46 protein-coding genes and 1 tRNA gene (1 of these 47 running past the window's edge) are annotated in these 57,671 nt (G+C 40.9%); 31 read left to right on the top strand and 16 right to left on the bottom strand.

Features of this window, described 5'->3' with window-relative positions:
• Nucleotides 1-69: 69 nt before the first annotated feature.
• Nucleotides 70-828: a sulfite exporter TauE/SafE family protein gene (locus tag QL984_RS00870; protein ID WP_290171872.1), complete on the top strand. Its 759-nt coding sequence runs from the start codon at nt 70-72 to the stop codon at nt 826-828.
• Here the strand turns inward: QL984_RS00870 and QL984_RS00875 are convergent.
• Together QL984_RS00875 and mnmC are read right to left on the bottom strand one after the other, a co-directional pair.
• Nucleotides 821-1,456 carry an NAD(P)-binding oxidoreductase gene (locus tag QL984_RS00875; RefSeq protein ID WP_016899261.1) on the bottom strand — a complete coding sequence of 212 codons (636 nt, stop codon included), beginning with the start codon at nt 1,454-1,456 and terminating at the stop codon, nt 821-823. The genes QL984_RS00870 and QL984_RS00875 overlap by 8 nt on opposite strands.
• 291 nt (nt 1,457-1,747) lie before the next feature.
• Nucleotides 1,748-3,757 (bottom strand): bifunctional tRNA (5-methylaminomethyl-2-thiouridine)(34)-methyltransferase MnmD/FAD-dependent 5-carboxymethylaminomethyl-2-thiouridine(34) oxidoreductase MnmC, encoded by a 2,010-nt coding sequence (mnmC, locus tag QL984_RS00880; protein WP_290171873.1) that lies wholly within the window; start codon nt 3,755-3,757, stop codon nt 1,748-1,750.
• A 179-nt stretch (nt 3,758-3,936) separates the two neighbouring features.
• Here mnmC and fabB point away from each other — a divergent pair, with 179 nt between their 5' ends.
• The 10 genes from fabB to purF all read left to right on the top strand — a co-directional run bounded on the left by fabB (nt 3,937) and on the right by purF (nt 18,842).
• Nucleotides 3,937-5,148 carry a beta-ketoacyl-ACP synthase I gene (gene fabB, locus QL984_RS00885; protein WP_290171874.1) on the top strand — a complete coding sequence of 404 codons (1,212 nt, stop codon included), beginning with the start codon at nt 3,937-3,939 and terminating at the stop codon, nt 5,146-5,148.
• 108 nt (nt 5,149-5,256) lie between these two features.
• On the top strand, nt 5,257-6,378 hold the full coding sequence (locus tag QL984_RS00890) for a 4-phosphoerythronate dehydrogenase (RefSeq protein WP_290171875.1): 1,122 nt from the start codon (nt 5,257-5,259) through the stop codon (nt 6,376-6,378).
• A 45-nt stretch (nt 6,379-6,423) separates the two neighbouring features.
• Entirely contained in the window at nt 6,424-7,440 is a 1,017-nt protein-coding gene (locus QL984_RS00895) for an aspartate-semialdehyde dehydrogenase (protein ID WP_290171876.1), read from the top strand.
• A 351-nt stretch (nt 7,441-7,791) separates the two neighbouring features.
• Nucleotides 7,792-12,561: a FimV/HubP family polar landmark protein gene (locus QL984_RS00900; RefSeq protein WP_290171877.1), complete on the top strand. Its 4,770-nt coding sequence runs from the start codon at nt 7,792-7,794 to the stop codon at nt 12,559-12,561.
• Between the two features lie 166 nt (nt 12,562-12,727).
• Entirely contained in the window at nt 12,728-13,522 is a 795-nt protein-coding gene (gene truA / locus QL984_RS00905; protein ID WP_016899264.1) for a tRNA pseudouridine(38-40) synthase TruA, read from the top strand.
• A 176-nt stretch (nt 13,523-13,698) separates the two neighbouring features.
• Nucleotides 13,699-14,574, top strand: coding sequence for an acetyl-CoA carboxylase, carboxyltransferase subunit beta (gene accD, locus QL984_RS00910; protein WP_013465465.1), 876 nt, complete (start codon nt 13,699-13,701; stop codon nt 14,572-14,574).
• Nucleotides 14,575-14,599: 25 nt separating this feature from the next.
• On the top strand, nt 14,600-15,865 hold the full coding sequence (gene folC / locus QL984_RS00915; RefSeq protein ID WP_290171878.1) for a bifunctional tetrahydrofolate synthase/dihydrofolate synthase: 1,266 nt from the start codon (nt 14,600-14,602) through the stop codon (nt 15,863-15,865).
• 11 nt (nt 15,866-15,876) lie between these two features.
• Nucleotides 15,877-16,500, top strand: coding sequence for an SPOR domain-containing protein (locus tag QL984_RS00920; protein ID WP_013465463.1), 624 nt, complete (start codon nt 15,877-15,879; stop codon nt 16,498-16,500).
• A gap of 302 nt (nt 16,501-16,802) precedes the next feature.
• Nucleotides 16,803-17,297 carry a CvpA family protein gene (locus QL984_RS00925; RefSeq protein ID WP_024601787.1) on the top strand — a complete coding sequence of 165 codons (495 nt, stop codon included), beginning with the start codon at nt 16,803-16,805 and terminating at the stop codon, nt 17,295-17,297.
• An 18-nt stretch (nt 17,298-17,315) separates the two neighbouring features.
• Nucleotides 17,316-18,842 (top strand): amidophosphoribosyltransferase, encoded by a 1,527-nt coding sequence (gene purF, locus QL984_RS00930; protein WP_013465461.1) that lies wholly within the window; start codon nt 17,316-17,318, stop codon nt 18,840-18,842.
• 87 nt (nt 18,843-18,929) lie between these two features.
• Here the strand turns inward: purF and QL984_RS00935 are convergent, their stop codons facing one another.
• Nucleotides 18,930-19,529: a Yip1 family protein gene (locus QL984_RS00935; protein WP_008111059.1), complete on the bottom strand. Its 600-nt coding sequence runs from the start codon at nt 19,527-19,529 to the stop codon at nt 18,930-18,932.
• Nucleotides 19,530-19,728: 199 nt separating this feature from the next.
• On the opposite strand from QL984_RS00935, the gene miaE reads away from it, so the two are divergent.
• The 3 genes from miaE to QL984_RS00950 all read left to right on the top strand — a co-directional run bounded on the left by miaE (nt 19,729) and on the right by QL984_RS00950 (nt 24,861).
• Nucleotides 19,729-20,499, top strand: a complete 771-nt coding sequence (miaE, locus tag QL984_RS00940; RefSeq protein WP_290171879.1) for a tRNA isopentenyl-2-thiomethyl-A-37 hydroxylase MiaE — start codon at nt 19,729-19,731, stop codon at nt 20,497-20,499.
• A gap of 203 nt (nt 20,500-20,702) precedes the next feature.
• Nucleotides 20,703-22,931, top strand: coding sequence for an EAL domain-containing protein (locus QL984_RS00945; RefSeq protein WP_290171880.1), 2,229 nt, complete (start codon nt 20,703-20,705; stop codon nt 22,929-22,931).
• Complete coding sequence (locus QL984_RS00950) at nt 22,924-24,861, top strand: HAMP domain-containing sensor histidine kinase (protein WP_013465457.1); 1,938 nt, start codon at nt 22,924-22,926, stop codon at nt 24,859-24,861. The genes QL984_RS00945 and QL984_RS00950 overlap by 8 nt, the downstream gene beginning before the upstream one ends.
• Nucleotides 24,862-24,880: 19 nt before the next feature.
• Here the strand turns inward: QL984_RS00950 and QL984_RS00955 are convergent, their stop codons facing one another.
• Together QL984_RS00955 and QL984_RS00960 are read right to left on the bottom strand one after the other, a co-directional pair.
• Complete coding sequence (locus tag QL984_RS00955; RefSeq protein WP_290171881.1) at nt 24,881-25,615, bottom strand: UDP-2,3-diacylglucosamine diphosphatase; 735 nt, start codon at nt 25,613-25,615, stop codon at nt 24,881-24,883.
• A gap of 67 nt (nt 25,616-25,682) precedes the next feature.
• A complete protein-coding gene (locus tag QL984_RS00960; protein WP_013465455.1) occupies nt 25,683-26,174 on the bottom strand; it encodes a peptidylprolyl isomerase in 492 nt (163 codons plus the stop codon).
• A 144-nt stretch (nt 26,175-26,318) separates the two neighbouring features.
• On the opposite strand from QL984_RS00960, the gene cysS reads away from it, so the two are divergent.
• Both cysS and QL984_RS00970 read left to right on the top strand, forming a co-directional pair.
• On the top strand, nt 26,319-27,698 hold the full coding sequence (gene cysS / locus QL984_RS00965; protein ID WP_013465454.1) for a cysteine--tRNA ligase: 1,380 nt from the start codon (nt 26,319-26,321) through the stop codon (nt 27,696-27,698).
• A gap of 189 nt (nt 27,699-27,887) precedes the next feature.
• Nucleotides 27,888-28,784 (top strand): EamA family transporter, encoded by an 897-nt coding sequence (locus QL984_RS00970; protein ID WP_028834036.1) that lies wholly within the window; start codon nt 27,888-27,890, stop codon nt 28,782-28,784.
• A 31-nt stretch (nt 28,785-28,815) separates the two neighbouring features.
• Here QL984_RS00970 and folD read toward each other — a convergent pair whose 3' ends face one another.
• Nucleotides 28,816-29,670: a bifunctional methylenetetrahydrofolate dehydrogenase/methenyltetrahydrofolate cyclohydrolase FolD gene (folD, locus tag QL984_RS00975; RefSeq protein WP_013465452.1), complete on the bottom strand. Its 855-nt coding sequence runs from the start codon at nt 29,668-29,670 to the stop codon at nt 28,816-28,818.
• Nucleotides 29,671-30,017: 347 nt separating this feature from the next.
• Between folD and QL984_RS00980 the strand changes: the two genes are divergently transcribed.
• The 7 genes from QL984_RS00980 to ppiD all read left to right on the top strand — a co-directional run bounded on the left by QL984_RS00980 (nt 30,018) and on the right by ppiD (nt 39,014).
• A tRNA-Pro gene (locus tag QL984_RS00980) sits at nt 30,018-30,094 on the top strand.
• A 354-nt stretch (nt 30,095-30,448) separates the two neighbouring features.
• Nucleotides 30,449-31,753 (top strand): trigger factor, encoded by a 1,305-nt coding sequence (tig, locus tag QL984_RS00985; RefSeq protein ID WP_024601794.1) that lies wholly within the window; start codon nt 30,449-30,451, stop codon nt 31,751-31,753.
• 159 nt (nt 31,754-31,912) lie between these two features.
• Nucleotides 31,913-32,530 (top strand): ATP-dependent Clp endopeptidase proteolytic subunit ClpP, encoded by a 618-nt coding sequence (gene clpP, locus QL984_RS00990; RefSeq protein WP_013465450.1) that lies wholly within the window; start codon nt 31,913-31,915, stop codon nt 32,528-32,530.
• A 131-nt stretch (nt 32,531-32,661) separates the two neighbouring features.
• On the top strand, nt 32,662-33,945 hold the full coding sequence (gene clpX / locus QL984_RS00995) for an ATP-dependent protease ATP-binding subunit ClpX (RefSeq protein ID WP_016899275.1): 1,284 nt from the start codon (nt 32,662-32,664) through the stop codon (nt 33,943-33,945).
• Between the two features lie 149 nt (nt 33,946-34,094).
• A complete protein-coding gene (gene lon, locus QL984_RS01000; protein WP_290171882.1) occupies nt 34,095-36,455 on the top strand; it encodes an endopeptidase La in 2,361 nt (786 codons plus the stop codon).
• A 126-nt stretch (nt 36,456-36,581) separates the two neighbouring features.
• A complete protein-coding gene (locus QL984_RS01005) occupies nt 36,582-36,938 on the top strand; it encodes an HU family DNA-binding protein (RefSeq protein ID WP_255314649.1) in 357 nt (118 codons plus the stop codon).
• Between the two features lie 174 nt (nt 36,939-37,112).
• Nucleotides 37,113-39,014, top strand: a complete 1,902-nt coding sequence (gene ppiD / locus QL984_RS01010; protein ID WP_016899276.1) for a peptidylprolyl isomerase — start codon at nt 37,113-37,115, stop codon at nt 39,012-39,014.
• 51 nt (nt 39,015-39,065) lie between these two features.
• On the opposite strand, the gene QL984_RS01015 is transcribed toward ppiD, so the two are convergent.
• The 6 genes from QL984_RS01015 to pspF are packed head-to-tail and all read right to left on the bottom strand — an operon-like array spanning nt 39,066 to nt 45,417.
• Nucleotides 39,066-39,827 (bottom strand): ATP-binding cassette domain-containing protein, encoded by a 762-nt coding sequence (locus QL984_RS01015; protein WP_013465446.1) that lies wholly within the window; start codon nt 39,825-39,827, stop codon nt 39,066-39,068.
• On the bottom strand, nt 39,827-40,819 hold the full coding sequence (locus QL984_RS01020; RefSeq protein WP_008111028.1) for an oligopeptide/dipeptide ABC transporter ATP-binding protein: 993 nt from the start codon (nt 40,817-40,819) through the stop codon (nt 39,827-39,829). The genes QL984_RS01015 and QL984_RS01020 overlap by 1 nt, the downstream gene beginning before the upstream one ends.
• The gene (locus QL984_RS01025; RefSeq protein ID WP_013465445.1) at nt 40,820-41,713 is read right to left on the bottom strand and encodes an ABC transporter permease subunit; all 894 of its coding nucleotides are present in this window, start codon (nt 41,711-41,713) and stop codon (nt 40,820-40,822) included.
• Complete coding sequence (locus QL984_RS01030; protein ID WP_008111022.1) at nt 41,700-42,734, bottom strand: ABC transporter permease subunit; 1,035 nt, start codon at nt 42,732-42,734, stop codon at nt 41,700-41,702. Before QL984_RS01030 ends, QL984_RS01025 begins: the two co-directional genes overlap by 14 nt.
• Nucleotides 42,734-44,341: an ABC transporter substrate-binding protein gene (locus QL984_RS01035; protein ID WP_013465443.1), complete on the bottom strand. Its 1,608-nt coding sequence runs from the start codon at nt 44,339-44,341 to the stop codon at nt 42,734-42,736. Before QL984_RS01035 ends, QL984_RS01030 begins: the two co-directional genes overlap by 1 nt.
• A 14-nt stretch (nt 44,342-44,355) precedes the next feature.
• Nucleotides 44,356-45,417 (bottom strand): phage shock protein operon transcriptional activator, encoded by a 1,062-nt coding sequence (gene pspF / locus QL984_RS01040; protein WP_033104002.1) that lies wholly within the window; start codon nt 45,415-45,417, stop codon nt 44,356-44,358.
• Nucleotides 45,418-45,603: 186 nt separating this feature from the next.
• Here pspF and pspA point away from each other — a divergent pair, with 186 nt between their 5' ends.
• The 8 genes from pspA to QL984_RS01080 all read left to right on the top strand — a co-directional run bounded on the left by pspA (nt 45,604) and on the right by QL984_RS01080 (nt 52,201).
• Complete coding sequence (gene pspA / locus QL984_RS01045) at nt 45,604-46,263, top strand: phage shock protein PspA (RefSeq protein ID WP_016899278.1); 660 nt, start codon at nt 45,604-45,606, stop codon at nt 46,261-46,263.
• Nucleotides 46,264-46,329: 66 nt separating this feature from the next.
• Nucleotides 46,330-46,563: an envelope stress response membrane protein PspB gene (pspB, locus tag QL984_RS01050; RefSeq protein ID WP_008111014.1), complete on the top strand. Its 234-nt coding sequence runs from the start codon at nt 46,330-46,332 to the stop codon at nt 46,561-46,563.
• Nucleotides 46,560-46,958 (top strand): envelope stress response membrane protein PspC, encoded by a 399-nt coding sequence (gene pspC, locus QL984_RS01055; protein ID WP_013465440.1) that lies wholly within the window; start codon nt 46,560-46,562, stop codon nt 46,956-46,958. Before pspB ends, pspC begins: the two co-directional genes overlap by 4 nt.
• 63 nt (nt 46,959-47,021) lie before the next feature.
• Complete coding sequence (locus tag QL984_RS01060) at nt 47,022-48,440, top strand: YcjX family protein (RefSeq protein WP_024601800.1); 1,419 nt, start codon at nt 47,022-47,024, stop codon at nt 48,438-48,440.
• On the top strand, nt 48,437-49,465 hold the full coding sequence (locus QL984_RS01065) for a TIGR01620 family protein (protein WP_024601801.1): 1,029 nt from the start codon (nt 48,437-48,439) through the stop codon (nt 49,463-49,465). Before QL984_RS01060 ends, QL984_RS01065 begins: the two co-directional genes overlap by 4 nt.
• A 135-nt stretch (nt 49,466-49,600) precedes the next feature.
• The gene (gene megL / locus QL984_RS01070; RefSeq protein ID WP_024601802.1) at nt 49,601-50,782 is read left to right on the top strand and encodes a methionine gamma-lyase; all 1,182 of its coding nucleotides are present in this window, start codon (nt 49,601-49,603) and stop codon (nt 50,780-50,782) included.
• 238 nt (nt 50,783-51,020) lie between these two features.
• Nucleotides 51,021-51,818, top strand: a complete 798-nt coding sequence (gene phhA / locus QL984_RS01075) for a phenylalanine 4-monooxygenase (protein WP_013465436.1) — start codon at nt 51,021-51,023, stop codon at nt 51,816-51,818.
• A gap of 38 nt (nt 51,819-51,856) precedes the next feature.
• Nucleotides 51,857-52,201 (top strand): 4a-hydroxytetrahydrobiopterin dehydratase, encoded by a 345-nt coding sequence (locus QL984_RS01080; protein WP_013465435.1) that lies wholly within the window; start codon nt 51,857-51,859, stop codon nt 52,199-52,201.
• 82 nt (nt 52,202-52,283) lie between these two features.
• On the opposite strand, the gene QL984_RS01085 is transcribed toward QL984_RS01080, so the two are convergent.
• From QL984_RS01085 to glnD, 4 genes are all read right to left on the bottom strand, one after another.
• Entirely contained in the window at nt 52,284-54,314 is a 2,031-nt protein-coding gene (locus QL984_RS01085) for a BCCT family transporter (protein WP_096038624.1), read from the bottom strand.
• A 230-nt stretch (nt 54,315-54,544) separates the two neighbouring features.
• On the bottom strand, nt 54,545-55,561 hold the full coding sequence (locus QL984_RS01090) for a tetratricopeptide repeat protein (RefSeq protein ID WP_058155040.1): 1,017 nt from the start codon (nt 55,559-55,561) through the stop codon (nt 54,545-54,547).
• Nucleotides 55,562-55,797: 236 nt separating this feature from the next.
• Nucleotides 55,798-56,625: a 2,3,4,5-tetrahydropyridine-2,6-dicarboxylate N-succinyltransferase gene (dapD, locus tag QL984_RS01095; protein ID WP_013465432.1), complete on the bottom strand. Its 828-nt coding sequence runs from the start codon at nt 56,623-56,625 to the stop codon at nt 55,798-55,800.
• 9 nt (nt 56,626-56,634) lie between these two features.
• Nucleotides 56,635-57,671, bottom strand: partial view of a [protein-PII] uridylyltransferase gene (gene glnD / locus QL984_RS01100; protein WP_016899280.1) — the 3' end only. It continues 1,582 nt past the right edge of the window; 1,037 of the gene's 2,619 nt are visible here — the last part of the coding sequence; its start codon lies beyond the right edge, outside the window — the gene reads right to left on this strand; the stop codon is at nt 56,635-56,637.

Below are 57,671 nucleotides of genomic sequence, written 5' to 3' on the forward strand. Positions count from 1 at the left end.
ACTAATAGACTAGTCGCTTACTTACCTATTTTTTGTATTATGAGCCAATGATTAACTGCGAGCTTTGATATGGATATTTTTACAGCTGAACACATTTCGCCTTTGATCTCGCTGTTACTTATTTTACTGGCGGGGTTTACTTCGTTTGTATCGGCAGCCTTTGGTGCGGGTGGTGGATTAATGTTGCTGGTGGTAATGGCGTCGGTTATGCCGATGGCAATGGTTGTGCCTGTTCATGGTTTAGTGCAGTTAGGCTCTAATGCCAATCGATTATTGTTAAGTATTGCTCATCTTGATAAGCCGATGTTGTTGTATTTTACTCTGGGTGGGTTAATTGGCGCGGGGCTATCAAGCCAAGTAGTAAGCGATATTAACCTTGATAGCATGAAGCTGTTTGTGGCTTTATTTGTGATTTATTTACTGTGGGGAACAATCCCTGAATTTAATAAAGACTCACGATTAGGGCGTTTAATAGCGGGTGTAGTTACGGCATTTATTTCTACTTTTGTGGGAGCAAGTGGGCCTCTGGTGGCGAGTTATTTACACATTAATCATTACGATAAGCTTAAATTTACCGCGACTTTTTCAAGTATTATGACCTTGCAGCATAGCTTAAAAGCCGTTGTTTATGCGGGGCTGGGTTTTAGCTTTTGGCAATGGTTGCCGTTAACACTGGCGATGATTTTAAGCGGAGCCATTGGCACCTGGTTAGGGATTCGATTACTTAAGCGGCTCTCGGTGGCGCGTTTTAGGGTTATTTTTAAAGTGATTTTAACTCTGCTTGCCATGCAGCTTGCATGGCAAGGGGTGAGTGTAATGCTTACTTAATAGCGGCTTTTATTGGTTTGTCGCCATCAAATAACTCAAAAATACGATTGCTATTAAATGAGTTTGTAGCAACGTGAAGCAATGCGTTGGCTACATTTTCGCGGCTAATTTTAGCCTTTGACTGATCGCTAGGGCGCTCTGTTGTTACTTCCAAAGAGGCACTTTCGTCAGTTAATGTTCCTGGGCGGACAATTGTGTAATTGAGTCCACTGTGAATTAAATGCTCATCAGCCATATGTTTTGCTACAAGATAAGGCTTTAAGTCACTATCTATCGCATCAGGATCGTCTGCACCAATAGAGCTGACCATAATAAAGTGTTTTACACCGTGCTCTTTAGAATAAGTTGCTGCTTTTGTCGCTGCCCACAAATCAATAAGTACGGTTTTATCTGTGCCTGTACTTCCACCTGAACCTGCTGCAAAGATAACTTGGTCGCAGCCATTAATGGCACTTGAAAAGTCACCTTCTAAATCCTGTTCAACAATACTTAAAAATGGGCTATCTAAATCACGCAGTTTGCTTTTGTCTCTTACAAGTGCAACAACATTTTGCTCATTTTCTAAAAGTAGTTTGGTAGCCATTTTACCAATTTGACCACTTGCGCCAATAATTAAAGTCTTACTCATAATTAATTCCTTCTCAATATAGTGTAAAGATTGTTCGTACAAACAGACCTTGGGGTAGGAAATTATTTTTAAAGAGTAAATGGGATTTAAACGAGCTTATTTAAAAAAAACATATTAGTGAAAAGTTATTACTTAACTGAGTATTAAAATTAGCTATTTTTTAAGGCGTTTTTTAGAACTTTTTACTCGATCATTATACTTACTTCGGTTACAAAGCTACGGTGGTATAAGCCAATACGTACACTGCGTTCTTGGTAATTACAGTAAAGGGCTTTGTAGGTATTATAACCTTTAAATTTTATTGCGAATAAGGTCACGAACAATAAAGCGGCCTGGGTGAATAGCTTGGCTTACGCGCTCGCTTAGTGGGCGAGGTTCATTGTTTAAACTACTAATTAAGTGCTCGGCAGATAGCGGTGCACTGCATAATGCTCGCGCGCCAAAGCCGGTAAACATATGTAGGCCCTGTTGTGGTTTTTTTAATGCTTGGTATTGATAGCGCTTACCCAAACGTAAATTAGCAAATGCATGTGTATAGTCAGTTTGCTCCACCCATTCACCGGCCATAGGTAAGTGATCAATAAAACTACAGCGAACAGCGGCTTTAGCAGAGCTAATATCGCCTAAGCTGGTGGCAAATTCAGTGTTGTTATAAAAGCTAAGCAGTTGCTCGCGGTTGGTTTGATTATCTTGCTCGGTCACTTCACGGCTTTTACTGTTTTTTTCAAAGGTGGCGCCCATACAATGGTGATCTAAATAAGCGGGGGTGAAATACCCCTTGTGACACAACACGGTTTTTAGCTTACGTGATTGCGTGCTTGCTTGAACATGTGACACCTGTCCGCGTACGCCAACAATAGGGAGCGTTTTAGTTTGCGCAAATGCATCGCTGTGTTCACCGGCGCAAATAATCACATCGCTAAAGGGGCCAAATGTTTGTTTTTGCGTGGTTAAGTACCAGCCATCGGGTTGTTTGTTAAGTTGCTCAATGTGGCAATTAAATAGGCTCTCAAACTCATTTAATTGCTGTGCGGCATCTAACATTGCACAAACTAACTGGGGGGGATTAACCCAGCCGCCTTGTTCAAAAAACACCCCTGAGTAACCTGTTTTAACCCCAGCAATAGCATCACCCTCATTAGCAGTCACATTTCGCATAAGCTGCTCTGGCCACAGTTGTTTATCAGCGAGATTTTGATGACGCTCTGCCAATGGTTTTTTTACTGCATGTTGCAGCACACCACACCACTGGTGATCAAACAAAAAGCCATTGTTGAGTAATTGATTGTAAAGCCGCTTTGCGTATAAAAAACTATGGGCAAATAGTTCACTGTGTGGCGAATTTTTTGCTTGTAAATGCGGATATATCGCCCCTTGTACATTGTGAGATGCCCCCATGGCCGGTTGTTTATCTTGGCAAAATAAGTGGCTTGGTATACCGCGTTTCGCGAGGCTATAAAGAATACAACTGCTCGCTATACCACCGCCAATAACAGCCACATTGGTAAGGGGAGAGAAGTGATGCTCAAAATAGGCGGGGGCCGATTGTTTTGAATTAGCCTGAGCGAGTGTGCCAACTAGCATCTCTCGTTTTCGGCCAAAGCCTTTAGCTTTTTGCATGCTAAAGCCCGCTTCAATTAAACCACGGCGAACAAAGCCCGCAGCGGTAAACGTGGCTAATGTCGCGTTGCATCTGGAAATATCAACCATGGCGTTAAATACACTTTGCTGCCACATGTCGGGGTTTTTACTCGGTGCAAAACCATCTAAAAACCATGCGTCAACGAGTCCACTTTGTGGGTAGCTCATGCTATTAATACATTCCAGCACATCACCAAAGTAGAGGTCGAGCACCACAAGGCCATTGGCAAATTCAAGGCGATGACAACCGGTTAAATTAATCGGGTAGTGGGAGACGAGTTGGGCGCTTAAATGACTTAAACTAGGCCAAGCTTGCAAGGCTTGTTTTAAATCATTTACGCTAAGTGGATATTTTTCAAAAGAAATAAAATGCAGTCGTTGCACGTTATTAGACTGTTGACTTTGAACTTGTGGGCATTGCAGGTGGTCATAAAACTGCTGCCATGCATTTAAAAAATTAAGCCCTGTACCAAAACCGGTTTCGGCTATAACAAAGTGCTCACGGTCATGATTTTGTAACCGTGACTCTATATTGTTTTGTTGATAAAACACATAATGCGATTCAGCAAGGCCGTCGTCATTAGAAAAATAAACATCATCAAAGTCATTAGCAACCGGTGTCCCTAAATCATTAAAGTGTATGTGGGCGTTTTTTATCATGACCAATTCAATTTTATAGATAATTTTTTAATTATTTTACGTGTTTTCTTTGAAATAGTCTGGCGTTATTTATAAGCTGTAGGTTCAGAGTACAAGTGTACGCTAGAAAGCTGACCACTTAGGTGATTAAATTCGCGTAAAATAGAACACAATTAAGTATTAAGCTAAGGGAATTACCCATGAGAAGAGCCGTAATAACAGGCATCGGTGTTGTATCAAGCATCGGCAATAATAAAGAAGAAGTATTAGAGTCACTAAGAGCGGGTAAAAGCGGTATTGCTTTTAACCAAGAATTTGCTGATTACAAATTGCGCAGCAATGTATCAGGTAAAATTGATATTGATGTTAAAGAGCATGTTGACCGCAAAGCAATGCGCTTTATGGGTGATGCAGCGGTTTATTCTTATATTTCAATGGCACAAGCGATTGAAGATGCGGGCCTTAGCGACGAACAAGTATCAAACGAGCGTACTGGTTTATTAGTTGGCTCTGGCGGCGGTTCATCAAAATGGCAAGTAGAAGCGGCCGATATCCTTCGCGAAAAAGGCGTTAAGCGCGTTGGCCCTTACATGGTGCCACGTACTATGGCGAGCACCACCTCGGCTTGTTTAGCAACGCCATTTAAAATTAAAGGCGTTAACTATTCAATTAGCTCTGCGTGTGCAACCTCTGCGCATTGTATTGGCCATGCCGTTGAGCAAATTCAACTAGGCAAGCAAGACGTTATTTTTGCAGGTGGTGGTGAAGAACTTCACTGGACGCTAGCGATGGAATTTGACGCTATGGGCGCGCTTTCGACTAAATATAACGACACACCTGAAAAAGCATCACGTACATACGATGCTAACCGTGATGGTTTTGTGATTTCAGCCGGTGGCGGTATTGTGGTTGTTGAAGAGCTAGAACACGCACTTGCACGTGGCGCGCACATTTATGCTGAAATTACCGGTTACGGCGCAACCTCAGATGGTTACGACATGGTTGCACCATCGGGTGAGGGCGCAGTACGTTGTATGCGCCAAGCAATGCAAAACGTTGATAGCATTGATTACTTGAATACTCATGGTACGTCAACACCCGTAGGCGATGTGAAAGAGCTGGGCGCTATTCAAGAAGTATTTGGTGGTAACTCGCCAATGATCAGCGCAACTAAAGCAATGACAGGCCATGCACTGGGTGCGGCAGGTGTACACGAAGCCATCTTTTCATTGCTAATGCTTGAGCATGGTTTTGTTGCGCCATCTATCAATATTGATGAGCTTGATGAGCAAGCAGCGGGCTTGAACATTGTAACTGAAGCCAAAGACGTTGAACTAAATACGGTTATGTCTAACAGTTTTGGTTTTGGCGGCACCAATGCCACATTAGTAATGAGCAAATACAAAGGCTAAGTTAACCTTTAACTATTTTAAAGCCGAGCAAAATGCTCGGCTTTTTCGTTTGTGCTAATAGGGGGTTGTTCGTTACAATAGCGCCTCATTTCGCCAAACGGACTCACAATGAAAATTCTTGCCGATCAAAATATGCCTTTAGTTGAGCAATTCTTTAAAGATATGGGTGAGGTTGAACGATTTGATGGCAGGCAATTAACTCCAGAACAACTCATTGATGTTGATGTATTACTCACTCGTTCAGTCACGCAGGTCAATAGTGAATTATTAGCACAGGCTAATAAGCTAAGCTTTGTAGGTACAGCCACTATTGGTGTGGATCATATTGATACCGATTTGCTCAACGCAAGAAATATTGATTTTACCAGTGCGCCTGGCTGCAATGCGATTGCGGTTGCTGAATATGTGATCAGTAGTTTATTTGCATTAAGTCAAGAAAACGCCAGCCCATTAAGCGGAAAAACAATTGGTATTGTGGGTGTGGGTAATATTGGTAGTTGCCTCGCGCACAAGCTAAAAGCACTGAATGTTAATTTACTATTGTGCGACCCAATAAAGCATGAGCAAGGGCTATTACCCGAGCACGTTGAGCTTGATGAGCTATTAGCGCAGTCAGATATAGTCACGTTTCATGTGCCGTTAGTAAAAACAGGTACGCATAAAACACTGCACATGCTTGATAAAAAGCGCTTAACTACGCTTAAACCTGGACTTACTTTAATTAACGCCAGCCGAGGTGATGTGATTGATAATCAAGCATTACTTGAGGTGATGGAAGCAGGCGCTGAGCTCGATTTAGTGTTGGATGTGTGGGAAAACGAACCTAACATTTTAACCGAGTTACTTGAGCATGTTCGCTATGCCAGTGTGCACATTGCCGGACATACTCTTGAGGGTAAAGCTCGGGGTACACAAATGTTGTATCAAAGCTTGTGTGAGCTAAAAGGGGTTAACGCAATAAAATCACTTGATGATTTTTTACCGCCTCCTGCAATTAAAAAAGTCGCCCTAGGAAGTAGTTTTAGCGAAACAGATATAGCTCGTTTAGTGCATTTAGTTTATGACGTACGCCGTGATGACGGCATTTTACTGCGTCACTTGGCCGATGAAGGCTTTGACAGTTTACGAAAAAATTATCCAACCCGACGTGAATTTAGCACCGTGGTGGTTGAAGGTGATAGCACCGAGCTTGCTGCACTTGCGCAGCTTGGTTTTACTACAGCAAACTAATTTAATTAGCACGGTTGTTTTAATCGTGCTTACAGAGGATGAAATATGTCGCAAAAATATAACGTTGCCGTACTCGGCGCTACAGGCCTTGTAGGTCGTCAAATCATTGAAACTTTGGAAGAACGTAAATTTCCGGTCGATCAGCTGTTTTTATTAGCAAGCAGCCGCAGTGCTGGCGAAGATATAAAGTTTCGTGGTGAGACCATAGAAGTACGTGATGTTGAAGGCTTTGACTTTAGCCAAGCGCATATCGGTTTATTTTCTGCTGGTGGCAGTGTATCGGAAAAATATGCCCCTATTGCCGCAGATGCTGGGTGTATCGTTATTGATAACACATCTCACTTTAGAAATGACTTTGAAGTGCCGCTTATTGTGCCAGAAGTAAATGCATCGAGCTTAGCCGATTTTAGAAATCGTAATATTATCGCCAACCCTAATTGTTCAACCATTCAAATGATGCTTGCGCTTAAGCCTATTTATGATGCATACGGCATTGATCGTATTAACGTTTCAACTTACCAAGCGGTGTCGGGAGCGGGTAAAGAGGCAGTTGATGAACTGGCTAAACAAACTGCAAATTTAATGAATGCACGCCCAATGGAAAACGAAATATTTCCTAAGCAAATTGCGTTTAATGTAATACCGCAAATCGATAGCTTTGAAGATAACGGCTATACGCGCGAAGAAATGAAGATGGTAAACGAAACTCACAAAATTTTAGGCGATACAACCATTGCGGTAAACCCGACTTGTGTTCGCGTCCCTGTATTTTTTGGTCATTCTGAGTCAATTAATATTGAAACGCGTATGCCTTATGATTTTGAGCATGTAAAGCAACTATTGAGTGATGCGCCAGGTGTTGAACTAATTGATGATGCTGGCGACTACCCAACGGCTGTGTCGGATGCCAGTGGTAATGATACTGTTTATATCGGCCGTTTACGTGCTGATATTTCACACCCACATGGATTAAATATGTGGGTAGTAAGTGATAATACCCGTAAAGGGGCTGCAACCAATAGTGTACAAATAGCAGAAGAACTGATTGCTAATTATATGTAATTAGCCTGAAAATAGTGATAATTTCAATAAACGGCAAACCACAGTGGTTTGCCGTTTTTTTATGCTTTAACCGCCATTTTTTTGCCACTTATTAACTGAGAGAGTGTAAACATCTTGATAAACAACATAAAAATATTTTTATCTTGATGTTTAAGGTATTTATTTTCAATGCGTTGCGATGGATATTATGGCTTAACTGGTTTATAGTTTGTAACTGGAATAGAGCTTGCAATAAAAATAGATTGTAATAAAAATGTGCGTTGGCCACGTGGCTAACAACGGCAAGAATAATCAATGTTTAAGCGCCAATTTTAAAGCGCTGCGTTAACATTTAAACATTAAAGGATCAGCATGCGCGGTTTCGTTTCACTTATTATATTAGCGTCTGCACTGATGGTAACGACTGTTTACTCTCAAGACAGTACCCAATTAAGAGGGCCTAAAGGCGCAGATTATGGCGCGCAGGGTCGCTCTATTGGGCCAATAAAACCAACCGATACACTTTGGCGTATTGCCGTTAAAGTTCGCCCAGATAACTCAGTCAGCATTTATCAAGTTATGCAGGCCTTGTATAACAAAAACCCCAACTCATTTTTAGAACAAAACTTAAATCACATGCAAAGTGGTTCGTATTTAAAAATACCTACTTTGGCAGAAATTAGACGAGTAAACCCGCAATTAGCTAAGCAACGTTCTGAGCAAGACGATGAACTGTGGGAAAAAAAGAAAAATGGCACACTCACTCAAGCAGAGATCAATTCAGCACAAACACAAGTAACCCAAGCCCGCAAAGCAGACGTTGATGAAGCCAAAAAAGAATTACAACAAGAATTAAAAGCGATTAAAACAGATCAAGGTAATAAATTAGTTGAGCTTCAGCAGCAGTTTAAAAGTTCGGTTAGTAACGTAGAAGAGATTTTAGTTGAAAACAACAACCTTAAAAAACAGCTTACAGGTATTTCAAACGAGTTAGAAAACGTTCGTTTACAACTAGGCCAAGATAGTGAAATTCAACAACAGTTAAAAGAATTAATCGTTAAGCAAAACGAGATCATTGCACAGCAAAAATTAAAAGATGCAGAGCAAGAGAATGAATTTAGCTTTGCTGCATTACTCTCGAACCCTTTGGTACTCATTTTATTAATGACCATTCCAGCGTTGTTGATTATTTTTGCTGTAGTTATGTGGCTGCGTAAGCGTGGTAATAACCAAGAGCCTGAGAGTAACGATGATGAATTTATACCACAAGCGCCTGCTTATACTGACCCTCTAGATGAAATGCCAGAACCCACGCTTGACGAAGCGCCTGCTCCCGATCCACTTGATGATTTAAGTGTGCAGTTAGATGAGAACATGGATGACGTATTACTTGATGATGATGTGGAGTTTAATGATGAGCTCGATGATGACAGTTTATTAGATCAAGATGAGTTAGAAAGCTTACTTAATGATGATGTTGTTTTTGAAGATGAAAATACTGAGGGCGATGAACTTGATGTTTTCATGCAACAAGATTTTGATAGCCCTGATGAAGATGACACGGGCGATACAATTAATCTTGACGAATCGGATGATATTTTAAGTGCGGATGATTTAGATAGTCTGTTTGATGAAGAAGATGACGATTCATTACCAGATGAACCCCAAGGTGAATCGAATGATGATATGGCTGCACTCAGTGAAGAGCTTGCCGAAGAGGGCGAAGACTTCGACATTGATGATTTACTCGATGAAAATAATGAGCAGGCAACTGACACATCAGCAGACGATGACGAATTTGATATTGACGATTTACTCGATGCAGAGCAACCCGATGCTGCAGAGAGTGAAGAAACCGATATTGACAGCTTAGTTGATGAAGATGACGAATTTGATATTGACGATTTACTCGATGCAGAGCAACCCGATGCTGCACAGAGTGAAGAAGTCGATATTGACAGCTTAGTTGAAGAAGATGACGAGATTGACATTGATGACTTGCTTGATGCAGAGCAACCCGCTGCTGCAGAGAGTGAAGACGCGGATATTGACAGCTTAGTAGATGAAGATGACGAAGTTAATATTGACGATTTACTTGATGCAGAACAATCGGCTACTGAAGCTCAAAGTGAAGAGCCAGACATCGACAGCCTAGTTGATGAAGACGAAGTAGATATTGACGATGTACTGGATGCAGAACAATCGGCTACTGAAGCTCAAAGTGAAGAGCCAGACATCGACAGCCTAGTTGATGAAGACGAAGTAGATATTGACGATGTACTGGATGCGGAGCAACCTGAAAGTGATGTTCATGATTCTGAAATAGATCATGCATTGGCGGACTCAATTGAAGATTTAACTGACGCGCAAGAAGAGTTAAATAGTGAAGATGTAGAATCTATCGCTTCATCTTTTGCTGAGCCAGAAGTAGAGCCAGAGCCAGGCGTTGAAGCTGAGCCGGAGCTTGAAGAAGAACCTGAACTTGAAGTAGAGCCTGAACTTGAAGTAGAACCTGAACTTGAAGTTGAGACTGAGCTTGAAGCAGAGCCAGAACTTGAAGCTGAACTTGAAGTAGAGCCTGAGCTTGAAGTAGAGCCTGAGCTTGAAGTAGAGCCTGAGCTTGAAGCAGCAGAGCCAAAACTTGAAGCTGAACCTGAACTTGAAGCAGAGCCAGAACTTGAAGTAGAGCCAGAACTTGAAACTGACCCTGAGCTTGAAGTTGAGCCTGAACTTGAAGTAGAGCCTGAACTTGAAGTAGAACCTGAACTTGAAGTAGAGCCTGAGCTTGAAGCAGAGCCTGAACTTGAAGTAGAACCAGAGCTTGAAGTAGAACCAGAACTTGAAGCTGAGCCAGAAGTTGCAGCTGAGCCGGAGCTTGAAGAAGAACCTGAACTTGAAGTAGAACCAGAGCTTGAAGCAGAGCCAGAACTTGAAGTAGAACCAGAGCTTGAAGCTGAGCCGGAGCTTCAAGCAGAACTTGAACCTGAGCCTGAGTTTGACGTTGGATCTGAAGGTGATTTTACCGATACATCTTCCACATTACTCGATCAAGAGGATGCCTTAGATGAATTTAACGATGAAAACCTTGAAAGTATTGATGATCTGTTAAGTGAGTTAGAACAACCTACCGACGACTATGTAGAAACACCAGATTGGTCAGTTGATGGTGTAGATGATGAACTTAAAGCAGAATCTGAACTTGAAGTAGAAGCTGAGCCAGAAATTGAAGCTGAGACAGAACTTGAAGCAGAGCCAGAACTTGAAGCAGAGCCTGAACTTGAAGTTGAGCCTGAACTTGAAGTAGAACCTGAGCTTGAAGCTGAGACAGAACTTGAAGCAGAGCCTGAACTTGAAGTTGAGCCTGAACTTGAAGTAGAGCCTGAACTTGAAGTAGAGCCTGAGCTTGAAGTAGAACCTGAGCTTGAAGCAGAGCCTGAACTTGAAGCAGAGCCTGAGCTTGAAGTAGAACCTGAGCTTGAAGTAGAGCCAGAACTTGAAACTGATCCTGAGCTTGAAGTTGAGCCTGAACTTGAAGTAGAACCAGAGCTTGAAGCAGAACCAGAGCTTGAAGTTGAGCCTGAGCTTGAAGAAGATCCTGAACTTGAAGTAGAGCCTGAACTTGAAGTAGAACCAGAGCTTGAAGTAGAACCAGAGCTTGAAGCAGAACCAGAGCTTGAAGTTGAGCCTGAACTTGAAGCAGAGCCTGAGCTTGAAGCAGAGCCTGAGCTTGAAGCAGAGCCTGAGCTTGAAGCAGAGCCTGAGCTTGAAGCAGAGCCTGAACTTGAAGCAGAGCCAGAGCCTGAGCTTGAAGCAGAGCCTGAGCTTGAAGTAGAACCAGAGCTTGAACAAGATCCTGAGTTTGACGTTGAATCAGAAGATGACTTTACCGATACGTCTTCAACCTTACTCGACCCAGAAGATGCGCTTGACGAGTACGACGGTGAAAACTTTAAAAGCGTTGATGATCTTTTAAGTGAACTTGAGCAAACAAGCGATGCAGATGAACACGTTCCTGATTGGTCACTCGACGATTTAAACGATGAGCTTGATGAAGATGAAATTGATTTAGGTGATGATCCGCTTGCTGGTGATATCCAAAACAATGATTTATCGACAGATGACGATGAGCTATACGAGCCAGAAATAGTTACACCGAGTGAAGAGCTTGAAGAATATCCTGAGTTAGAGCTTGATGATGAGTTGCCTTTATCTGATGAAGAGCATCAATCACTAACACCAGAAGAGCTACAAGGTGATAATTTAGACGGTGATGCAACGGGTATGTCACCAAGTCAAGCAGAGCAAGATCTCGCTAATGCACTATCCGCAGGTAATGATCTCGATAGCTTAGAAGACGATTTTGATGATGAATTATTACTAGACAATGAGTTTTCAGAGTCAAACACTGCGCAAGGTCTAGATAATGAAGTTTCAGAGCCTGAAAAGCTGACTGAACAAATTACAGATGGGCAAAGCGTTAGCACAGACGATGAGTTTGATGATGAACAACTTGATGCTTTAGCTGAATCATCAGAGTTTACTGACGAGCAAACGAACGCTGACCGTGAAGCTGATTTAACGCAAAGCCCAGTATCGCCAGAATCAGACATGATTTCAGATGATGAGCTTGACGATGAGTTCATGGCTGATTTAACACAAACTGATTTTGATGCCTTGCTTAATGAACTGGCAGAACCTGAAAATGTTGATTTAAGTGACAGCAGTGAGTTTGATGTTGATTTTAATAGCTTACTAAGTGAAGACTTAGCTGACGAAAGCGCATCCTCGTTGCAAGAGCCTATTGAGCAACCTGAGGTTACTGAGCCATTAGCGCAGGATGACTTTGTTGATATTGATGCCTTATTAGAGCAAAGCGATGAAGCTGATTTAGATCACGAACCTTACACAGACGTCGATATGGATGTTGGTTTAGGTGAGTATGATTCACTTCTGGCTGGTGATAACCCTATGGATGTTGATACCCAAAGCGGGGGTTACTCAGCTAAGCTTGATCTTGCACATGCCTATATTGAGATTGATGATGCAGACTCAGCAGTTAAAATCCTGGATGAGATCATTAATAATGGCCCGGATGATGTGCAAGAAGAAGCGCAAAGCTTAAAGGCTAAACTTAAAAATTAATAACCAAGCTCCTGTAAGGTATGGTTGATATGAAAACCCGTTATTAGTGATGCTAATAGCGGGTTTTTTGTATTGCATAGTTAGGAACCTTAGTTCGCTGCTTTTATTGGGACGCCATATAGCATAAAATGCAGCGTCGATTAGCACAGTAGGTAAAGCAGTAATTATGCGAGTAGCACTTGGAGTAGAATACAATGGCGCACGTTACAGTGGTTGGCAGCGTCAATCACACGTAAATAGTGTACAACAAGAAGTAGAAAAAGCGTTGTCGCGCATTTGTAATCATCCAGTTGAAATTGTATGTGCAGGGCGTACCGATGCCGGTGTACATGGCACTGGACAAGTAGTGCATTTTGATACACATGCTGAGCGTGAAATGGTGGCCTTTACATTAGGTATGAACACCTTATTACCCAAAGATATTGCTATTCGTTTTGCACAACCTGTGGCAGAAGACTTTCATGCCCGCTTTAGTGCAACTGCTCGTCGTTATCGTTATGTTATTTACAATTATGCGTTTCGTGGTGCGGTATTAAATGAAGGTGTTACACATTTTCATCACCCACTAGATGAAGTGAAAATGCAGCAGGCGTGTCAATATTTACTAGGTGAGCATGACTTTACCTCGTTTAGAGCGCTGCACTGCCAAGCTAATACGGCAACGCGAACGATTCATCATTTATCGGTACAGCGCCAAGGTGCTTATGTCATTATTGATATTAAAGCCAATGCGTTTTTACACCATATGGTACGTAATATTACGGGTTGTTTAATGGATATTGGCTTACACAAACATGAACCAATTTGGTTAAAAGAGCTGCTAGATGTTAAAGAGCGAGCTAAAGCGAGCGCTACAGCAAAAGCAGCAGGTTTATATTTAGTGGATGTTGATTATCCAGATCATTTTAATATCCCTAGAACGCCGCTAGGACCATTGTTTTTAGCCGACAGTGATATTTGATAAGTAACGAGATGTGTATATTTTGAGGCTAAATTTATACGCTGTTATTCGTATTGCTAACTACTAAGACCAGTTTTTTATACCGTGACAGCGTAATTCATGTTTTAATTGGAAAAATTTGTTTGCATGGTTAACATGTAGACTCGCGACACAGAACAGCATTAAGAGAGTTGCAAATGAGTTGGCTAGAAAAAATCTTACCAAAAACGACTAAATCTTCAGGTCGTAAAGAAATTCCAGAAGGTGTATGGGCTAAATGTACGTCATGTGATTCGATTTTATATAAAGCAGAATTAGAAAAATCACTGAACGTATGCCCTAAATGCGATCATCATATGCGTGTTAGTGGTCGTAAACGTCTTGAACAGTTTTTAGATGAAGGCGATCGTCACGAGTTAGGTGCCCAACACGAACCTAAAGATGTGCTTAAATTTAGAGACTCAAAAAAATACTCAGATCGTATCAATGCAGCTCAAAAGTCAAGCGGTGAAAAAGACGCGCTTGTCGCAATGAAAGGGAACCTAAAAGGCATTCCGGTTGCTGCTGTTGCATTTGAATTCTCATTTATGGGTGGCTCAATGGCATCGGTAGTGGGTGCTCGTTTTGTTGACGCGGTTGACCAATGTTTAGAGCATAATATGCCGCTGATTTGTTTTTCTGCATCGGGCGGTGCTCGTATGCAAGAAGCCCTTATGTCACTTATGCAAATGGCTAAAACCAGTGCGGCACTGGCTAAAATGACTGAAAAAGGCCTACCGTTTATTTCTGTAATGACAGATCCAACAATGGGTGGTGTATCAGCATCATTGGCAATGCTTGGTGATATTAATGTTGCAGAGCCTAAAGCTTTGATTGGTTTTGCCGGTCCGCGTGTTATTGAACAAACTGTTCGCGAAACGCTACCAGAGGGTTTCCAACGCAGTGAATTCTTGTTAGAACATGGCGCAATCGACATGATTATAGACCGTCGAGAAATGCGCGATACGCTTGCACGTATTCTAGCAAAATTTATGAACTTGCCTTCTACTGAGCAAGAGCATAGAGTAGCGTAAATTTCAGCTTTACTGATTACATGCTATGACAAAAACAATTCCTAGCCAATCATCAAGCCTTGATGATTGGCTTTGTTATTTAGAGAGTGTTCACCCTGCTAATATAGAAATGGGTTTAGAACGCGTTGCTCGTGTTGCTAACAACATTGGGCTTTTAACCACCTCAAGTAAAATCATTCTTATTGCAGGCACTAATGGCAAAGGCACAACCGCACGTTGTTTAGAGTCATTGTTATTAGCTCAAGGTTATCGTGTTGGTACTTATGCCTCTCCTCATTTAATTCGTTACAATGAGCGCGTACGCGTTGATGGCGCAGAGCTTGACGACCAATACCATGTAGATGCATTTAATTTATTAGAACAAGGTCGTGGTGACACCCCTCTGACTTATTTTGAATATGGCACCTTAGGGGCATTGGCACTATTTAAGCGCCTAGAGGTTGACTACGTGTTGTTAGAAGTGGGTTTAGGTGGGCGTTTTGATGCGACCAATATTGTTACCCCCTATGCCAGCATCATCACCACCATCGACTTAGATCATAAAGAATACTTAGGTGACACGCGTGAATTAGTTGCTTATGACAAAGCGGGTATTTTTCGAGAGAGTACTCCTGCAATTATTGGGGACTTAAATATTCCGCATACAATGACCGATTATGGTGAAGAGATTAACGCTAATATGGTGTTATCTGGCAGCGACTTTATTTTTAAAGAGCACGCGCAGAGTTTTAGTTGGCAATTTAAAGAGCATAATCTTGAGTTACCTAAACCAGCAATTCCATGCCAAAATGTAGCCACGGCATTAACCGCTCTATCGGTATTAAACTTATTACCGAGCGATGAGGTGATTACTCAGTGTTTAGCGAGCTTAGTCGTTGAGGGACGTTTTCAACAACTAAGTGCAGAGCCATTAGTGTATACCGATGTAGCACATAACCCTGAATCAGCTCGCTATTTAGCGACTAAATTAGCAAGCTATAAAGATAAAGGCTTTAAAATTCATGCATTAGCCGCTATGCTTGCTGATAAAGATAAGGTCGGAGTGCTTAAAGAAGTTAGTGATGTAGTAGATGAATGGTCGTTTGCGAGCTTAGAGGGCCCACGCGGCGATAGCGCTGCTAATTTACATCAGGCACTTCTAAGCATTCCTAATAGTTATTTTAAACAGGGTTATAATAGCGTAGAGGCAGCATTGGATGCTATCTTGCCAAACCAGCCAAGTAACACACTATTAATTGTATTTGGTTCATTTTTTACCGTGGCTGGCGCTATTCATTACTTTAAAAAATAGAGAGGATGTCGGTGAACTCAGGTTTTATTAATCGCTTAGTCGGAACAAGTATTGTGGTGATCGCAGCAATTGTGTTTATTCCCAATATACTCGATGGTGAAAAAGTGCACTACAAAGAAGGCTTTAAAGCGATTCCAGAACGCTCTGAGTTCAAGACCATTGATTTGCAAGAATCAATCGATCAAAAAGTGGCAAATGCACAGCCTTTAAAAGAGGATGAAGTTGAAGATATTCAGCCTGATGATGCCGCATTTGAACAGCAAAACAGTGCTGCTCAAACAGACATTACCGACCAGCCTGCAATGGTTGAAGCGGTAATACCTGATACAAACCAAAGCAGTACGGCTGCAATTCAAGAACCTACGCGCCCAGCTAACGAAAACTTAACTAGCATGGCGTATGTTATTCAGTTAGGTAGTTTTTCACATGCAGCCAATGTAAAAGCGCTGCAAGCTAAGCTCAAGGCTAAAGGGTTTAAAACTTTTACTAAACCAGTTAAAACGCCAAATGGGACGTTAACGAAAGTTTTTGTCGGACCATCACTGAATAAACAAGAACTGCAATCTCAACTTCCTGCACTTAAAGAGTTAACCAAACTCAACGGTAAAGTCACTCAATTTGAAGTGACCAAATAAATTCAATAAAAGGAAGTGTGTTTATCGCGAGATATTACACACTTACCTCGTCTTATTTTATACGTTTAAATAGACCTTTATCGCATTTTTAGCTCGCTACCTTTACTTATCAATGCCCACACAAAAATAGCAAAATAGATGCGCTATAAACAAAATGTTTGTTGTTTTTATAACGGTGAGACTGCGCTATTTTTAATCTAAAAATGGTGCGTGTTTACTCACCTGTAATCTCACGCTTAAACTTGCATCACAAGGAGGTTTAGGTATAGAATGCGCCCAAAATTAGCGACTAATTGGTTCTTATGATCTGGGTTGATTACGCCATTCTTGGCATTATTGCACTCTCTACCATCATCGGTTTAATACGCGGCTTTGTTAAAGAAGCTATGTCATTAGCGGTATGGGCAGGGGCTTTCATCATCTCCAGCTTATTTTATCAATATTTAGCTTCCTTCCTAACATCCATTTCTGAACCCCTTTTAAGAAATGCGGCGGCCATTGCCATATTATTCTTTGCGACGCTATTGTTAGGCGGTTTACTAAACTATATTTTAGGTGAGCTTGTACAGCGAACCGGATTATCCGGCACAGACCGTGTTTTTGGTGTGGTGTTTGGTGCTCTTCGAGGCGTGTTGGTCGTGAGCGCGTTACTCTTCTTTCTTGATGCTTTTACTGGTGCGCCAAGTACGCATTGGTGGGGCAACTCTATTTTGATTCCAGAATTTGGCTTTGTAGTTGAATGGTTCTTTTCGTACCTAGAAAACAACTCGAGCTTTTTAAATTCAGTAAACCGTTAATCGGCGAGGATAAATTACATGTGTGGTATCGTTGGAATAGTCGGAACATCGCCAGTTAATCAGGCGATTTATGATGGCTTAACCGTTTTGCAACACCGTGGCCAAGATGCTGCGGGTATCATAACTATTGAGAACAATACATTTAGCTTGCGCAAAGCAAATGGCCTAGTGAAAGATGTATTTCACACTCGTCATATGAAACGTTTGCAAGGCAATATTGGCATTGGCCATGTGCGTTACCCAACAGCGGGTTCTTCAAGTTCGTCAGAGGCTCAGCCGTTTTATGTAAACTCTCCATTTGGTATAGCGCTTGCGCATAATGGTAACTTAACCAATGCCGAGTCGTTAAAAGAGCAGTTATTTTCAGAGGCACGTCGCCATGTTAATACGACCTCTGATTCTGAAATTTTACTTAACATCATGGCGCATGAGCTAAGTAAATCAGACAAACTAAAATTAGACCCTGAAGATATTTTCACCGCGGTTACTGAAGTTAACAATAAAGTAAGTGGCGGTTATGCCACTATCGCCATGATTATCGGTCATGGTATTGTGGCGTTTCGCGATCCAAACGGTATTCGTCCATTGGTGTTTGGTAAACGTGAATCAGCAAACGGTACTGAATACATGTTTGCCTCAGAAAGCGTAGCATTAAAGCCTGACGGTTTTGAATTTGTTCGTGACGTTGCCCCAGGCGAAGCTATTTATGTCACTGAAAATGGAGAGTTTCACTCTTTAAGCTGTGCAGATAAAGTGTCTTACTCACCGTGTATTTTTGAATTTGTTTATTTTGCGCGACCGGATTCGACCATTGACCGTATGTCAGTGTATGCAGCGCGTGTAAATATGGGGACTAAGTTAGGTGAAAAAGTAGCGCGTGAATGGGCAGACAAAGACATTGATGTGGTTATTCCTATTCCAGAAACCTCGTGTGATATTGCATTAGAAATGGCACGCGTGCTTGACTTACCATATCGCCAAGGCTTTGTTAAAAATCGTTATATTGGTCGTACGTTTATTATGCCTGGCCAAGAGCTTCGTAAAAAATCAGTTCGCCAAAAACTCAATGCGATTGACCGTGAGTTTAAAGGTAAAAATGTCCTACTTGTTGATGACTCAATTGTACGTGGTACCACCTCAGCACAAATTGTAGAGATGGCACGCGAGTCAGGCGCTAAAAATGTTTACTTTGCATCAGCAGCACCTGAAATACGCTTTCCAAATGTATACGGTATAGATATGCCATCTGCGGCAGAACTTATTGCACACGGCCGTGAAGTAGAAGATATTAACCAAAGCATTAGCTCTGATGGTTTAATCTTTCAATCGTTAAGCGATTTAATTGCTGCCGTTAGCCAAGAAAACCCAGAGATCACTAAGTTTGAAACATCAGTGTTTGACGGACAATACATTACTGGCGACATTGATCAAGATTACTTAAACCGTATAGATAAGCTGCGCAACGATTCAGCTAAAAGCATCCGTGAAAACGCAATGTCATCTGGTTTAGAAATACATAATCAAGATGAAAACGAATCTGATTAATAATGTAATGTTAGCCTGATAGTATTTTAAGGCTAATAAAAAAAGGAGCTTAACAGCTCCTTTTTTGCGTCTATGATAAAGGAATATTTAAGTAAACATGGGGCTGATAATACCGTTGGTCCATAGCATAGCGGTAAGTGCTAATATAATAACCAGTAAAATTAATCCACAGGTAACAACAGAGCTTGCATAAATAAAGCCGCGCTCTTGCGGAATGTGCATCAAAATTGGCACGCCGGTGTACAGTAAATAAACTGAGTAGGCGAGTGCAACTAATCCAACACACACCACAAACCACAGCTCAGGCCAAAAAGCTGCCAATGCCGACATAAACACCGGTGTAGCGGTATAAGCTGCCAGCTCAATTGTTTGGGTAAAAGTCGGTTTAGCACCAAAAGTAACCGCCATCCAATGGGCTAAATAGGCCAGTGCAAATACACCGCCAATTAAAGCGACATACATGGCTGCGCCAATCATCAGTGCGCTTTCATGGGTTAAAAATACTGGATTACCTGTACCTATACTCCAGCCTAAGTAAACCGATGAGTAGTACCCCATTGCAGAGGGAAATAAAGCGATAAGCAAAATGTGCGATAAGCTATAGGTTAAGCTTTCGTGACGGTTATCAATTGTTTGCCATTCTTCGAGTGGATGGGCGTATAAACCCCATAGGTGATTTAGTATCATTGCGTGCTCTCCATAAAAGGATATATTACTGTTTGGTTATAATTGGTTTGTTTTTATACAGTCCATTTAGTTATGGTTCAGTAAGTATACAAAGTCAAGTTATCCACATGCTTGCAATAAGGGCGAGTGTTTATTTTATTCAGAGTAATATTTCATGTTAAAATGACATAATCGCAATTTTTAGCAATGAGTAGTCAGCGTGCCACATAGCCAGCTTTTAGAGCCAATTAACAATTTTTTATTATGCAGTACTCCCGATGAGTGGGTTGAACAAGCAATCAAAAAAGAAAACTTACCCATCATATTAATTGATCACTTAATATGTGAATTAAAAGCGGCGCAAAGTGCCATGTTTTTAATTCGTAAGTATGCGGTAGATAAAGAGAGCAGTGATGCACTGCTTGAATGGCTTAAACCGTTTGAAACGCTTATTTATAAACGTGAGGGAAATTGGCGTGATTTAGCGGCTAAAAATAAACTCACTAAATCCATTATCCCTAAATCTGACTCGCCTTATGGCCAAGATTTAATTGATAAAATGGTAATGCTGATAAAAGAAGAGCTGCATCATTTCTATCAAGTGCTCGAAATTATGGATGAATACGGTGTTGAATATAAAAGTATAACGCCATGTCGTTATGCCAAAGGCATGCTACGCAATGTTAAAACGTTTGAGCCTAATGCCTTAGTTGATAAGCTTATTGTAGGTGCTTACATAGAAGCTCGCTCGTGTGAACGCTTTGCCAAGCTTGCACCCCATGTAGATAAACGCTTAGGGGATTTTTATATTTCATTGCTGCGCTCTGAGGCACGTCATTACCAAGATTATTTAACCCTTGCTCAAGACATTGCTGATTTTGATATTACCGAGCGGGTAAAAGAATTTGCTGAAATAGAAGCGCAACTAATTATATCAGACGATGAAGACTTTAAATTTCACAGTGGCGTACCCGTTACTGTTTGCCAATAACCCGTTTTTTCACCTGAAGCTGCTACGGTTAAGTAATTAGCTGTAGCAGTTACCTTCTAATTAAACGTTGTGTTTAAATTAGACACATCCAATACCCTCTTCTAATATTGAAATAATTACTAATTTATTTAAGTATTTTATCTATGGCTTTGAAATCATTTTAATAACAGAGCCATACCATATTTATTATTGGGTGAGAATATATGCAAGATAAAGAGGGATTATTTGTATTTGCAGCTGAAGAAGAACAAGCAGATACAGATCTGAAAACATGGAAAATATTAACCGTTGAGGATGATCTTGATTATCAAAACGCGTTAGTTAACAGTTTAAAAGAGCTAAAAGCCAAGGACGGTTATAAATACGAGTTGTTAACAGCAAACTCGGTACCAGAGGCCGCTTTGGCGTTGAGCATGCACCCTGATATTGCACTTATTTTTATAGATGTGGTGATGGAGGAGGATGACTCAGGTCTGCGTTTAGTGAATACTATTCGAGAGGTCATCGGTAACGCAGAAATGCGTATTGTGCTGTTAACAGGGCAACCTGGTTTTGCACCAGAGAGCGATATCATGAAAATGCTCGATATCGATGAATACTGGAATAAATCAGACCTATCTGCCGAGAAGCTGCAATCAATTGTTAATAGCAACGTGCGCACTTGGGAGTATATCTCACAAATTAGGTCAGCCAAGCAAGGTTTACAGTTGGTGCTTGATGCATCTAGAAGTATTAACGGTAAGCACGATATGGCCTCTTTCTCTTATGCTGTGCTTAAAGAAATTAGCAACATTTTAAAAATAACCGAAGGTGGTGGTATTTTTTGTTCGAGTAATTCAGACCCTAGCTCTGAATGTTTAATACTCTCAACCCATGGTTGCTTTAGTGGCATTAAAGGGCAACCTGTGGGACCTAATCTGCCTGCAGAAATGCTGCAAGACTTTAAACAAGCGATTAGAGAGCGTCGTCATATTTTTTCAAAGCACCACAGTGTGTTTTTTTTCGAAACGCCAGATCAGCAGGGCGCTGATTACATAACTATCGTCAAATCAGACAACCCAATTAGTGAGCAAAACGAATATTTACTTAAAGTATTTAGTGAAAATGTGAGCACAGGATTTGCTAATATTTCGTTATTAAATCGCTTAACCGAGCTTGCTTATACCGATGTGTCACTTAACTTGCAAAACCGTAACTGGCTAACCCGTGAAATAAAGAACATGAATGCGCAGGAGCGGCTAAAAACGCGATTGGTCATTTTTGATATTTATCAGTTTGACGAAAAAGCATTCACCTTTGGTCATGAATTTTGTAATAAATTAATGAAGTTAGTTTACCAGAGTATTGTTGATAGCTTTACTAGGTATGACCCCCGCATAGCATTGATTAGTAACAAAGCGTTTGGCATGTTAGTGAGCGTTGACTTTGATATCTCAGATGCAGTTAGTTACTTTCAAAATAAACAAAAATTCGAAATTGAACAAGTTAAGCAATACATTGATGTCCGTATTTTAGAATTAAAATTAAATGTAGCTTTAAACTTAACACCTGAAAAAGTAATCAGTCTTGCAGAGTCGAGCCTGAACTCTTCGCAGCTAAACCAAACTAAGTATATTCAGCATACCGAGGAAAAAACAGATCAAATTACTCGTCGTTATGAGCTGATGGCTGAGCTCAGAACGGCTATAGGTAATAAAAGTTTACAAGTGGCGTTACAACCCAAAATCAGCTTATCAACCTTGAAACCAGCAGGTTTTGAAGCGCTCGCTAGGTGGCAAAGAGCTGATGGCAGCTTTGTACGCCCTGATGAATTTATAGAGTTAGCTGAAACAGCCGGATTAATTAATGAACTAGACCATGTAATTTTCGAAAAAATACTAGAGACTATTAATCAACTTAAAGAGCAAGGCTGCAACTTACCCGTTGCATTTAATGCATCCTCTTATGATTTAGTTGAACCTAGTTACTTTGAGCAAATAAAAACTAAAATTGAAGAGTACAACATTCTGCCTTCTATGCTTGAGCTAGAGGTGACAGAAACGCAAGCCATAAGTAACTATAACTTAATTAAAGAAGCACTTGAACGGTTTATCGCCTTAGGTATGAAAGTCAGCATTGATGACTTTGGCACTGGTTACTCGTCGTTAGCTCACATTAATGAAATACCGTCTACGTCGATAAAAATAGATCGCTACTTTGTTAGTGATCTTGAATTTAATGACAACAATCAGTACATGATTAAGATGATATTATCTTTAGCGAATCAGTTTAACTTCTCGGTAATTGCTGAAGGTGTTGAGAATGAATTTGAGGCTCAGTGGTTACATCAGCAGGGGTGCGAAACTGCTCAAGGATACTACTTTTCTAAACCATTATTTTTAAAAGATTTAATTGTGTGGCTAAAACAGTTTGAAGTGAGTAAGAATGAATAGCCTTAACAGCTTGCCGGTCGGCTCAAAAAAAAGTGTGTTATTAAAGTCTTCGTTCAGTTTATTTATCACTTTATTTATTGGCTGGCTTATATACGAACAAACATATCAAGAAAAAATAAACACCATAAAAGCTAAGCAAGATGAAAAGTTAGTCCTTATCAGTGGAGATTTTTCTAAAGAGCTCAGTAGTATTAAAAAGCTTACGCGTATCCTGGCCCAAGGGCCGATTTTAAAAAGCGACACACCAAACAAGCCTATACAATCAAAGCAAAGAAGAGATGAAATAAATAACTATTTTTTAAATTTTGCTGCTATCTCTACTAATATCGCGCAAATTCGCTGGCTAGATACACAAGGCCAAGAGCAATACCGCATTAACGCAGCCAATGGTATTGGCGAAATTGTATCGCCTGATGAGTTGCAAAATAAGCAAACCCGTTACTACTTTCAAAAAGGGATGCAGGTCAGTGCGCCTGACATTTTTGCCACAGAAATAGATTTAAATATCGAACGCAACCAAATTGTAATGCCTCATCAACCAACAATCCGTGTAACCTATCGTACGGATAAAGAAAATTACCTATTAGATGGTTTGCTAGTGGTAAACTTTAACTTAGATTATTTGTTTGATCAGATTAAAAGTTACAACCAAGAGAGCACTTTAATTAGCATTTTAAACCACGATGGCTTTTGGTTATTAAATACTGATGCTGAATTAGAGTGGGGGTTTATGTATGGTAAAAATGAGCAAACACTCGCTTTAAAAAAACCAGAGCTTTGGCAGCAAATTATTGATGGCAATGTAGAATATGGTTCGCACTTTTTTAACCATAGTCTTTATACCTACCGCCGTTTTTCTATTTTTTCGTTGCGCGAGAACAAAGGTAGAATTAGCAATGCTGACAAAGAATTAATTATTCTTATAAGTAGCCCCAATGAATTGTTAATAACTGTACGAAATGCGGCCTTACGGTTAGCGTTAATTTGCAGTGGATTACTATGTTTAATTAGCTTTGGTTTTATTTATCGTGAGTATAAGTTTCAAAATCAGCTATTAGCCCTGTCACATAAATTACATATTGAAAAGATAGAACTAGATATCGTTAACCGTGAGCTTGATGCCACAATTAAGCAGCAGCAGCAACTGCAAGAAGGGTTAATTGAAGCGCAAAAACTATCCTCATTAGGGTTGCTCGTGGCAGGTGTTGCTCATGAAATGAATACGCCTATCGGTGGAGCCGTTATTTCTGTTTCAAATGCAGATATGGCATTGAATAAATTAAATGAAGCGATGAAACAGGGGCTGACTAAATCAACGTTAGAATGTACTACAACAAGTATTGGAGAGAACCTAGCGCTGGCTAAAATTAATTTAAATAAAACCGCCGTATTAGTAAAAAGTTTTAAAAAAATGGCGATTGATCGCCATAATGATGAATTTATAGCATGTGATATTGAAAAAATTATTGAAGAGCTATTATTGTCATTAAACTCCAGGTTAAAAAACTCGCCAATAAAAGTGAAAACTGTTTTTTTACTTAATAAACAGATGATTAGCTTGCCAGGTATTATTTCTCAGGTTGTCGAAAACTTAGTGGTTAATGCGCTAAACCATGCTTTTGATGAAAAGCAGGAAGGGGTAATAGAAATAAAAGTCGAACAAGCGACTAATCATAGGGTGAGGCTGAGCGTGTCAGATAATGGCAAAGGTGTTGATGGTGAGATAAAGGCAGATATATTTGAACCCTTTTATACTACAGCTAGAGGTAAAGGTAACACGGGTTTAGGTTTATATATGGTTTATCAATGGGTAACCCAGATTTTAAAAGGGGACATCAAACTTCATTCAGAACCACAAAGCGATACCTATTTTAAAACGCAATTTATTATTACTTTACCTGACTTAAAAGCAAAGTCTCATTACGGTTAGTCAATAAAGGCTAAAAACCCTACAAGGGGGTCGAAACTAACTCTTGAGAATCAGGGGTAACCACTAAATACGAACCTTGAGTATACCAATCGCCCAATACTGTGCGAGTAAGCGTTTGGTTATTAACTTCATAGGTATGTACATCAGGGCGGTGAGTATGGCCGTGGATCATATTAGCCACGTTATGTTTGGCGAAGGTTTCGAGTACTGCGCTTTGCACTACATCCAGTATTTCTATAGGTTTGTCTGCTTGGCTAAGTTTACTTTTTTCACGTGCATCACGCGCTATTTTTTTACGATACCGCAATGGCATAGCAAGCATAAGTTTAGGCCACCACCAACCACGGCTCTTTCGACGAAACTTTTGGTACTCAACATCCTGGGTACACATTTCATCACCGTGCAAAATGACAGTAGGAGTGCCGTAGAGGTCGATCACTGTTTGCTCATTCAGTAAGGTCATTCCTGCCATATTGGCGTACTGTTCTCGCATGATAAAGTCGCGATTACCGTGTACAAAATAAATAGGAATACCTAAGTTATTAACTGCTTTTAGCTGTTCTGCCACTGCCGCTGAGAGTTCGCTAACATAATCGTCACCAACCCACACTTCAAAAAAATCACCTAAAATATATAGGGCGTCTACTTTTTGAGGAGTAATATGGGCGTGTAAAAATTTAAAAAATGCCGCTGTAATATCAGGGCGATTTTCACTCAAATGTAAATCGGCAATAAAGTAGGTTTGGCGAGTCATGGTGATTCCATTTAGATAAAAGCGGGTGAATACCCGCTTTATGTATTCTTTGAAGAATAATGCGGTCTTAGCTGACAGTTACACTTTCAATTACCACATCTTCAAGTGGTACATCTTGGTGGAAGCCATTGCTACCTGTAGCAACACCTTTGATTTTATTTACTACGTCCATGCCTTCTACTACTTCAGCAAACACACAGTAACCCCAGCCCTGTGATGTTTCACTGCTGTGGTTTAAAAAGTCGTTGTTATTTACGTTAATGAAAAATTGCGCTGTAGCTGAGTGTGGATCAGGCGTGCGTGCCATTGCTAATGTACCTACTTTGTTAGATAGGCCGTTGTTCGCTTCATTTTCAATTGGGTCGTTTACTTCTTTTTGTTCCATACCCGGTGCAAAACCACCGCCTTGAACCATAAAACCATCAATTACACGATGAAAAATAGTGCCGTTATAAAAACCTGAGTTTGCATACTCTAAAAAGTTTTTTACTGTATTTGGAGCTTCGCTTTCGTGCATTTTAATGGTGATATCACCAAAATTTGTGTGTAGAACAACCATGAGATTTCCTATAGCTGGTTTGAATATTGACGCTATTTTATCGTAGTTGACCCAGATTAACAAAGAGCTTTGATAAACCGCTAGAGCCCATGCTTAGCAAGTGGTAACATAGCTTTTCTGTTAATCGTGAAGGAAAGCAACTAAATGGTACAAATATACAACACACTGACACGCCAAAAAGAAGAGTTTAAACCTATGGTCGATGGAAAAATCGACATGTATGTGTGTGGTATCACCATTTATGATTACTGTCACATTGGCCATGCACGCACATTTGTGGGTTTTGATGTAATTGTTCGCTACCTTCGCCACTTAGGTTACGATTTAAAGTATGTACGTAATATTACCGATGTTGATGATAAAATTATCAAGCGCGCAAATGAAAACGGTGAGGCGATTAACGACTTAACCGTGCGTATGACTAAAGCCATGCATGAAGACTTTGACAGTTTAAATATGCTACGTCCTGATATAGAGCCAACCGTAACCGGCCACATGGATGAAATTATTGCTATGGTTGAGCGTTTGATTGCCAAAGGCCACGCTTATGTTGCAGCCGATGGCGACGTTTTATTTGATGTTTCTACCTTTGAGCAATACGGAGCTCTTTCGCAACAAGATTTAACCATGTTGCAATCAGGTTCGCGTGTTGAAGTAGCTCAAGATAAAGACGATCCTCTTGATTTTGTTTTATGGAAAAAAGCCAAAGCAGGGGAGCCGTCGTGGTCATCACCTTGGGGTGAGGGTCGCCCTGGTTGGCACATAGAATGTTCAGCAATGAGCTCTAAGCATTTAGGTGAGCATTTTGATATTCATGGTGGTGGTTCAGACCTACAGTTCCCTCACCACGAAAACGAAATCGCGCAATCGTGCTGTGCAAATAATGGCCAGTATGTAAATACTTGGATCCACACCGGTATGGTACAAGTGAACAAAGAGAAGATGTCTAAATCGTTAGATAACTTTTTTACCGTTCGTGAGGTATTAAAACAATATGACGCAGAGTCGGTTCGTTACTTTTTAATATCAGGTCATTACCGCAGTCAGCTCAATTACTCTCAAGAAAACTTAGACCAAGCACGTTCGTCTCTTGAGCGTATTTACACCGCATTACGTGGCGTTGAGCCAGTTGAATGTGAGCTTGAGGGTAATGAGTATGTGGCTAAGTTTAGAAAAGCCATGAATGATGACTTTAATTCGCCAGAAGCATTACCGGTTGTGTTTGAAGTTGCTAAAGAGCTAAATCGTGTAAAAGACAGTGATAGCGAAAAAGCAGGACATTTAGCCTTTATTCTACGTAGCTTAGGTGAAATACTTGGTATTGCTCAACAAGCACCAGAGGCATTTTTACAAGGCGGTCAAAACGACGATGAAGTGGCTGAAATTGAGGCACTGATTGTAAAACGTAATGACGCACGTGCCAGTAAAAATTGGGCTGCAGCAGATGAAGCTCGCGATGCTCTAAATGCACTGGGTGTGGTACTTGAAGATTCAGCGGGTAAAACAACGTGGCGTAAAGCTTAGGGTTTGTTAACCTTTGCGTATTTAGTCATAACGCGCGGATCACAAAAAAAAGGGTTGCCATAGGGTAACCCTTTTTTGGTTATATCAATTGCATTAAATTGATTATGCTTTTAATAAAATTGATGTTATTGACCTCAATCATAGTTGAGGTTTTAAACTCGCATTCATCAATTTAAAAATGGAAAATTAATGAATATTTTACTTGCCATGATCCCTGCTTTTTTATGGGGAACGACTTATGCGGTAACTAAATACGCAACCCCAGAGTGGCCGCCAATCTTACTAGGGGCCATACGTGCACTCCCTGCTGGTTTATTATTGTTGTTATTTAAACCTTCTTGGCCAACGGCTAAACAGTGGCCAGGCATTTTCCTAATAGGCGCAATCAATATTGCGTTGTTTTTTAGTTTTATTTTTGTAATGGCGATTAATTTACCTGCTGCGATTGCAGGTGTCGGTATGGTGTCTGTACCGGTAGTGGCATTATTGTATGCCTGGCTTGTTAAACGGCAACAGCCAGCGTTAGTGCAAGGATTTTGTGCCCTTGCTTTAGTGGTTTTAGCATGGCGCTTATTTGACCCACAACATATTGCACTTAATTTATTGGGAGTAGTGGCACTGATAGGGGCGCTATTGACTATTGTTATAGGCAGTACGCTGGTAAAAAAAGTGACCGCTAAAGTACACTGGTGGACAGTATTAACGTGGCAATTAATCATTGGTGGCAGTTTGCTAGCGATTGCTGCTGCAATACAGGCTTTTTATTTTGCTCCCCAGCAGTATCAATTTTTAACTGCATCAATAAATACAACCCAATGGCTGGCGCTATTTTGGCTGGTGGTGCCTAACACTGCTTTAGCCTATATTTTGTATGTTTGGTTATTAGGGCGAATGACAGTGGTTGAATTTACTTTTGGCACTATAGCTAACCCAATTGCCGGCATTTTATGTGCAGGGTTATTGATTAACGAACAATATGAAAGTTGGCAGTACACGATTATGTTATTAATGATCGTATTTTCGGTATTGCCACAAGGCTTGGCATTAATAAAACGAAGAATGATGATACAAAAAGCCCGCAATTAAGCGGGCTCTTCATTACTTTATTTTTTGTTTATTAGCTGTGATATTTTTCACACGCTTCTAGCGTATTTTCAATTAAGCTAGCAACCGTCATCGGGCCCACACCGCCTGGTACAGGGGTAATAAAGTCAGCTTTTTGTTCTGCAACGGCGTACTCTACATCACCCACTAATTTACCGTTGTCTAAACGGTTAATACCTACATCAATAACAATGGCGCCGTCTTTTATCCAATCGCCAGGAATAAATTCAGGTTTACCCACTGCTACAACCAGTAAGTCAGCACGGCGTACATGCGTTTCTAAATCTTGCGTAAACTTATGGCAAACAGTGGTGGTACATCCGGCGAGTAACAGCTCAAGTGACATAGGTCGACCCACAATATTAGAGGCGCCCACAACCACAGCATGCATGCCTTTGTAACGTACGCCGGTTGAATCTAGTAAAGTAATAATACCCTTAGGTGTACATGGACGAAGAGCAGGCATACGCTGTGCTAATCGGCCAATATTATAAGGGTGAAAACCATCAACGTCTTTGTGTGGAGTAATACGCTCAAGAATTTTTTCTGCATCTAAGCCCTCTGGTAAAGGGAGCTGCACTAAAATACCATCAATTTCACCATCAACATTCAACTCATCAATTAATGCTAATAGCGCTTGCTCTGTGGTGTCTGCTGGTAAGTCGAATGACTTAGAAATAAAACCAACCTCTTCACAGGCTTTACGTTTTGAACCAACGTAAACTTGGCTTGCTGGGTCTTGTCCAACAAGCACCACAGCTAATCCTGGGGCTCTAAGGTTTTGTGCAACACGTTCTGAAACTCGTTCAGCCACTGCGCTACGTACTTGTTTTGCTACTGCTTTACCATCAATGATGTTTGCCGTCATGGGTGACCTTTAATTAGGTTAATTAACTTGATACCGATACATTTAAAAAACGAATGCATATATAGGGGTTAAAATGCCGATAAAGAAAACACCTTTACCTTACTCATTTTTTAATATGGCGACTATTTTCGCAGAAAAGCGGTTGAGCGCCAAGTTGCTTTTAAATTATAAGCCCCCGAATTATAAAAAAGAGTTTAAATTTTATCCCTGTATCGTAATATTTGACCATTATGAACTAAAAATGAGCAATTGATTTGTTTTCTTAAAAAAACGTTTGACCTAACCCGGTCAAATCACTATTATGCACCCCGTTGTCAACGAGGTCACTCGCAGACAATAGTAAGTATCGGCGATTAGCGCAGTTTGGTAGCGCACTTGGTTTGGGTCCAAGGGGTCGCAGGTTCAAATCCTGCATCGCCGACCATTTTCCCCTAAAGTAAAACACACCTGATTTCTTTTTTAATTCAAAAAATTCTCTTTTTCTACCCTTATTCATTATATGTAATTTAATTAGCCTGTTTTTTATTCGCTTAGTCGTTATCTGCCTTGATCTACCCCAAATAATTGCCCCCCACACTCGACTATCATGAATATTAGGTTATAATGCCGCGTCTATTTGTTTAAAAATATAGTGCCCTTAGGGCAGAGCAGCAATGGTATCTCCTGGTAGCGACGGATTTTTTTAAGCTCTAAGGCTTGAATTTTATCAAGACGCCTATAGATTACTTTGTTTGTAATGAAGGCGAAAAGTCGCCAAAATTGAATATTGAGGTAAATCATGCAAGTTTCTGTTGAGACGACTCAAGGCCTTGAGCGCCGTCTGACCATCACCGTTCCTGCAGAGAACGTTGAGACCGAAGTAAAAAAACGCTTACAACAACTGTCAAAAACGCAGCGTATCGACGGTTTCCGTGCTGGTAAAGTTCCAGTATCAGTAATCAACAAGCGTTTCGGACCAGCTGTTCGTCAAGAAGTTGCTGGCGAAGTAATGCAACGTAATTACATTGAAGCAATTGTTGCTGAAAAAATTAACCCTGCTGGCGCACCTACATTTGCTCCAAAAGCACTTGAAGCAGGTAAAGATTTAGAGTTCTCAGCAACATTTGAAGTTTACCCTGAAGTTGAAGTTCAAGGTTTAGAGAAAATTGCTGTTGAAAAACCAGCAGTAGAAGTAACTGACGAAGATTTAGCAAACATGCTAGAAACACTTCGTAAGCAACACGCTTCTTGGGCTGATGTTGATGCAGCGGCTGGCGCAAACGACCGCGTAACGGTTGATTTCGTTGGTACTATCGACGGTGAAGAATTCGAAGGCGGCAAAGCTGAAGACTTTCCATTAGAACTTGGTCAAGGTCGTATGATCCCAGGTTTTGAAGACAACATCGTAGGTAAAAAAGCAGGCGAAGAAGTGGTTGCTGACGTAAACTTCCCTGAAGATTACCACGCTGAAAACTTAAAAGGTAAAGCGGCTCAATTCACTATCACAGTGAAAAAAGTTGAAGCGCAAGAATTACCTGAATTAAGCGATGAGTTTGCAACTAAATTCGGTGTTACCGAAGGTGGCGTAGACGCGCTTAAAGAAGAAGTTAAAAAGAACATGACGCGTGAGCTAGACCAAGCGGTTAAAGCTAACGTTAAAGACCAAGCAATCAAAGGTCTTTTAGAGCAAAACGAAGTTGAAGTGCCTAAAGCATTAATCGACCAAGAAGTTGACGCACTACGTCAGCAAGCTGCTCAACGTTTTGGTGGCAATGGTCAAAACATGCCAGAGCTTCCAGCTGAATTGTTCCACGAGCAAGCTGTAACACGTGTTAAAACTGGCCTATTATTAGGTGAAGTGATTAAAGCGAATGACATCAAAGTTGATGACGCTAAAGTTGAAGCATTGATTGCTACTGTAGCTTCTGCATACGAAGATCCAACTGAAGTAGTAGAATACTACAAAGCAAATGATCAACTAATGCAGCAAATGCGTAATGTAGCAATGGAAGAGCAAGCTGTTGAAGCTATTTTAGCTAAAGCAACTGTGACTGATGTTGAAAAAGCATTTGATGACATCATGAATCCACAGCAAGGTGCATAATAAGTCATTGACTTAAGCGCTCGCTAACGATTAAATGGCTCGTGTTACTCTGTTTATGCAGTGTGCCCGGGCCATTTTAGTTTGTGGTTCTTAATTAGCTAAAAATGATCATTATGCTTTTCTTAGAATAAGTATAAGCGCATAAGGAATTAAATAAGTATGAACACTGGTATGACAGATCCCCTAAACGCATTAGTCCCTATGGTTGTTGAGCAAACAGCTAAAGGCGAGCGCTCGTTTGATATTTATTCGAGACTATTAAAAGAGCGTATTATCTTTTTAACGGGCCAAGTTGAAGACAACATGGCAAACCTGATCTTAGCGCAAATGCTATTTTTAGAATCAGAGAACCCAGAGAAAGATATTTTCTTATATATCAATTCACCGGGTGGCTCTGTCACTGCGGGAATGGCTATTTACGATACAATGAACTTCATTAAACCAGACGTAAGCACAATCTGTGTAGGCCAAGCGGCTAGCATGGGCGCATTTTTACTGTCTGGTGGCGCGAAGGGTAAACGTTTTTGTTTACCAAATTCACGCGTGATGATTCACCAACCGTTAGGTGGATTCCAAGGTCAAGCGTCTGACTTTGAAATACACGCAAAAGAAATCCTGTCTATTAAAGACAAGTTAAATCGCTTAATGGCTGAGCATACTGGCCAACCGCTTGACGTTGTTTCACGCGATACAGACCGTGACAATTTTATGAGTGCAAGCCAAGCTGTAGATTACGGTATTGTTGACTCAGTATTTACTAATCGCGGTAGCAAGTAAGTATGCCTGCAAGCAGTGATGCTTGCTAATGAGAGTTACTATGCGAAAAACACTAAATTTTGGTATAGTTAAAGCGTATTAAAATAGCCACCAAGACTTTGGTGGCCAACGTAATAAAATGAGGTAGCTGAATGTCTGACACTCCTACAGACGGCGACAAAAGTAATAAATTGTTATACTGCTCTTTTTGTGGCAAAAGCCAGCATGAAGTTCGAAAGTTAATTGCAGGACCTTCAGTATACGTTTGTGATGAATGTGTAGAGCTGTGTAATGATATTATCAGGGAAGAAATTAAAGACATCGCGCCTAAGCATGATGCCGCTGACAAATTACCTGTGCCAAAAGAAATTCGTAACCACTTAGACGACTACGTTATTGGTCAAGACCATGCGAAGAAAGTATTGTCTGTAGCGGTTTACAATCACTACAAGCGTTTACGCAATCAATCAACTAAACAAGACGTTGAACTAGGTAAAAGTAATATTTTATTAATTGGCCCAACCGGGAGTGGTAAAACATTATTAGCTGAAACGTTAGCTCGTTTACTTGATGTGCCGTTTACTATGGCCGATGCCACTACACTAACCGAAGCCGGTTATGTAGGTGAAGATGTTGAAAACATTATTCAAAAGCTTTTACAAAAATGTGACTATGACGTAGAAAAAGCACAACGTGGTATTGTTTACATTGATGAAATTGACAAAATTTCTCGTAAATCAGATAACCCATCAATCACACGTGATGTATCAGGTGAAGGTGTACAACAAGCCTTACTTAAACTGATTGAAGGTACAGTGGCTTCTGTTCCTCCACAAGGTGGACGTAAACATCCACAGCAAGAGTTCCTGCAAGTAGACACCTCTAAAATACTGTTTATTTGTGGTGGTGCATTTGCTGGTCTTGATAAAGTTATTGAGCAGCGTAGCCATAAAAACACCGGTATTGGTTTTGGTGTTGACGTTAAAGAGTCGGCGGCGAGCCGTTCTTTGAGTGAAACATTTAAAGATGTTGAGCCAGAAGATTTAGTAAAATATGGTTTAATTCCAGAGTTTATTGGACGTTTACCTGTGGTTGCAACACTGACAGAACTTGATGAAGCCGCGCTGGTACAAATTCTAAGTGAGCCTAAAAACGCCATTACTAAACAGTTTTCAGTATTGTTTGGTATGGAAGATGTTGAGCTTGAGTTTCGTGATGATGCACTGCGTGCTATTGCTCATAAAGCAATGGAACGTAAAACCGGTGCGCGTGGCTTACGTTCAATCGTAGAAGGTGTATTGCTTGATACTATGTATGAGCTGCCTTCAATTGATAACGTTAGCAAAGTGGTTGTTGATGAAACCGTTATTAAAGGCGAGTCTGATCCTATCTTAATTTATGATAGCAGTCATCAAGAACACGCTGCGGCAGATTAAATTCTGAGCGAATTATAAAAAAAGGGAGCCAATGGCTCCTTTTTTTATAATTAATTTAATCGAGTTAACAAAAATTGTTGAACTTTAATTAGGTTATCCCCATATACTTGAGTAATCTTTAAATAAATGAAGTGCAAAGAGAAAATACAATGACGCTTGAGAGAAACGATCGAGTCGAAATCCCTGTGCTAGCACTGCGCGATGTGGTGGTGTATCCACACATGGTGATCCCGCTTTTTGTAGGCCGTGAAAAATCAATAAAATGCCTTGAAGCGGCAATGGATAAAGACAAACAAATTTTCTTAGTTGCACAAAAAGATGCAACTGTAGATGAGCCTGAGAAAGACGATATTTATCGTGTTGGGACAATTGCGACTGTACTTCAATTATTAAAGCTACCCGATGGTACAGTAAAAGTATTAGTTGAAGGCACACAACGTGCGAATATCGAAGAGTTTGTTGATAACGAAGACTTCTTCGTTGCCAATGCACAGTTTATTGAGTCTGATTCAGTGAACGAACAAGAACAAGATATCTTTATTCGTAGTGCATTGAGCCAGTTTGAAGGCTATGTAAAATTAAATAAAAAAATTCCACCTGAAGTGATGACCTCGGTCTCTGGTATTGATGAGCCAGCGCGCCTTGCTGATACCATGGCTGCGCATATGCCATTGAAAGTGCCTGAAAAACAAAAAGTACTTGAAATATCTAGCGTTACAGAACGTTTAGAGTACTTAATGGCGCTGATGGAAGGTGAAATAGACTTATTGCAAGTTGAGAAGAAAATTCGCACCCGCGTTAAAAAGCAAATGGAAAAATCGCAGCGTGAGTATTACCTCAATGAGCAAATGAAAGCGATTCAAAAAGAGTTGGGTGAAATTGATGACGTACCGGATGAATTTGAAGCGTTGAAAAAGCGCATTGAAGAGTCTGGCATGCCATCAGAAGCGAAAGAAAAAGCCACAGCTGAGTTAAATAAGCTTAAGATGATGTCGCCAATGTCGGCAGAAGCCAGTGTTGTTCGCTCATACATAGATACGTTAATTAACGTACCGTGGAAAAAGCGCTCTAAGGTGAAAAAAGACTTAGCCGGCGCGCAAAAAATATTAGATAGCGACCACCACGGCCTTGATAAAGTCAAAGAGCGCATTATTGAGTACCTCGCAGTACAACAGCGCACAAATAAACTTAAAGGGCCAATCTTATGTTTAGTTGGACCGCCAGGTGTAGGTAAAACATCACTTGGACAGTCTATTGCGCGTTCAACGGGTCGTAAATACGTTCGTATGGCACTCGGTGGTGTACGCGATGAGGCTGAGATTCGTGGGCATCGTCGTACTTACATTGGCTCTATGCCTGGTAAGTTAATTCAAAACATGACTAAAGTGGGCGTTAAAAACCCATTATTCTTGTTAGATGAAATTGACAAAATGTCAGCAGATATGCGCGGTGACCCTGCATCAGCATTGTTAGAAGTATTGGATCCTGAGCAAAACAGTCATTTTGCGGACCATTACTTAGAAGTTGATTACGACTTATCTGATGTGATGTTTGTTGCAACCTCAAATAGCTTTAATATTCCAGGTCCTTTATTAGACCGTATGGAAGTGATTCGATTATCGGGTTACACCGAGGACGAAAAGCTAAATATTGCTAAAGAACACTTAATTCCTAAGCAAATTAAGCGTAATGGTCTAAAAGCTAAAGAAGTTGAAATCGCCGACAGTGCTATCATTGGTATTATCCGTTATTACACTCGTGAAGCGGGCGTGCGTAATTTAGAGCGTGAAGTATCTAAGCTATGTCGTAAAGCGGTTAAAAATATCTTAATCGAAAAAGACACTAAAACAGTGACAATTGATGCAGATAACCTTGAAGAATACTTAGGTGTGCAACGCTTTGATTACGGTAAAGCAGAAGACGGCGACCGTATTGGTCAAGTTACAGGCCTTGCATGGACAGAAGTAGGCGGTGACTTACTCACGATTGAATGTGCTGCAGTACCAGGTAAAGGCAAATTGACTTACACCGGCTCGTTAGGCGATGTAATGCAAGAGTCGATTCAAGCGGCAATGACCGTTGTGCGTAATCGTGCTGATGAGCTGCGTATTAATAGCGACTTTTATGAAAAGCGCGATATTCACGTACACGTACCTGAGGGTGCAACACCTAAAGATGGCCCAAGTGCCGGTATTGCAATGGTAACGTGTTTGGTTTCAAGCTTAACCGGTAATGCGGTGCGCTCTGATGTAGCCATGACAGGTGAAATTACCTTACGTGGTGAAGTATTGCCTATTGGTGGTTTAAAAGAGAAATTATTAGCGGCTCACCGTGGTGGGATTAAAACGGTCATCATTCCAAAAATTAACGAACGTGACTTAAAAGAGATACCTGACAATGTATTGGCGGGTCTTGATATTCACCCAGTTACATGGATTGATGAGGTATTAAAGCTTGCTTTAGTGCATCTAGTTGATAGTTTTTCAGTCGAAACACCGAAAAAGCAGTAAAAAAGCCAAAAAAAGTGCTTTTAGGGGCTTTTCAAATCTAAACGGTATGATAAGTTAAGCACTGGTTTTCAAGCCTAGCCCTTGCAGGGCCTAGGCTTAAGAAAAATATAATCATATGAGCTTTAAATAAATGCTCAAAAATTTCAAAACAGTGATGTTAGTTTAAAAAAACAATCGCTCTTGATAACAACAATGAAAGAGGATGATATTGTGAATAAATCTCAATTAATCGATCAAATCGCAGCTGATGCTGACATTTCTAAAGCGGCTGCAGGTCGTGCACTAGATTCATTCATCGAATCTGTATCTGGCGCGCTAAAAGATGGCGACTCAGTTGCACTTGTTGGTTTTGGTACTTTCTCTGTACGTGAGCGTGCTGCTCGTGCAGGTCGTAACCCACAAACTGGTGAAACGATTCAAATTGCTGCAGCTAACATCCCAGCTTTTAAAGCCGGTAAAGCGCTTAAAGACGCAGTAAACTAATCACTGTGTAAACAAATTAGTTATGGCGAGTGAACAATACGCTTAATTATTCTAATCGATGAATTAAGTTACTTCACCGCCAGTTACTTCAAGTGAAAAAGCGTATCTGGTAAGATACGCTTTTTTTACATATGACAAGGTAGAAAAGACCTTGGTCAGAAAAGAGATAAACAAATGCTTGAGAAAATCAGAGAAGGTTCGCAAGGGCCGGTAGCCAAAGTCATTTTAGGCGCGGTGATTTTATCTTTTGCCTTAGCTGGGATCGGTAGTTACTTAGGTCAAACCACAGAACAACCCGTTGCTGAAGTAAATGGAATTAAAATTAGCCAAACAGAATTTAGCCGTGCGTTGCAAAATGAACGTAGCCGCTTAGAACAACAATTTGGTGAATATTTTACCCAAATAGCAGCCGATCCAACTTATATGGCTCAAATACGTCAAGGCGTGATTGACCGTTTAGTACAACAAGAATTACAAAGCCAGTTAGCGACTGAGCTGGGTCTGCGTGTGAGTGATGAAAGTATTCGTCAAACAATTTTAGAGCTTCCTTATTTTAAAATTGGCGATCAATTTAATAACGACCGTTACTTACAAGTGATTCGTCAAATGAACTTCCAACCTGATTCATTTCGAGAGTACCTTCGTGATGATATGACACGTAGCCAGTTAGTGTCAGCGGTTGCAGGAACTGACTTTGCATTGCAAAACGAGCTTAAATCAGCCATTGCACTGCAACAACAAACTCGCAGCATTGATTATTTAGTCATTGATAAACAAGCAATGCAGGCTAATGTTGACGTTACTGATCAAGAAGTGGCTGATTATTACGAATTAAATGCAGGGCAATTTTTATCGCCAGAGCTTATTTCAGTTAATTACATTGAGTTAGATGCAGATGATATCGATGTTGCATCGGTAAGCGAAGACGACGTAAAAGCATATTATGAGCAGAGTAAAGCGCAATATATTGAGCCTGAAAAACGTCGTGTATCACATATCTTAATTGATAACAGTGAAGATGACGATGCGGCAAAAGCGAAAGCTGAGTCTTTATTAGCACAGCTTAATGCGGGTGCTGATTTTGCACAATTAGCTGAATCGTCGTCAGATGATATTGTTAGCGCCGAAATGGGTGGTGACTTAGAGTGGATTGAACGTGATGTCATGGAGCCTGCATTTGAAGATGCTGCTTTTGCACTGCAAAACAAAGGTGATTACTCTGATGTAGTAGCCTCTGAATTTGGTTATCACATCATTAAACTTACAGACATTCAATCGCAGCAAGTTAAACCTTACGATGCCGTGAAAGCCGATTTACGTGCTGAACTTGAACAAGCTGAAAAAGTGGATGCGTTTTACGAGAAGCAAACAGAAATGGGTGCGTTAGCATTTGAGATTTCTGACCGCTTAGACGATGCTGCTGAAGTGGCGGGTGTTGAAGTACAATCTACACCGCTATTAGCACTGAGTGCGCTTCCTGAGCCGCTTAATAATCCTGCGGTTATAACCGCATTATCATCAGTTGAATTACTAGAAGATAAAGTAAACTCAGAAGTAATCGAACTAGGTAATGAGCACGTGATTGTGGTTCGTGTTAACGAGCATCAACCGGCTGCAACTAAAGCATTGAGCGAAGTAAGCGAGCAAATTAAAACACGCTTAGTAAACGAAAAAGCGTCCGATCTTGCTAAAGAAAAAGCACGTACCTTATTTGCACAAATCAAAGACGGTAAGAGCTTAAACGATGTTGCTGCTGAGCAGTCACTAAGCGTTCGTCAAGAGTCGCAACTTACTCGTGAAAGCTTTGCTGTTTCGCCTGCTATTGTTACCCAAGTATTTAAAATGGCGCACCCACGAGATGGCGCAGTTTATGATGTAGTTAACTTAAACAATGGTGATGCTGCTATTGTTGCGCTTAACTCAGTCACGGATGCACTAGTGAGTGACAGCATTGAGCCACAAATGAAGCAAAATATCACGATGGCCCAAGCACAGAAAAACTATACGGTATTCATTGAGTCGCTTAAGCAACAAGCGGAACTAAATGTACCAAAAGCAGCGCAACCTGCGGAATAAATAATAGCTAAACTATAAAAGGCGCCAATTGGCGCCTTTTTTGTTTTTGTATTAACAGCTTAATAAGCGTTGAGTAACCTTTGACTGTGGGCTTTGAAAAATAGCTTCAGTGGGACCGTATTCAACAATTTCACCTTTATTGAGAACGACTAATTGGTCGCTAATATGACGCACTAAACTTAAGTGATGGGTGATCAAAATATAGGTTAAACCGGTTTCGAGCTGTAATTTAAGTAATAAGTTAACTATTTGCGCCCTCACAGAGGGGTCAAGCGACGAAAGTGCCTCATCGAGTACAACAACCTTGGGATCTAAAATAAGTGCGCGAGCGAGCGCTATACGCTGTAATTGCCCAATACTAAACATATGCGGATAGTATTGTTGATGATCAACCAGCAAACCGACCTTAAGTAAAGTACTGCCAATTTTTTCACTGCGCTGATCTTTATCAAAATCGGTATTAAATTTTAGGCAATCGTCGAGCATTTCTGCAATGGTTAATGCCGGGTTTAATGAGGTGGCCGAATCTTGAAAAATCATTCGGATGTAACGGCACTGAGCATCGCGCTGGCCGTTGTTTTCAATGGTGTTATTTTCTAATAATATTTGTCCGCTGTCTGCACTGTATGCGCCAACTAACAATTTAGCGAGGGTGCTTTTTCCTGAGCCGGTTTCACCAATAATGGCAATCGTTTCACCTTTACCAATACTAAATGAGATGTTTTTTAGTACATCAAATTTTTTACGGCTAAATAAACCTGCACGCATGTTAAAGGCTTTTGACAAGGCTTGAACTTTTAACAAGGGTTGCATTATTTTACTTCCTTGATCAATGGAAAGTGACACGCGTAACTATGGCCGTGGTGTTTAGAGAGTTTAGGGGCAACCACACACTCTTTTTGTGCTTGCGGGCAACGCGGTCCTAAACGACAACCAATCGGTAAATGTTGTAGTGTAGGTATGGTGCCTTTTAATGCATAAAAAGGTTCTTTATGGGCTAAGCCGTGCTCATAATCAGGTAAGCTTTTTAATAAAGCCTGCGTATATGGATGACGCGGTTGGCTAAAAATACGGTGCGTTGGACCAGCTTCAACCATTTGTCCGCAATACAAAACATGAATACCATGTGACCAATTTACTATTTCTTCTAGCTCATGGGAAATCATCAAAATAGACATATTCTTTAGCTGATTCAAACTTTTTAATAATCGAAATACCTGCGCACGAGTGGTACTTTCTAGTGCGGTTGTTGGCTCATCAGCAATGAGCAATTTAGGTGTACGCGCAATGGCCATGGCTATCATGACTTTTTGACAAACGCCTTCAGAGAGTTCATGAGGGTAGCTATCAAGCACGGCTTCATGATTTTTAATGCCCACTTTGTGTATCAGTGCTTTTACACGATCTTTACGCTCTCGGTTGCGTTTTAAGAAAAACCCTTTGGCGGCCACTTCAGGCAGTGTTTCAGCGATTTGGTTAAATATTTTTGCAGTAGGGTCAAGGCAGCGACTTGGATCTTGGTAAATCATTGCAATGTCTTGGCTGACGGTTTTACGGCGCTGCTCTGGTGTGAGGCGCATTAAATCAACACCGCGCCAATGCATTCTATCGGCGGTTATAACCCAGCGTTCGTTAAGTACGCCTACAATGGCTTTTGCAATTAAGCTTTTTCCTGAGCCGGATTCTCCCACTAAGGCGTGTACTTCACCTTCTTTTAAACTAAAACTTACCCGGTCAACAGCGCGAATAGCAGTTTCAGACGTTTGCAGCTCTATGGTTAAGTTTCGAATATCTAGTAAATGCATTTAATCGGCCTTACGCGCTTGTAAAACTTTGCGAAGTCCATCGCCCACCAAGTTTGTTGAAAGAACGGCTAAAAATAGCAGTACACCCGGAAGAGCCACCGTCCATGGCGCTAAATAAATAAGCCCTAAGTTTTCGGCCAAAATAGCACCCCATTCAGTGGTGGGCGGCTGCGCGCCAAGTTTTAAAAACCCTAGCGCAGCAATATCTAAAATAGCAGTAGAGAGGGCCATAGTAAAAATAACCACAATATATTCATACACATTAGGAAAAATACCGCGCGATAAAATATGCCACTTAGAGGCCCCATCGAGCCGGTACGCTGTGACATAATCTTTACCTAGCTCATCAACGATTAGGTTTCTAATGGAGTGAATAAACTGTGGTAACAGCGCTAAAATAATTGCCCAAACGGTATTCATTAATCCAGGACCGAGTATGGCAATAATAATAATGGCCAATAATAATGAGGGGATAGACAAGGTTACATCAAGTAAATGGTTCAAAAAGCTAGAGCGTATGCCTTTGCTAATACCAGCAAATGTACCGACTAACACACCAATTATGGTGGTAATTAGTGCAGCCACGACCGACAAGCCAAATGTATAAGTCGCGCCATTCATTAAGCGTGAAAGCACATCTCGGCCTAAGTCATCGGTGCCTAAAATAAACCGCACATCGCCCATTTCATTCCATGACGGTGGCAGCAGTAGTGCATTACTGTGCTGTTGGTTTACTCCATAGGGCGCAAGAAACGGTGCTGTTGCAGCTAATATACTAAAGGCAATAAACACCCATAAGCCCACCAATGCAGGATGGTTATTTTTAAATTTTCGCCATAGTCTCGCTAATGGCGATTTATTTGAATCTTCTGAAAATAAATTAAACTTTGCCATGCGCTTGGTTCCGAGACAGAGGATCGAGTAGGGTGTATGTTAGTTCAGCTATAATTGTGGCAATAATAATGAAAAAAGAAACGGCCATTAACCCCCCTTGTATGGCAGGGTAGTCACGTTGATAAATACTGTCTATTAACCAACGGCCAATCCCCGGCCATGAAAAAATAACCTCGGTGATCATAGCAAGGGTGATCAAGGTGCTAAATTGCAGACCTATTTGCTTTATGACTGGCAGTAATGCATTTCTCAGGGCGTGATGAATAATAAGCTGCCCACGGTTAAGGCCTTTGGCGCGAGCTGTTTTGATAAAGTTTTGATCCATTACTTTTAACATTGACTCGCGAGTAAAGCGCACCAATACAGTGGTCGGATACATAGCCAGTACAATGGTAGGTAATGTTAGGTGATGCAGTGCATCAAGCATTGCCATGCCATTGTAGGGAAAATCAGCTAGTAAAATATCCAGTAAGATAAACCCCGTACTGGCAGGTATTTCATACAATAAGCTCACTCGCCCCGACATAGGAAACCAACCAAGTTTGAGCGAAAAAACCATAATTAGTAATAACGCGAGCCAAAAAATAGGCATAGAATAGCCAACCATAGCTGTTGAGCTAATTAATTTATCAGGCCATTGTTTATGATAAGCCGATGCTAAAATCCCGACAGGCACGCCTACCACAACCGAGATGACTAACGCATAAATACTCAGCTCTAAGGTCGCTGGAATTAAATCAACCACGTGAGCAAAAACACTATCTCCTGAGGCAAACGACACGCCCCAATCGCCTTGTACTATTCGCCCGACAAAGGCAATGTACTGCATAAAGTAGTTACTGTTAAACAGGTACTTTTCTTCTAGCTGTGCATTTTGAGTAAAGTTAGTGTCTGGTATGCCACTTAAGTTACTCAGTGGATCGCCAGGGAATAAGTAGCTCAGCGAAAAAGTAAAAATACTCAGTAATAACACCATGAAAAATAACAATCCGAGGCGGCGTAAAATATAATCGAATAACATTACTTCTTCCTCGCGTTAGCCAATGAAATAGCGCCAAATGGCCCGAGTGTGATCCCCTCAACATCAGCACTACTTGCCTGAAAACGCATGCCGTGGGCTATTGGGTATAAGGGTAATTGTTCGATGATCATACTTTGTGCAGCGTCGTAATATTGTTTACGTAAATTTAAATCGGTCGTATCGAGAGCTTTAGTTAACAGTAAATCAAATTCAGGATTACACCAGTTCGCTGGGTTTTTGCCACTGAAGGTCGCGGTGCAGCTAAGTAACGGGCTAAAAAAGTTATCAGGATCAGGCGTATCTGCTGCCCAACCTAATAATACACTGTCGTGACGGTGCTCGCCTATGCGTTGAATAAAGGTGTTCCACTCATACTCGACAATATTAACGTTAACGCCAATTTTGCGTAAATCGCTTTGCATCAGCTCTGCCATTTTTCGTGCATTAGGGTTATAAATACGGCTGACAGGCATAGCCCAAATGCTCATATCAAACCCTTTTTCATAACCCGCTTCAGTTAATAGTTTTTTTGCCAGTTGTGGGTCGAAAATTGGCATGTTCTTTTGTGGTTCAAACGCCCACGACGTGGGTGGTAGTATTGACCGCGCACGAAGTCCATTACCGTAGTAAACTGCCTGCATTATTTTTTCTATATCAATGGCATGCACTAAGGCTTGGCGTACTTTTAAGTTATCAAACGGAGGGCGTTCGGTATTAAATGCCCAATAACCTATGTTTAAGTTGGTTTCCCTTTCAACGTTAATATCATCTCGCTGAGCTAAAATACTTAACTGTGCACTGCTAGGATGCGCAGTTACGTCACACTCTTTGGTAAGAATTTTAGCAATACGCGTGGTGCCATTAGGGGTAATGTCGTACACCAACTGCTCAAGTGCCACCTCGTGTTTCCAATAGTCAGCGTTTTTATAAAAGCGTACTAAATGGTCTCGTCGGTATTCTTTGTAAATATAAGGACCGGTGCCAACTGGATATTGATCAAATAGGTTTTCTTGGTTGTTGGCTTTGAGCGCCATGGCATATTCTTTAGAGAGCACCACGGCGAAATCGGTCGCCATATTCGCTAAAAAACTGCTTTCTGCGTTAAATAATTCAAACCGAACTTGGTGATCAGACACCCTGACAATTTTACGAATAAGTTGGTCAATACCCACACTTTGAAAGTAGGGGTAATTCGCATCACCGACAAAGTGATAGGGGTTGTATACATCAAATAAACGACTGAAAGTGAAAATGACATCATCAGCGTTAAATTCGCGTGTTGGAGTAAAATACGCGGTGGTATGAAATTTAACCCCTTTGCGCAGAGTAAAAGTGACAGACTTACCGTCTTTGCTAATTTTCCAGTCGGTGGCTAGTTCGCTTTTAAATTCAGCAGTCACAGGGTCAATACTAATTAACCGGTCGTACAACTGGTTAGCAATAATATCGATGGTTGATCCTGTGGTTGTGACTTGAGGATTGAACGACACAGGATTTGCCTCAGCGCAATAAACGAGGCCTTGGTTTTTTTCTTCTAAGATTTCTTCTTTACTATCAATGCAACCTACTAAACTCAATGATAATAAAGCAAGTAATAATTTATGCACCCGCACAACCTCTACTATTCCAGCAAATTGTATTTTTTCAAATAACCACGTAATTGATGATACGTTAAACCAAGTACTTCTGCAGTCTTCTTTTGATTAAATTGGCTATGTTCTAATGCTTTTTTTATTAATGTGATCTCAAATTCATTAGAGAGTGTTTTTAAGTCACAAGGAAACTCAGGTTCTGCATTACTCAAACTCGGTGTTACAGGCGCTTCTGTGGGCTGGGTGTTAACAACTTCATTTTGCACAGCAACAGGGGCTTGTGTATGTTTAATACGTGCTTTAGGTCTAAAGCGGCTTTCGAATGGGTCTAAAATAATTTTATGCACAGGGATGTGTTCATTGCCGTGGCGATACAGACTTCGCTCCACCACATTTTTAAGCTCACGCACATTACCCGGCCACTCATAACTGAGTAAACTTTCTTGTGCATTGCGAGTAAAGCCACTAAATAACTCCCACTCTAAGTCGCGTGCCATATTCATTGCAAATTGCTCAGCCAGTAACATAATATCGTCTTGGCGTTCGCGCAGTGGCGGTAGAGTGATCACATCAAATGCGAGCCTATCGAGTAAATCGCTTCTAAATTCACCTTGCTGCGCTAAATGCGGTAAGTCTTCATTGGTCGCACAGACTAAGCGCGTATCTACTTTAACCGTTTGTTTGCCGCCAACACGCTCAAACTCACCATACTCTATTACCCTTAATAGCTTTTCTTGCACTAGGGCAGAAGTATTTGCCAACTCATCTAAAAATAAGGTGCCGCTATTAGCCCGCTCAAATCGGCCTTCATGGCGTTTACTTGCGCCAGTAAATGCACCACTTTCATGGCCAAATAATTCACTTTCGAGTAGATTTTCGTTTAATGCCGCACAGTTGAGTTTGACGTAACTTTGATCCCAGCGCTTGGATAAAAAGTGTAAACGTGCTGCAATAAGCTCTTTACCGGTACCACGTTCACCAATAATAAGTACGGGTTTATCTAGGTTTGCTAGCTGCGATACCTGATCAAGAACCGATAAAAAGCTGTCTGATTGGCCGAGCAAATTATCCTGTTGGCGATATTGACTCATATTTCCTAACTCTTAGTCATTTTTACTAACAGTTAGTGTATTTCATTATGATTGATAACAAAAGCAATTTGTAATTTACATTTAACTATTTGAAATTTATTGCTATTTTAAAAGTAAAAAAGTTGGCAAGCATATTGATACTAATAAAAGCAGACACATTTAGATTAAATAATAGAGGTATATGTTATGGGAATTTTTTCACGTTTTGCAGACATTGTTAATTCTAATATCAATGCCATTTTAGATAAAGCAGAAGACCCTGAAAAAATGGTTCGTCTTATTATCCAAGAGATGGAAGATACACTGGTAGAGGTACGCTCTACATCAGCAAAAACACTCGCTGAGAAAAAAGAATTAGTACGTCGCGTAGACACACTAAAAGCCCAAGTAAACGATTGGCAAGATAAAGCCGAATTGGCACTGAGCAAAGATCGTGACGATTTAGCACGCTCAGCATTACTTGAAAAGCAAAAATCAGCCGACGCAGTTGCTGCGGTAGAAAGTGAACTTGACCATGTAGAGTCTCATATTGAGAAGCTACAACAAGAGGTAACTACGCTACAAGAAAAGCTAGCAGATGCTAAGGCACGTCAAAAAGCGATTATTTTACGTCAACGCTCGGCTGAGTCGCGCCTTGAAGTTAAAAAAGCGCTTGATAGTTCTAAAGTAGAGGATGCACTTAATCGCTTTGAACGTTACGAAACCAAAATTGATGGGCTAGAATCTCAAATAGAGTCTTATGATTTAGGTAAACAAACGTTAGCTGATGAAATTGCAGACTTACAAAAGAATGAAAAGATTGATGACGAGTTAGCTGAACTTAAAAAGAAACTCGCAAATAAATAAAACGATAATATCAGGGGCCACGTGCCCCTGACATCAACATAGAATACGGATTATCAGGAGAGGATTATGTTTGATCCAGAGATACTAGTTGCCCCCTTTATCTTATTTATGATTTTTGTTGCGCCACTGTGGTTAATTTTACACTACCGTAGCAAAAAGCAAGTAAGCCAAGGGTTGAGTGAGCATGAGCATCGCCAATTATTGGAGCTTGCACAAAAAGCTGAAAAAATGGCTGATAGAGTAGAAACATTAGAAGCGTTGCTTGATCAAGAGTCACCTCAGTGGAGACAAAAAGTATGAACACTAAACGCGAATTATTCAGAGACCCACAACGCGGCAAAATAGCTGGCGTATGTGCCGGTTTAAGTGACTACTTTAATATGGAGTTATGGTTAGTTCGCATTATATTTGTTAGTGCGGTACTACTAACCGGTGGCCCATTATTTGTGGTAGCGTACATTGCAGCATGGTTTATTTTAGATAAAAAACCTGCTGCAACACATAAAACGCATTCAACTTACAGTGATGACCCACTAGAAGTTAAGTTTAAAGTATGGCAAAAGGGCGAGCCACCTCGTCGTGCATTACAAGACTTAAAAGAGCGTTTAACACGTGTTGATGTTCGCTTACAAGAGATGGAACGTTACGTTACCTCAAGCGAATTTACAGTCAGTCGTGAAATTAATAAACTTTAAAGGATTGATAAGCACCTTGTTTGTAACGTGAACAATTACGGCAGATAGGGTGCAAAACACTTTATGAGCCAATCATTTGCAAAAAAGACCTTTAAAACTTTTAAAGGCAAAGCACAAAAAGCCCTGCACCGTAGTTTAGACCAACATGTTAAGCTTGCTGTAACTGGGTTGAGCGGCAGTGGTAAAACCGCGTTTATAAGTGCGTTAGTTAAGCACTTAACCTCTCAGGCGAATGACAACAACTTACCTTTTTTTGATGTGATGCGCGAGCATCGTCATATTGCCACTAAAATTGTGCCGCAAGAGGCATTAAACGTGCCCACCTTTGATTATAACCGTGCAATGAGTGCCTTACTGCCAATGGAAGGTAACCCTGCCTGGCCGGCGTCTACAGAGCGAATAAATACTCTGCGCTTGGCGATTAAATACCAAAGTAATGCGGGTCTGCGAGGTCATTTTTCACCGCAATCAACGTTATACCTTGATATTATTGACTATCCAGGCGAATGGCTGCTCGATTTACCTATGCTTGAACAAAGCTATACTGCGTGGTGTGAACAGCAATACCCATTATTAAATCAGTCTCCTCGCAGCGCTACCTCAGGCGATTTTTTACACGCCGTAGAGCAACTTGATTTACATGCCCCTGTGGATGAAAGTGAGCTTGCTAACATTGCACAACGTTATCAACGCATGCTGGTAGGGCTAAAAAAAGACACCAAACTTGCGATGCTACAACCCGGGCGAATGTTAATGCCGGGCGACTTGCAAGGTGCGCCGTTATTGTTATTTTTTCCAATAAACCCTGAAATGATGAAAGACGATGTGGTGGCGGGTTCTAATTTAGCGCATTTAATTAAACGTTTTAATGCTTACGTGAAAGAAGTCGTTAAGCCATTTTATAATGAGCATTTTCGTCACTTTGACCGCCAAATTGTGTTGGTTGATGTACTCAGTGCATTAAATGAAGGCCATGAAACTTTGCATGAGCAAAGCCGTGTTATTAATCAATTGTTGGCACATTTTAGTTATGGGGAGTCTGGCTTTTTTAAACGTTTATTCAAACCGAATATTGATAAAATATTGTTTGCTGCTAATAAGTCAGATCACATCAGTGCTAAGCATCATAAAGCGTTAGCCTTGTTACTAGACTCGCTGGTCAAAGAGCAAAGTAATCATTTAAAGTTTGACGGTGTACAAATTGAAACTATGGCTATGTCATCAATTACCGCAACCCAACCTCGCCAAGTGGTTGATAAAGGTCAAACTCTTGATTGCGTTTACGGTAAACCTTTAAATGAGCATGAGTGGCTGACTTATTTACCACCAGAGCCGCCAAGTCGAATGCTTAATAAAAGTGAGTGGCCAGCGCAAGGGTTTGAATTTTTGTCATTTTCGCCGATGCCAAGCCCCGACAAACAACTTAAACATATTCGATTAGATCATGTGATGCAGTACCTGCTAGGAGACAAATTAACATGAGTGAGTCAACGCAACAGTTTCAAGCAGGGCGTCGTATTAATGCACAAAATATTGAGCAAAACGAGCCTGCGTTAACACCCGCTAAAATTATTGAACACGGACAAAGTGATTACACCTCTGAGCTTGAGGATGATGCGCTTGAGCCTGAAGTTGATTTAGAGCCGGTGTATAAAAAGTCAAAATGGCAAACGCTCAAAGGCTTGTTTGCGCTCAGCTTTATTATTTTAGTACTGCTAGAGTTTGGGTTTTCTATTGTGCTTGCTTATCAGCAATCGCTTATTTTGGGCAGTGTTTATTTAACCGCTGTGGTAAGCGGTGTGTTATTAATAACAAGATTGTTATGGCGAGAGTATCGGATGTTGCGCAGTTTAAAGCGTAATCAGCTGCATCGCCATGAAGCCGATAGGTTATTAAACAGTGAGCAAGTGGGTGGTGCACTCCCTTGGCTTGAAAAATTGAACAAGCACCAGCAGTTAGACAATTTTGAAAACTTTAAAAACCAAGTTGCTACGCACCATAGTGATAAAGAAATAATGACACTTTACGCTAATAGCCTACTGGTAACGCAAGACACCCAAGCTAAAAAGCTTATAAACCGCTTTGCAACAGAGTCAGCCTTATTAGTCGCATTAAGCCCTCTTGCGCTGGTGGATATGATGGCGGTGTTATGGCGCGGTACAAAATTAATTGAACAAATAGGTAAAATTTATGGCATTGGTTTTGGTTACGCCAGTCGCATTAAACTCTATCGAATGCTGTTAAAACAAGTCATGTTTGTAGGCAGTGCAGAGCTTGTATCTGATTTAGCGGCCACGGCACTTAGTGCTGAGCTATTAGGCAAACTTTCAGGGCGAGCCGCGCAAGGCGTCAGTGCGGGTATATTTACAGCACGTATAGGCTATAAAGCCATGGAATTAAGCCGACCCTTACCGCGTCTTGAAAATAAACGCAGCTTGTTAAAAGGCACTGTTCAAGGGGTTGCGAGTAAAATTATGAGTCGCACTAAGAGAGCCGAGAGTAAATAGTTGGCAATATTTGTGTACAGCTTTTTGAGTAAAGTTTGCACAAATAGCCATCTGAGCATCCGGCATGCTTGTGATTTAAAGTGCGGTGCGTTTTATTTATGTAATTGACACACATAATAAAAACGAGAGCACATAATGAGCAAGCATCATCCACACACCCAATGTATCCATGGTCCACAAAAAGCCAATGATCCCCATGGCGCATTAACCTCGCCATTATACCAAACATCGACATTTCATTTTGAAAATGCCGCCCAAGGTGCTGCACGGTTTGCTGGCGATGAGCCCGGTTATATTTATACGCGTTTGGGTAACCCTACCACCACTGAACTTGAACAAAAAGTGGCGCAATTAGAGGGCTGTGAGGCTGCAGCGGCAACGGCTACAGGTATGGGAGCGGTATCGGCTTCAGTACTGAGCTTTTTATCACAAGGCGATCACTTAGTTGCATCAAGTGCGCTTTATGGTTGCACCTTTGCTTTTTTTGCGCATATGTTGCCGCGTTGGGGCATTGAAGTCACCTTTGTGGATATGACCAATGAAGATGAGTTACGTGCTGCAATAAAGCCAAACTCAAAAATGATATTTGCAGAAACCCCGATAAACCCAACGATGGCCGTTATTGATTTAGCACTTATTGGTGATGTAGCAAAACGGCATAATTTAATAAGTGTGGTCGACAATACCTTTTTAACGCCGCTGCTACAGTCACCTAAACAATACGGCATCGATATTATTATGCACAGTGCTACCAAGTATTTAAATGGTCACGGCGATGTAGTCGCAGGTATTGTGTGTGGATCCCTTGAGCACATTACACATATTAAAATGACGGTGTTAAAAGATATAGGCGCGACGATTAGCCCACACGATGCATGGTTAATTAACCGAGGTTTAAAAACATTAGCTATACGGGTAGAGCGTCATTGCCAGAGTGCGCAAACGATTGCTGAATATTTAGAGGCTCACCCTCAAGTGAGTAAAGTGTACTATCCTGGACTGAAGTCGCACCCAGGTCATCGGTTTATTGGTAAGCAAATGAAAGCTGCTGGCGGTGTTATTGCTTTTGAAATTAAAGGGAGTTTAACCGACGGTGAGCAGTTTATTGATAGCATGAAGCTATGTACTTTAGCGGTTAGCTTAGGCGATGCCGAAACACTTATTCAACACCCTGCATCGATGACCCATTCGCCTTACACACCCGAAGAAAGATTAGCAGCCGGAATTAGTGATGGTTTAATTCGCTTATCTGTTGGGCTTGAAGATGTTAATGATATTATTAACGATCTCAACCAAGCATTTACTAAAATATCGTAAGGTGTAATTTATTATTTACAGAGATTTCGATCTGTAAGGGCTGTTAAATATAGGGTGTGTTTTTATCTTTGCTCTGATGTAATTATAAGTTTACGATATGCGCGTTCTGCGAAAGTATTGATCTGAGTCAAGCTATTAAACTTTTGTTCACTTTTGCATAGTATGGCTACATCGAATAGCCGAGTATGTGGCTATTATTTTGACACCGATTTAGGGTTTAAACCCAAAGAAGGTATTTATGGCTAAAGCAAGTAATTACACCTCTAAAACACCAGATGAAAATGGCGTTATACATTGGAGCGATGAAGAAAATAAAATTTGGTCTGAGCTTGTAGCACGCCAACTTGCGTGCATTGAAGGCAAAGCCTGTGACGAGTACATGGAAGGGTTAAAAAAAATTAACCTACCGCATGATCGTATTCCACAGCTAAGTGAGCTAAACGAAGTGTTATTGGCAACAACAGGTTGGCAAGTAGCACCTGTACCTGCACTTATCGACTTTGATGAGTTTTTTAGACTACTGGCCAACAAGCAGTTTCCTGTTGCTACGTTTATTCGTAGCCGTGAAGAATTTGATTATTTACAAGAGCCCGATATTTTTCATGAAATATTCGGCCACTGTGCCATGCTAACAAATCCTGACTTTGCTGAATTTACGCATAAGTACGGGCAACTAGGTTACGCGGCAGAGAAAAAAGACCGCGTTTATTTAGCGCGCATGTATTGGTTTACGGTCGAATTTGGTTTGATGCAAACTGAAAAAGGATTACGTATTTACGGGGGCGGTATTTTATCAAGCCCAGGAGAAACCCAATACGTGTACTCTGATACACCAGAAATTAATCCAATGAATGTGTTAGATGTGCTGCGCACGCCATACCGTATTGATATTATGCAGCCGCTGTACTACACCATTAATTCGATTCATGATCTGTTTGAAATATCGCAAATGGATATAATGACTTTAGTTGAGCAAGCTAAGGCGCTTGGTTTACACGAGCCGAAATTTCCCCCAAAAGAAAAATTAGCTAGTTAGTTTTTTAATAAAAGTAACACTAGAATTAAGGATTTAAAATGTCTTCATTAAGTGAACAAAAATGTGAAGCCTGTCATGCAGATGCTCCAAAAGTATCAGATGCAGAATTGGCTGAATTAATTAAAAAAATCCCTGATTGGGTGCCGGAAGTACGCGACGGTATTATGCAATTAGAGCGCGTTTATAAGTTTAAAAACTTTAAGCAGGCCATTGCATTTACTAATAAAGTTGGCGATATGGCTGAAGACGAAGGCCATCACCCTGGTCTATTAACCGAATGGGGTAAAGTAACTGTTACTTGGTGGAGCCATTCAATTAAAGGTTTGCATAAAAACGATTTTATTTGTGCCGCTAAAACAGACGATGTATTTAACGCGCTGTAATTATATTTGAGTAAATAAAAAGGCACTTTACAGTGCCTTTTTTATTTTTAATTACCGTTTTTACCAATACTGGCTGTATCCGTTAAGCTTTATCGGTATTTAACATGTCATCATGTTCGGCCATATCCCAAGGAAGTTCGCCTGGGCTATTACCTAGAAAGTGTAAGTAGTTTTCAAATTGGTCGAGAATATCTTTCACAATATCATCTTCAGTGTAGCCATAAACATCGTATGACAGACCACCACGACGTAAAAACACGTCGGCCTTATAATACTTTTCAGCATCGTTGTTATCAGGCTTTAGCTCTGAGTAAGCAAAGCTTGGCATAGGATGCTCGGTAAGGCGAATATCATAAACAAAATCCACATGTTCATGGCGCAGTACCGTTAAATGAGCGCGGCCTAAATCCGTATCAAATTCTACCACTGCATGCCATTGTCTAGATTTCAATTCTGCTTGTACGGCTTTCATTGCCTCAACTACCACGCTACCAATAAAAGTATGTACTTTTTCTTTATTAGGGTAATTGACCATAGCCGCTAAACGACGCTTCCAGTGAGACAAGTTAATGTTGCGGCTATTAAGTGTATGTGCTTGCAAGCTGGTGTCTCGATGGGCTTCAATTTTTAGAGCTCGCCAAAGCCCCGCCGTGGCAATTAGCATAATAATAGCAAAGGGTAAGGCACTGGCTATGGTCATGGTTTGCAGCGCACTTAGTCCGCCTGCCACTAATAAAACAGCCGCCACAGCACCTTCAAGTACCGCCCAAAACACGCGTTGCCAAGCCGGCGTATTAATGCTTCCTCCAGAGGCGAGTGAATCAATGACTAAAGAGCCTGAATCAGATGATGTAACAAAAAAAGTTATGATCAAAATGACAGTGAGCAGTGAAATGAAAAATGACAGTGGTAACACTTCAAATAATTGAAATAATGCGACGGCATGATTTGCTTGTACATCGCCAATAAGCGTATCAAACCCCTCATTCATAATTAAGTTAAGTGCCGTATCACCAAAGACTGAAAACCATAAAAAGGTAAAAATAGTGGGAACTAACATTACCCCAACAACAAATTGTCGGATGGTTCTACCACGGCTAATTTTTGCGATGAACATACCCACAAACGGTGCCCACGCAATCGTCCAGCCAAATATAAATAAAGTCCAGTTACCAATCCAATCACTGCGACTATAAGCTTGTAAATTAAAAGTACGCTCAACAATACCGCTTAGGTAGCTGCCGGTATTTTGTAAAAATGATTCTAAAATATGGATAGTCGGGCCAATGAAAAACACAAAAGCCATTAGTGAAACCGCTAAGGTCATATTCACAATTGATAATCGCTTGACCCCTTTATCCATACCGGCCACCACTGAGAGTGTTGCTGCTGCAGTAATTACGGCAATGGCCGTAATTTGCACTGTGGTATTAATAGGGATGTTTGGCCATAAGTAATGTAGGCCAGCATTTATTTGAGTCACCGAAAGCCCTAGTGTAGTGGCAATACCAAATAAAGTACCTAATATGGCAAATACATCCACAGTATGGCCGATTGGGCCATAAATTTTATCGCCAATAAGTGGATACAAGGCAGAGCGAATAGACAGTGGTAAGCCATGGCGAAATGCAAAATAAGCAAGCACTAAACCAACAATTCCATAGATAGCCCAAATATGAAATCCCCAATGGAAAAAGGCAATTTGCATTGCCTGCTTGGCGGCATCAACGGTTTCAGCCGCCCCCGATGGCGGGGATGCGTAATGCAGCACAGGTTCAGCAACACCAAAATAAAGCAGTGCCACGCCATAACCGGCAGAAAAGAGCATGGCAAACCATTCACCAAAGCTGTATTGTGGCTCTGCATGATCAGGGCCTAATTTTATATTCCCCCAACTAGAAGCCGCGACCGAGACAATAAATACCAAGAAAATAGCGACAGACAACATATAAAACCAGCCAAAGGTTTCTGTTATCCACGCAAGGGCAACACTAAATGCCTGACCAGCGAGTTCAGGGTTACTACTTGTACCAATCACCAAAAGTAGAATAATAAATACTGCGGGCAAAAATACAGGTAGCAAAATGGTTGAGCGTAAAGCAGTTTTTGTCATATTAATCCTTAATATTAATTGCTAACTTTCAAGTATGCCTGACTACCTTATTATAAATTCACTAGGGTTGGCTAATTTTGCAGCTTAAAAATGTCATTTTTTTAAATTAAAGTTAATATTTACAGCAGCTTGGTTTTAAAAAAGAAAGTAAGAGAAAGTTGATGTGAGAGTATTAAAGTATTTATTTTAGAGGGGTATAGCTTTATATAGGCTAAGGACTAAATCGAGTCTTAGCGTTTCCAATCACATTGCTTTACCAGCTCAAACCAAGGGCTGGTAAAGTCCTTAGCGACAATAGGGGCGGGTAAGGTTACAGCTACATCTAGCTTGTTGGCTAAATAGCGCGCGACCAGTTGTTTCATTTTATCGCTTTCTAATTGCTCATACGCAGTTTGTAACTGTTGTTTGTCTTTTTGGCTTATAAAACCCCCAGTCAAATTTTTGTAGCCTATTTCAAGCCAAAAAAGTAATGCTTGTTTCGCTTCGTTGGGAAAGGCATGGGTTAATGTGGCCGTTGGGCTATAGAGTCGCTCAAAATTAATTTGCTGCTCTTGAATCAAAAAAACCATTAATAAATTAAGCCCGGTTGAGATTTGCCCCGCGCGTTTATCAATGTTTTGGTTATTACTTAATGCACTTCTAAAATAGCGCTCAGCTTCGGGTATATTGCCCTCATCTAGGGCTAAATAACCTAAGTTACTCTCTATCAGTGCAGTTACATTGGGAAGCTGTAATTGTGTGGTGATTTTATGGCTATCAAGGTACAAGGCACGCGCTTTTGCAAAGTCATCTTGCGAGCGAGCAACCAATGCCATACTGTTGGTGAGTGTTAAGCGTTGACGATCGTTTTGCGCATATTTGTAAGCACATTTAAATGAGTACTGGGCATCGTCTAAATATTCTGCATGGCGAAGCCATATTCCCAAGGCACTCATAATGGTGGTCAGTTTTTGTTTGAAATAATCAGTTTGATGATGCTGAAATATTGCGTCAATCGATGTATAAAGCTCGTCATAGTGACTTGTAGGTACTGCTGTACGGGCATAGATAAGGTGCCAGCGGATAAATAATTCTGGCGGCATGAGTTGTAACCCTGTGAGGTTTTCTAAAATAGTAATAGATTGAGCTGGATTAACAGTAAGATAATCTTCGGCTTCGTCTAATTTTTTTTCAAAGGTATTGAAGTCATTAGCAAAGACGTGTTTTGAACATAATAATATCAACCAACTTATTACAAAAAGCCGCAACAACTTAACCTCGACAATCGAACTATGCGTTAATTCACTATAGTTGTAGGCATCTAACAAAGCAACGCAATTGCGATGAGCATACTCAACGATGTGGCTATCTGCTATAGCTAAAAAACAAAAAAGCCTTAAACCCAGAAGGGTTTAAGGCTTTTAAAGATTCAATTAAAGTTTAGCTAAAGTACTTAACTTTAAAAGTATCGTTGGGTTTCGTTTCACTCAATCCAAGCACCGTATTACTCATCAATCGAGCGCAGTAGGGCATTAATGCCCACTTTTTCGCGAGTTTGTTTATCTACTTTTTTCACAATAATAGCCGCATACAAGCTATGGCTGCCATCTTTTGAAGGCAGTGCACCTGGAACCACAACAGCGCCGGCAGGCACACGGCCATAGTGAATTTCACCGGTTTCACGGTCGTAAATACGGGTACTTTGGCTAATGTAAACCCCCATTGAAATAACGGCGCCTTCTTCAACAATTACGCCTTCAACAATTTCTGAACGTGCGCCAATAAAACAGTTGTCTTCAATGATGGTAGGATTGGCTTGTAACGGCTCTAAAACGCCGCCTATGCCTACGCCGCCAGATAAGTGTACGTTCTTGCCAATTTGAGCACATGAGCCCACTGTCGCCCATGTATCAACCATGGTGCCATCGTCAACAAATGCACCTATGTTTACGTACGATGGCATTAATACGACATTTTTACCTACAAAGCTGCCTTTACGAGCAACGGCGTTGGGTACGACACGCATGCCGCCTTGCTGAAATTGCTCCGGCGTGTAGTCGCTAAATTTAAGCGGTACTTTGTCGTAAAATTGGTTTACGCCGTCGTTCATTGGCTGATTTTCACGAATTCTAAATGAAAGTAGTACTGCTTTTTTAAGCCACTGGTGAACAACCCATTCGCCTGAAATTTTCTCTGCAACGCGAGCAGCGCCGCTATCTAATAGCTCAAGCGCATCTATAATCGCTTGTTTAACATCGCTTGATACTGTAGCAGGGCTAATGCTGTCGCGGTTATCCCACGCATTTTCAATCATGGTTTTTAAATCTGACATAGTGTCCTCTTATTCAATTTCGGCGTTGAGTTTTTTACGTAATGCCTGATGAATTTTTGCTTGCTCTTCATCAGTCAGCGCTTGATATTCGTTATTTGATACCACAAAGAAATCTTCTGCACGTTCGCCTACCGTGGTAATACGTGCGGCATGTATGTGGAGTAAGTAAGCTTGAAAAACCTCGGCTATTTTAGTTAATAGTCCAGGTATATCAACCGCTTGAATTTCTATTAAGCTACGATCCTTACGAGGGTGCGGGCGCAGTACAATTTTAGGTTTAATATTAAAGTCTTTAAAACGCTGTGATCGGCTCTTTTTAAAGCGTATTTTTTTACGTGGATCATGAAGCGCTTGCTCTAATCCGCGTTTAATCGATTGTGCGCGGCTACTGGCAATCGGATCGCCGTTAACTTCTAAAATAACAAAGTTGAACAGTACGTAGCCATCTTTGGTGGTCAGTACTTGGGCGTGCTGAATTTGCGCTTTTTTAGAGCCAATAACACTTACCAGTCGAGCAAAGAGCGCACCTGAATAAGGGCTATAAGCAAATACTTGGGTACCGCCATGCATCGCTTTATTAGAAACGATAACACTGGGCTGGCTTAAATCAGTGCACTTGAGTAAGTGCTCAGTATGCCAAGAAATTTGTTGCTCACTAAAAGCGGTAAAGTAATTTGCTTTAAAACGGCTCCAAATTAAGTCAATTTGCTCCTCGTGATAATGCAAATTAAGCAGGCGTTGCTTAGCTTGGTGCTTTTTATCACGAATTTGGTCGCGCTGATCCATTGGGTTTTCAAGCCCGAGGCGCAAGGCGCGCTGTGTGTGCAAATAAAGCTCGCGCAGCAGCGTGTTTTTCCAGTCATTCCATAGGTTGTCATTGGTGGCTCGAATATCAGCCACGGTTAAACAATAGAGGTAATCGAGTTGGCGTTCGGTTTTTACTCGCGATGCAAAATCTTTTATTACATCGGGGTCGTTAATATCTTTACGTTGCGCAGTTACCGACATAAGTAAGTGGTTGCTTACCAACCACGCTATGAGCTTAC

It is taken from the genome of Pseudoalteromonas sp. APC 3495, from assembly GCF_030407645.1.
In the GTDB taxonomy this organism is placed as follows: Bacteria; Pseudomonadota; Gammaproteobacteria; order Enterobacterales; family Alteromonadaceae; genus Pseudoalteromonas; species Pseudoalteromonas tetraodonis.

Bases quoted from the DNA above. Each gene is read 5' to 3' on its own strand.
- QL984_RS00890 (WP_290171875.1), top strand. From the start codon at position 5,257: ATGAAAATTCTTGCCGATCAAAATATGCCTTTAGTTGAGCAATTCTTT.
- QL984_RS00945 (WP_290171880.1), top strand. From the start codon at position 20,703: ATGCAAGATAAAGAGGGATTATTTGTATTTGCAGCTGAAGAAGAACAA.
- pspA (WP_016899278.1), top strand. From the start codon at position 45,604: ATGGGAATTTTTTCACGTTTTGCAGACATTGTTAATTCTAATATCAAT.
- pspC (WP_013465440.1), top strand. From the start codon at position 46,560: ATGAACACTAAACGCGAATTATTCAGAGACCCACAACGCGGCAAAATA.
- QL984_RS00925 (WP_024601787.1), top strand. From the start codon at position 16,803: ATGATCTGGGTTGATTACGCCATTCTTGGCATTATTGCACTCTCTACC.
- clpX (WP_016899275.1), top strand. From the start codon at position 32,662: ATGTCTGACACTCCTACAGACGGCGACAAAAGTAATAAATTGTTATAC.
- QL984_RS01020 (WP_008111028.1), bottom strand. From the start codon at position 40,819: ATGCATTTACTAGATATTCGAAACTTAACCATAGAGCTGCAAACGTCT.
- QL984_RS00960 (WP_013465455.1), bottom strand. From the start codon at position 26,174: ATGGTTGTTCTACACACAAATTTTGGTGATATCACCATTAAAATGCAC.
- QL984_RS01025 (WP_013465445.1), bottom strand. From the start codon at position 41,713: ATGGCAAAGTTTAATTTATTTTCAGAAGATTCAAATAAATCGCCATTA.
- ppiD (WP_016899276.1), top strand. From the start codon at position 37,113: ATGCTTGAGAAAATCAGAGAAGGTTCGCAAGGGCCGGTAGCCAAAGTC.
- QL984_RS01065 (WP_024601801.1), top strand. From the start codon at position 48,437: ATGAGTGAGTCAACGCAACAGTTTCAAGCAGGGCGTCGTATTAATGCA.
- mnmC (WP_290171873.1), bottom strand. From the start codon at position 3,757: ATGATAAAAAACGCCCACATACACTTTAATGATTTAGGGACACCGGTT.
- accD (WP_013465465.1), top strand. From the start codon at position 13,699: ATGAGTTGGCTAGAAAAAATCTTACCAAAAACGACTAAATCTTCAGGT.
- truA (WP_016899264.1), top strand. From the start codon at position 12,728: ATGCGAGTAGCACTTGGAGTAGAATACAATGGCGCACGTTACAGTGGT.
- cysS (WP_013465454.1), top strand. From the start codon at position 26,319: ATGGTACAAATATACAACACACTGACACGCCAAAAAGAAGAGTTTAAA.
- megL (WP_024601802.1), top strand. From the start codon at position 49,601: ATGAGCAAGCATCATCCACACACCCAATGTATCCATGGTCCACAAAAA.
- QL984_RS01060 (WP_024601800.1), top strand. From the start codon at position 47,022: ATGAGCCAATCATTTGCAAAAAAGACCTTTAAAACTTTTAAAGGCAAA.
- QL984_RS01085 (WP_096038624.1), bottom strand. From the start codon at position 54,314: ATGACAAAAACTGCTTTACGCTCAACCATTTTGCTACCTGTATTTTTG.
- clpP (WP_013465450.1), top strand. From the start codon at position 31,913: ATGAACACTGGTATGACAGATCCCCTAAACGCATTAGTCCCTATGGTT.
- QL984_RS01030 (WP_008111022.1), bottom strand. From the start codon at position 42,734: ATGTTATTCGATTATATTTTACGCCGCCTCGGATTGTTATTTTTCATG.
- QL984_RS01015 (WP_013465446.1), bottom strand. From the start codon at position 39,827: ATGCAACCCTTGTTAAAAGTTCAAGCCTTGTCAAAAGCCTTTAACATG.
- dapD (WP_013465432.1), bottom strand. From the start codon at position 56,625: ATGTCAGATTTAAAAACCATGATTGAAAATGCGTGGGATAACCGCGAC.
- QL984_RS00900 (WP_290171877.1), top strand. From the start codon at position 7,792: ATGCGCGGTTTCGTTTCACTTATTATATTAGCGTCTGCACTGATGGTA.
- QL984_RS00970 (WP_028834036.1), top strand. From the start codon at position 27,888: ATGAATATTTTACTTGCCATGATCCCTGCTTTTTTATGGGGAACGACT.
- QL984_RS00955 (WP_290171881.1), bottom strand. From the start codon at position 25,615: ATGACTCGCCAAACCTACTTTATTGCCGATTTACATTTGAGTGAAAAT.
- QL984_RS01080 (WP_013465435.1), top strand. From the start codon at position 51,857: ATGTCTTCATTAAGTGAACAAAAATGTGAAGCCTGTCATGCAGATGCT.
- QL984_RS00875 (WP_016899261.1), bottom strand. From the start codon at position 1,456: ATGAGTAAGACTTTAATTATTGGCGCAAGTGGTCAAATTGGTAAAATG.
- QL984_RS00870 (WP_290171872.1), top strand. From the start codon at position 70: ATGGATATTTTTACAGCTGAACACATTTCGCCTTTGATCTCGCTGTTA.
- purF (WP_013465461.1), top strand. From the start codon at position 17,316: ATGTGTGGTATCGTTGGAATAGTCGGAACATCGCCAGTTAATCAGGCG.
- QL984_RS00895 (WP_290171876.1), top strand. From the start codon at position 6,424: ATGTCGCAAAAATATAACGTTGCCGTACTCGGCGCTACAGGCCTTGTA.
- tig (WP_024601794.1), top strand. From the start codon at position 30,449: ATGCAAGTTTCTGTTGAGACGACTCAAGGCCTTGAGCGCCGTCTGACC.
- phhA (WP_013465436.1), top strand. From the start codon at position 51,021: ATGGCTAAAGCAAGTAATTACACCTCTAAAACACCAGATGAAAATGGC.
- QL984_RS00950 (WP_013465457.1), top strand. From the start codon at position 22,924: ATGAATAGCCTTAACAGCTTGCCGGTCGGCTCAAAAAAAAGTGTGTTA.
- folC (WP_290171878.1), top strand. From the start codon at position 14,600: ATGACAAAAACAATTCCTAGCCAATCATCAAGCCTTGATGATTGGCTT.
- QL984_RS00935 (WP_008111059.1), bottom strand. From the start codon at position 19,529: ATGATACTAAATCACCTATGGGGTTTATACGCCCATCCACTCGAAGAA.
- fabB (WP_290171874.1), top strand. From the start codon at position 3,937: ATGAGAAGAGCCGTAATAACAGGCATCGGTGTTGTATCAAGCATCGGC.
- lon (WP_290171882.1), top strand. From the start codon at position 34,095: ATGACGCTTGAGAGAAACGATCGAGTCGAAATCCCTGTGCTAGCACTG.
- pspF (WP_033104002.1), bottom strand. From the start codon at position 45,417: ATGAGTCAATATCGCCAACAGGATAATTTGCTCGGCCAATCAGACAGC.
- folD (WP_013465452.1), bottom strand. From the start codon at position 29,670: ATGACGGCAAACATCATTGATGGTAAAGCAGTAGCAAAACAAGTACGT.
- pspB (WP_008111014.1), top strand. From the start codon at position 46,330: ATGTTTGATCCAGAGATACTAGTTGCCCCCTTTATCTTATTTATGATT.